Here is a 57,671-nt window from a genome sequence, read left to right as displayed (position 1 = left end):
TGCTTTGGGAACTGACACAATCATAGAAACCACAACAGGTGGTACTGACACTATTAACTTTAGCGGTACTACAGTTGCCGTCAACCTGAATCTAGGTGTAACCACCTCGCAAACAATTAATAGCAATCTCAAACTCATTCTCTCTGCCAACAACGCGATCGAAAATGCAACGGGTGGCACAGGCAATGACCTTCTCACTGGTAATACACTGAATAACAATCTGATTGGCGGTAACGGAAATGACCGACTCCAAGGGTTAGCAGGAAATGATACCTATTCTTTCCTAGCTAATACTGCCTTGGGAACCGACACAATTATAGAAACCACAACAGGTGGTACTGATACTCTTAACTTTAGCGGTACTACAGTTCCCGTCAACGTAAATCTAGGTGTAACCACCTCGCAAACGATTAATAGCAATCTCAAACTCATTCTCTCTGCCAACAACGTCATCGAAAATGCAACGGGTGGCACAGGCAATGACCTTCTCACTGGTAATACACTGAATAACACTCTGATTGGCGGTAACGGAAATGACACCCTCCAGGGAGGTAATGGTGATGACCAACTCTTAGGAGGACTGGGCAATGATATTCTCACTGGTGGAACAGGGAAGGATAAATATCTGTTCCAAAGTAATGGAGTTTTTAGCACAAGCTTAGGTGTTGATAATATCACTCAGTTTGAAGCGGGACAAGACCAGATTGTGCTGAGTAAAACCACCTTTAATACTGTTACTAATAACGTGGGTCAAGCTTTAACTGACTTTGCAGTTGTCACTAACAATCAATCTGTCAATGCTAGTAAGGCGCGTATTGTCTTTAGCCAAAGTAGTGGCAGCCTATTCTATAATCGGGATGGCAATCTTCTGGGTACAGGAACAGTATTTGAGTTTGCCAGTTTAGGAAATCCTGGTATTACTCTGAATAGTAGCAATTTCAGTCTGATTGTCTAGAACACCAATTCAGTAATCTTGGAATAACCTTTCCCCTAACCCCTCTCCGAAGCGGAGAGCGACTAGGGAGTTAGGTGTTGCATTAGTTTTTCTTGATGAGGTGAAAAGTCAGAATCATACTAATAAAATGCGAAACAGCTTACTAACTAAGTAAAAGAAGATTGTATTCGGGCGATCGCAACTTCAAATTTAGCAAAACTTTCCTATTTAATTCCCTTCACCAATCGTAATAAAATTAAAAGCAGACTTTTTTTTCGTAACTGCCAGTTCTGGAGTTTTTAAAATGAGTCATCAGGGTGCATTAAAGTAAAAAATATTGCTCCTTTACTAACTACCTTTTTCTATGACACCTTCCACAAACCAGGTTTATCCCGTTATTTGGCACAACAACGCAGTGTCACTAATAGACCAAACCCGCTTACCCAACGAGTATGCATTTGTAGAAATTCACCGCAGTGAAGATATGGCGCGGGCAATTAAAACCATGATTGTCCGAGGTGCGCCTGCAATTGGTGTGGCTGCGGCTTATGGAATGTATCTTGGCGCAAGGGAAATTAAAACAAGCGATCGCCACGAATTTTTGCAACACTTAGACAAAGTAGCCCAGTTGTTGCGTTCTACTCGTCCGACAGCTGTGAATTTATTTTGGGCAATTAGCCGGATGATGAAAACTGCCTACGAAACGCTGGGAACAGTGGAAGAAATCGAGCAAATCCTTTTGCAAACAGCCCAAGCAATCAACGCTGAAGATTTGCAAACCTGTCAGGCGATCGGCGACAATGGTTTGGCGGTTTTACCTACTACCCCAGAAAAGCTAACGTTACTTACCCACTGTAACGCTGGGGCGCTAGCTACTGCTGGATATGGCACTGCTTTAGGAGTTGTGCGTTCTGCTTGGAGGGAAGGACGTTTAGAACGTTTATTTGCCGACGAAACCCGTCCCCGTTTGCAAGGTGCAAAACTCACCGCTTGGGAATGTGTGCAAGAAGGTATTCCAGTGACATTAATTACTGATAATATGGCAGCCCATTGCATGAAACAGGGTTTGATTCATGCTGTAGTTGTGGGTGCCGATCGCATTGCTGCTAATGGTGACACTGCCAATAAAATTGGTACGTATAGTGTAGCGATCGCAGCTAAAGCACATAATATACCCTTCTTTGTAGCTGCACCCCTTTCCACTGTTGATTTTGAATTAGCTGATGGCAGTAAAATTCCCATTGAAGAACGCGATCCAACAGAAATTTATCAAGTTGGTGATACCATTCTCACACCTGATGGTGTAGATTTTTACAACCCAGCTTTTGATGTGACTCCGGCTGAGTTGATTACAGCCATCATTACAGAGAATGGAGCGATCGCACCTCATAAATTAGCAAAATCACAGCTAAAGCAAGTAGTGTAAATCATTAAGCGACTTTACTGGTCAAGATAAAGATATGTCGAGAGACGAACCTTCTTTCTCTAAGCCAGAACAGACAATTATCGTTGAAGAAGAATTCAGAAGTCAGAATTCAGGAGTCAGAATCAAGACGCTCGTGGACTCGCTATCAGTGGCGGGTCTGAATCCCCCACTGATTATAGACCACCAAATCTTAGATTTGGTGGGGGTTTTAAACCCGTTTATTCATCCGCCACTCGTACAAAATTCTTGTCTGTTTTCTGACTCCTGACTCCTGAATTCTGTTTTGATAAGTGGTTTAAAGATAATAAATCTTTCTAACAATGAGCCTGAAACCCTTAGAAAACCGTGGTTGATTCTCAGTTTCTGAAGATGTTCAGTAACGACAACTTCAGCAATTATAATCACAGTTTCAGCCGTAGTAACAACAACTTAAGCGTTACTTATCACACTTGAAACGTTATTAACTACAGCTTCAGCTGTAGTTAATAACAATTTAAGCATTAGTTATAACACCTTCAGCAATGATAATCACAGCTTCAGCCGTGGTAACAACAACTTAAGCGTTACTTATCACACTTGAAACGTTATTAACTACAGAAGGAGTTGTTGTTACTACAGCTTTGGAAAAGCAGAATGTTGGGTTTCGTTCCTCAACCCAACCTACAGGTATTATAAGTGTTTAACCGAACCTGATACGATCCCAACGTCGAGCCATAAAGCGGAGAAAGCGGAGCGGAATATGTTCTTACGTCCCCCACTTCTAATAAGTGGTTCTCCCAAAAGGTGGGGTCGAATCCCCATCTGAACCTTCTCCTTTGCTAAGAGCTAAGAGCTCCCTTGCCTCTTTTTCAATTGACTTTAGCTAGTCCAGAAATTTATTTCTGGGCTAGCTAAAGAGCTAATTGACAATGCTGCAATATCTTAGGTTAAAAGACTTGAAGCTGGCCTGCAAATAAAATTCGCCAAAACTTAAGTTGACACCAGTGCATTTAACCAAAATGCTGAATAATTGCCTCGGCAAATTCAGAACATTTTAAAGGTTCAACTGGCGGTTCTAGCAACCGAGCTAAATCGTAAGTGACTTGACTACTCGCGATCGCATCGCTTAAACCTTTCTTAATTAGGTCTGCGGCTTCTTGCCAACCCAGAAACTCCAGCATCATCACACCAGACAAAATCACTGAACCAGGATTAATCCGATCTAAGCCGGCGTGTTTCGGTGCAGTACCGTGGGTAGCTTCAAATATGGCACAAGCATCACCAATATTTGCTCCCGGCCCCATTCCCAATCCCCCAACAATGGCAGCAGCAGCATCAGACAAATAATCGCCGTTTAAGTTCATCGTCGCCAAAATCGAATACTCATCCGGTCTGGTTTGGATTTGTTGAAAAATACTGTCAGCAATCCGGTCATTCACCAAAATCTTATCTTTCCATTTACCCTCACCGTGGGTTGCCCAAATTGAGTTAAGAACAGTTTCAACCTCCTTGACAATTTGCGCTTTTTTCTCCTCAGTGAGAGCATCAAACCCAGGATCGATCTCGCGGGCGTTTTCTTCCAAAGAAATATTCGGATTTTTTTCCTTGTTACTCAAAATCCAAGATTCCCGTTCAGTGACAGTACAGGCGCGAAATTCGCTGGTTGCTAGTTCATAACCCCAATCGCGGAAAGCGCCTTCGGTGTACTTCATAATGTTGCCCTTATGCACCAAAGTCACCTGTTGCTTGTGTTTGGGCAATAGCAAAGCGTGTTTGATAGCACGTCTAACTAAGCGCTGGGAACCAGTTTTGCTGATGGGTTTGATGCCAATACCAGAATCAAGAGGAATGCGTTTTTTCCCATGTTCTGGGGTGGCGGGGATCAGTTCTTCATTGAGAATTTTAATTAAGCGATCGCCAATTTCGCTACCTTGTCGCCACTCAATGCCTAAATAAATATCTTCTGTATTCTCCCGATAAACAATTACATCCAGCTTTTCGGGATTTTTGTGGGGTGAGGGCGTACCTGCATAGTAACGGCAAGGACGCACACAGGCATACAAGTCAAAAATTTGACGTAGTGCCACATTTAAAGAACGAATTCCCCCCCCAACAGGAGTAGTCAAAGGCCCTTTAATAGCAACACCATATTCTTCAATTGCTGTGAGAGTGTCTTGAGGTAAATACTGGTAAGTACCGTATAAATCACAAGCTTCATCGCCAGCGTAAACCTTGAACCAACTAATTTGACGCTGACCTTTGTATGCTTTGGCTACCGCAGCATCTAGCACCTTTTGGGTAGCAGGCCAGATATCTATACCTGTACCATCGCCCCGAATAAAGGGGATAATTGGATTTTCTGGTACGATTGGTTCACCATTTTTGAAAGTAATTTTTGCTCCAGTTGTGGGGGGGGTAATCTTGTCGTACATAGTTCACACACTCCTAATCGATACGCTGCTATTCAAAAAAACCTTATGTGGCAGGCTTGTATATTTTGCTATGTCTTTGCTTGGGTATTGGGCATTGGGGACTGGGTATTGGGAAGAGACAATGGAGTGATTTTTTCAATAATTCCCCCTTCTTCTCCATGTTCCCCCAGTCCCCAGTCCCCAGTCCCCAGTCCCTAGTCCCCAATCTGCAGATTTTCCCCCTATTCCCCTTGTACATTATTTGGGGATTAAGTGTGGGATTCAGTGAAGCGATCGCAATTTTGTACGATCAAAAATAGTAAACTACTTTTCGCTATCAGTGCTTCACTTTAGAGAATGCCCGATAGCTTACCGTTCTTTCACTGACCGCTAAAACGAGAATGGCATGACAGACCCAATGATTTTATCAGGCCCTGCAAATGACATCGACTCCCTCCGACAACCGTTAATCGCTGGGTCTGAAAGAGTCCAACAACAGATAATCCCACAGTTAGCTGAGTTGGGTAATGAGGGATTAGACGTGTTGATGGAATTTTTACTGAAACGACGTGAGAACCCACCGACTTGGGTTGATGGCAAAGCTTACCAAGTCCTTTATAACTCTGATGCACCTCAAGCCAAAGAATTTCTACGATCCTGTTTTCCTGAGGGAATTGTACCTCTAAAATCAGAATGCGGGATTAACTACAATTCTTTGCAACAGCTACTCGCTGCTCAAGACTTCCAAGCCGCCGATCGCATCACCATCGAAAAAATGTGTGAACTATCAGGGCCAACGGCTGTACAACGAAAATGGTTGTATTTTACTGAGGTAGAAAATACCTCGGCTGTTGACTTACAAACCATTAACAACCTATGGTTAGTCTACTCAGAAGGTAAATTTGGTTTTTCAGTGCAGCGAGAAATCTGGTTAAGTTTGGGTAAAAATTGGGAGAATTTCTGGCCAAAAATTGGCTGGAAAGCAGGTAATAACTGGACGCGATACCCTAACGAGTTTACCTGGGATTTGAGTGCGCCTAAAGGTCACTTACCCCTTTCTAATCAACTTCGGGGAGTACGAGTTTTTGCTTCTTTACTTTCTCACCCAGCTTGGTCGAAGAATCCAGAAAAATAATTTTGATATCTAAGATTTCTGATTAGAGTTGTGCAGGATAATCAAGTTTCTGCACTTGCAAAGCAGCCTCACAGTTCCTCAAAAGGGGCGGATAAAAGCCCCTAGTACTGAGTTGGAGGTTACTTGCCGCAGATCCCAAACTAAAAATATTAAATTGGATAATGGCAAACGTTCGTCTAGAAGATATTAAGCGTAGATTCAATAACGTCACCGCAATAGAGGACATTACCTTTGAAATTCCTGATGGCGAGTTTTGGGTTTTAGTCGGGCCATCGGGTTGTGGTAAGTCTACAATTTTGCGAACGATCGCCGGTTTAGAAACCGCTACATCTGGCAAACTTTTTATTGGCGATCGCTTGGTGAATAATATCCCAGCCAGACAACGAGATGTGGCGATGGTTTTCCAAAACTACGCTCTCTATCCTCACATGAGTGTGGCGCAAAACATTGGCTTTGGCTTGGAAATGCGGAAGGTTGACCGAAAAATCATTCAAGAACGGGTGATGAATGTGGCGCGATCGCTTTCTTTGGATCGCTTGCTAGATCGTAAACCCAAACAACTTTCGGGTGGACAACAACAACGGGTAGCATTAGGGAGAGCGATCGCTCGTGAACCCCAAGTGTTTTTACTTGATGAACCTTTATCTAATTTAGATGCCCAATTGCGCGATGATACCAGAGCAGAATTGAAACAGTTACATCAACAATTAGGTATTACAACTATTTACGTCACCCACGATCAAGTTGAAGCGATGACTTTGGCTGATAAAATTGTCGTCCTAAATCGAGGACGTATTCAACAAATTGGCGATCCCCAAACTATTTATGCAAGTCCTGCTAATCAGATGGTGGCAACTTTTTTAGGCAGTCCGCCAATGAATATTTTGCCTGCAATTTATCAAAATAATGGTTTTGATGTGAGTGGACAATTATTAGCGGTTCCAGCAGTTGTAAATGAAAAATTACAGTTGCGTCAGGGACATAGTTTTGATTTAGGGATTCGTCCAGAGCATATCAAAATAAACACTGACTCAGAACGGGTTGAACCCCCCGCTACCGCTAACACTACTCAAAACTCAGGACTATTATCGGTTGAAGTTAAAGTTGTAGAACCTTTGGGAAGAGAAACTTTGATTCGTGCTGGTTTACCTGGTTCGGCGGCGATGTTGAATATTCAGGTAGGCGGTGATATGCGTCTTCGTCCAGGCGATCGCCTTTCTCTACAGCTCGATTTAAATCAGTTGTTTGTATTCGATCCCAAAACTGGGGACAGAATTTTATAAAAAGTTTTTTAAACTGCCAGAAGTAATCGCTAATTTCTAATTTTTTGTAGCCAAAATCTAAGAAAATGAAAACTGCAATAGAGACTGAATAGATTCGCTGCAAAACTTATATGACTATTAATCGACGCCATTTCTTGTTTTTACTTACATCAGGTGTTGGTGCTTTTGCATTAGACGCTTGTGCATCGGCAGAGAAATCTCCTCAGGGAAACACTGCAACTTCCAACACAACACCAAATACAACACCAAATACAACAGCAAATACAACAGCAAATACAACAGCAAATACAACGCCAAATACAACAGGGGCTATCCAACTACCACCTTTACCTTACGCTTACGAAGCACTGGAACCACACATCGATGCCAAAACGATGCAATTTCACCATGATAAACACCACGCAACTTATGTGAAAAACCTGAATGCAGCGTTAGCCAAACACCCAGAACTCAAAGGCAAAACTGTTGAAGAACTGTTGCAAAAACTTGACACTGTACCACAAGATATTCGCAAAACAGTACGTAATAATGGCGGTGGTCATGTCAACCACTCAATGTTCTGGGAAATTATGAAGCCGAAAGGTGGAGGAGAACCAACAGGAAATATAGCCTCCGCGATTAATCAAAATTTTGGCTCTTTTGCAGCTTTCAAAAAACAGTTTAACGAGGCTGGTGCTGGTCGTTTTGGTAGTGGTTGGGTTTGGCTAGTGCGTAACAAAGGTGGCAAGTTGGAAGTGGCAACTACAGCTAATCAAGATAGTCCCTTAAGTGCAGGTAAATATCCCATCCTGGGTAATGATGTATGGGAACATGCATATTATCTCAATTACCAGAATCGCCGTGCCGATTATTTAGACGCTTGGTGGAACGTGATTAATTGGGATGAGATTAATAAGCGGTTTGCAGCAGCAAGTAAATTTGCTTAAAAATTGGGGCGATAAAGATAGCAAAAAATAAAAAATTTATCTTCCGCTCCTGTCAAAGTAATTCGTAATTATAATCAGTATGGGCTGCTCTAGCTTTTATAATTACGAATTACGAATTAGTTAAAGAGGCTTTTGGGTAGGTACACCAATAGCACGCGGAAACTGAACTGGTGTGGTGCTTATTTTACGCAAATACAAACAGTGTCGGATGCTGTGACTTAAGGGTGTTGTAAATTGTTCGATTGATTCAATGACGCCACCCAACTGGATCACAGCATTCTGTAGAGCAGCTGTTTCATCCTCTGTCCAATTACCGCGATAAATTATGGCTAAACCTCCCTGTTTGAGCAGTGGTAGAGTATATTCTGCACAGACAGAGGCTGCCCCTACGGCACGGATCAATGCAATATTATAAGCTCGTCGATGCTGTGGATGCTGACCAATTTCTTCCGCTCTACCAACAAGAGTTTTGGCATTGGTTAGGGCAAGTTCACTTAATATATTGTCGAGCAAAGTAATTTTTTTCCGAGTGGAATCGAGAAGAGTAATTGTGCAATTAGGTACAGTAATTGTCACTGGAACACCCGGAAAACCCGCACCTGTACCAATATCGATGAGAGCGGGAGAAGCAGAGGAGAAATTTCCTGATAACAGAGATGCAATTCCTCGCAAAGAATCCCAGAGATGTTTTTCCCAAAACTCTTGGGGTTCAACAATCCGAGTTAAATTTTGTTGGCGATTACCTTCTAGGATTAACTCATAAAGCTTTTGAAATTGTGCTTGCTGTTGAAGAGTTGGTTGCCAATTGAGAGTTTGCTGCCAGATTTCTGCCATTTCAGGCAATAAGTTTGTCATTTGTCATTTGTCATTTGTCATTTGTCATTTGTCATTTGTCATTTGTCATTTGTTATTTGTCATGGGGGCATTGGGTATGAAGAAGAGACAAAGGAGACAAGGAAGAGAGGGGAGACAAGGGAGAGACTTATTCAATAATTTCCCCTTGTCCTCCTTGTCCTCCTTGTCTCCTTGCTCCCCTGTATCCTCAGTCTCTAGTCCCCTCTCACACAGTTGGTAGAGGTTCTTTAACTTTGGATTCTAGTGTCTTTGGGTCTACTGATTCTAGTTCGCCGTGGTTAAGTGTCCAGCAACGGTCTGCGATCGCTAACAGATCCCCAGCATCGTGTGTCACTATCAACAATGTCCAATCTTGTTTCAGTTTTGCTAATAAATTTACCAGCTGCCGACGCATTGACCAATCTAAACCAGCTGTGGGTTCATCTAATAACAGTAAATTTGGCTGGCGAATTAATTGCACTGCTAAAGCTAAACGTCGTTGCTGACCACCACTCAAAGCATGGGGAGCAGCAAAAAGCGATAAATGCTCTAATCCCACCTCACTCAGCGCCTGTCTGACTCGTTCTGACCCTAACTCAGGATGTCCTAAACGTAATTCTTCTAAAATCGAACCACCACAAAAGTGTCGCTCTGGAAACTGAAATACCAACCCGGCTAATTGTTGTAGCTGTTCGGCTAGAAGTTCTTGTTCCCGCCAGAAAAGAGCGCCAGTAGTGGGTTCGGCTAGTCCCGACAAAATTTCTAGTAAGGTACTTTTACCCGAACCACTCGGGCCAATAATCAGACCTAGCTGCTGGGGTGCTAATTCTAAATTGATCGATTTGAGAATCGCTGTTGGGCACGCTGTCGGATGATAATTTACATTTCGGAGATAAAGCATTTGTTAAGATTACCAAAAAGTCAGCAAATTACTGATTAGCTACACTGAGAGTATCTGGAAAATTCTGGAAAAATTTATAGCGCATTACCTGGATTAACACCTTAATTTAGCAGCAATAATTATGCACTTTTTCTCCATTGTGGCAGACTAAGCCTTAAATAATGGCTAGAGCAAGCCTGGAAGGATGGAAAGATTACCAATATATAAGAAAATTTTGGTTGAAGCAGAGGCAAGTTAAAATTAACCATTTTTGCATTCTAAGTAACACATACAACTATTTCAACCGCAATTATTCTGAGGGTTAAAATGACTAAAAGGTTTTCTTCGCCTCGATTAGTAGTGTCTGCTAAACTCACTACCTTTGCTCAGACTGCTTTTGCAGGTGCGATCGCACTTAATTTGTGGGTAAATCCTTCTTTGGCTGGCGATCCATTTCGCAATCGCGAACCTCATCAAATTGGCAACCAAACAGAAGCAGCTTTTAAAGCAATTTTTCAACAGGGCAACTATCCAGCAACAGATCGTTATCTGGAACAAGCACTATCCAAAGAGCCAAATGAACCTCTAGCTTATGCTATGAAGGCATCTTTAGCATACGGAAATAAGGATTGGGCTAAACTTGACACCTATAGTCAGAAAACTCTAGAAACAGGACAAAAACTGATTCCTAACGACCCATTGCGTGGTAATTTATACACTGCTGTTGGTCATTTTTTAGAAGGTGCAGTAGTTATCACCCGTGAGGGTACAGTCAACGGTGTACCCCAAGCCTTGAGTCGGCTGCGACAAGTTTATGAATATTTAGATAAAGCCGAAGCAATTTCTGCCAACGATCCAGAACTGAATTTAATCAAGGGTTATATGGATTTATTATTGGCGGTTAATTTGCCTTTTGCTAGCCCAGATCAGGCAATTCGACGCTTAGAACAAAATGCTTCTCCTGGGTATCTAGTGGATCGGGGTATTGCTCTTGCTTACCGGGATTTAAAAAGGTATCCACAGGCACTAGAGTATGTGAATCGGGCGATTAAAACCACATCCGATAATCCAGAAATTTATTATCTCAAAGCCCAAATCCTTAAACAACTGGGGCAAAAAGAAAAAAGCCAGCAGATAATCCAGGAAGCGATCGCTAATTTTGACAAAGCATTGACTAAAAAATCTCAACTCCCAGGCGATTTAGTCAAACAAATTGAGCGCGAACGCAGAAGTGCTGTTAGCCTGAAGAATCCTGGGTAATTGGGCATTGGCGATTAAGTTTTTTCTCTATCCCCTATGCCCCATTCTCCATTCCCTACTTTGATATGCTTATTTCCAGAAGAGTAATTGAGATATTAGACCAAAATGGAGATTCAGTTCCGCGAAATTAATCCTTTTGATGTGTGGATTTGGCTGAAATTCAGCACAAATCCTTCTGCGCGTGAAAAGCAATATGTAGAAGAAGTTTTCAATTCCTGGTTTTATCTGGGTAAATTGGGTGCATTTAATGCAGAGAATCTTCAGGTGCAGGACACTGGACTCGATATCAGCTACATGAATTATGATGAACAAGGCTATGACAAAAGCCTAGTAGCACTGATGCACAACATGGGTGAGTTTGAATATGAGGGACAGTGGGGACGTTGTTGGTTTGACTTAGGAACCAGTGATGCGATCGCTCTGGATATTTTAATCAACGCTCTCACACAGCTAAGTCAGGAATATGTGACCATTGAAGAATTATACATCGGTGGCGAAAATCCAGATTGGCCTATTGAAGATAGCGAAAGTCGTCCTCAGTCTATTTATGATAATTAGTTACAAAAATGAATAAAGCTGGCGAAATTCGGGTAATAGCTTTGGGGCTAATTCGGAATGGCAATCGCATATTTCTTTCTGAAGGCTACGATCCCGTAAAACAAGAAACATTTTATCGTGCTTTAGGCGGTGGTGTCGAATTTGGCGAAACCAGCCGCGCAGCCTTAGAACGAGAGTTTCAAGAGGAAATTCAGGTAGAATTAAAGAATATTAAATATTTAGGTTGTATAGAGAATCTGTTTACATTTAATGGTAAGCAAGGTCATGAAATTATTCAGCTTTATCAATGTGACTTTGCTGATTCCAAATTTTATCAACTGGAAAGTTTAGTTTTTTCAGAATCGCCACATCATAAACATAGAGCGTTATGGATAGATATCTCTCGCTTGAAATCTGGGGAATTCAGATTAGTGCCTGAAGTCTTTTTTGAATATTTATAAATCACCTGAAAATTTACTAAGATTGCTTTGCTGTTAATTATGCCACCGCACTCAACAAAGACACAATATACTGGTTGAGACTAACGCCTTCTCGTTCAGAATTCTCAGCTAAACGTCGATGTAAAGATTTCGGCATCCGTAGTAGTAGTTTACCGCTATAGCTATCATTACTACTTGGTAAGGGAATATCATCGCTAGCTTCATAAGCTGTTTCAATCCACAATTCCCGCGCCTCATTGAGATTTGCTATTGTCTCTTCAACAGTTTCGCCTTGGGTAAGACATCCAGGTAAATCTTTAATTTGAGCTACATATCCCCCCTCTGGATCGGGGTAAAGTGTTACAGGGTACTGAAGATTTAAATAATATTCTAAGGACGGCTTCTCAATCTGCTGGTTCTTCTGGTTCAGTGTCTTCATCAATCCACTCTTCTAAATTTAATAGTTCAACTATTTGCTGTACATAGACCCCTTTGACTTTTTGTCCTCCTGTTTTAGGTACAGTGATCGTTTTACCTTGGGAGTCTCGGAAGCTATGATGGCTACCCTTAGATTTTTTCTCTTCAAAGCCAAAAGCTTCCAATAGATAGTAAACTTCCTGAAACCGCACTTCTGGAGGTCGTTTCAAGAAGCGATCTACTAATTTTCTTAATTTGCTCATTGAGAGGTGATACTATATATAGTATCAAAATTTTGAAATATAAAAAAGCTATAAACCCTTGACGAAACTGAGCAGTTATACGTGACTTCACAATGTATCTGGATCTAACTCTTGGGTTTTACCTGCACGGTATTCAGCCATTGCCTCGGTTGCAAGTTTGGCAAGCATCTCTGGAAAACGGGCAAAAGCTTCATCCCAACGGCGTTCATCTTCTGGTTCTGCCAAAATCATCGCCGCAATCGCATCTTGTTCATTGGCAGGCAAGTTTTTTAGTTTGGCGATCGCTTGTTTAAGTAGCTCTATCATGGCTGTTATACGAAAGTCATACTATAAATTATCTCTGTTTGCACTCTGTTAGGGTTGTTAGGGTGCGATCGCTTGGGGTGAGAGCAAAGCGCGATCGTATTACCAGAAACCAGCGAATTGTTGGATCGAGGATAACATGGGGCAAATTAGGAAAGTTTTTATACAGTGCCATTATTTTTTCCCTCCGATCAAACGATTGAATTGAAGATAATGTGGAGAACTGATTTTTAGCATCCGCTCTGGACTGTCATGATCATCAGTTATTTTCTCCCGTGTTGGTTTCTTATGAATGTTGATATTTCTGATGGTGACGAAACGGTAGACATAAGTATCAAGGAAATTCTTTTGTCCCCAAAACTCTTTACCAATTTGTTGGCAATAGGCGATAAAACACTGTGCGCCCTTAAGTTGCTGAATGATTTCCCATTCTGCGCTTGTGCTAGCTTTTGCTTTCATCTCAATACAAAGGATGACTTTTTTCTTACCAGTATCAGTAACGATGACAAAATCCGCACGTTTGCATTCACCACGGTTTCCTTTAAAAACTGTATCCGGTGACTTAAATTTATCTGCATTGATGATTATGACCTCATCATCATCAGGCATCCCATTAATAGTTACATAGTAGTTGGCGGGTGGCGGCTCTCTGAGTATGACCTTATTTTTGCCGTAGCCATCATTTTCCAATGAAACTGTAGCAGTTTCATTGATCATCTCTTTGAGGATAGCAATATCAGACATTACTCCTCATTCCAGACGATCGCTTCCTGAATCCGGTTCATCGTTTCGATGGTTGTATCAAAGCTGCGAGCTTCAATACCCAGTTCTGGGTCGATATTGGCTGGTGTCAGTGTCTGGCATTTAGTTTTTCTCTTTTTGCCCTCTAGTATTATGGATGCAACTTCGGCAATATAGACTTTGATTTTTTCAGAAGAGATCAGTTCCTCTTGCCGATAACCTTCAACTTGGGCAATTCGCTTGAGATGGGGTTTATCGTGGTTGAGCATGATCAGCGTATTCAGTTCTTTGATGATGTAATCACTGTGGGTGGTGATGAAAACCTTAATACCAAGGTTCACTAGTTGGGCGAAAAGTCGTGCGATGCGGCGCTGATTTTCAGGGTGTAGGTTCATCTCAGGTTCATCCACCACCAGTAAATCACCAAGTTGGGCTTTGTGTCTCAGATAAAAGCCGAGATATAGTAGAGAACGCACGGCGCTAGAACTTTCATCCATAGAAAGCTTGATCCGTTTACTATGCGGCTCATAATAAAGTTGATCATTACGGGTGACTGTGTATTCACCACCAATGATGTCGGCAAAATCATCTAACACATGGGGATGCTTCTCAGTAATGAAACTGCTTTCTTGGAAAATTGTCTCCAGTTCCCGCGCAAAATCCACATTTTTTTCTACTGGGAGCGCATAAGCCTGGTATACGTTAGATAGAAGCTCTCTTGGATTGATGTTTTTATCAGCCTGACCCATTTCTTTGAGCAAGCGATTGCGGGCGAAATTCAACTCTTTGCGAAAAATGGCAGCACCGGTTCGTTCTGTACTAACGATGAAAGGGTTAGGAAGAAACTGCTCAAAAATGATATCTTTTAGTGCGTCGGCAATGGTACGCTTAAGGATGTCGGTGGGGATTTTTACCTTCTTTTTCTCAACAAGCAGAGTTACAACTAATTCTGTGCTTTTTTCACTTTTGGTAATAGAGAAAAGTGATGCCTCGCCGGAGGTAATTTCCCGACTAAATCTGCTTGCTAAACTAATATTTTGGATGTCCAGGCTTACCTGAAAGTCTGTTGTTTTAAATCGTTGTGCCGATGCTGCAAAAATCTTCGGTAATTCCTGGGTATATGCCTGACAACCTGTCTTCACAATCTGCTCAGACTGTTTAATATATTCTTGTATATCAAGACGAATTACGCCGTCTGCAAGGAGCTGCTTGATCTTATCGGTCTTGATTTGGATCGCAAACATTCGTCGCCAAGTAGATAAAAAGCCAAACAACGCATAAGTAGCGTAAGTCTTGCCCGTATTATTGCAGCCACAAATGATCGTCAGGTCGCCAAGTGTGAATTCGGCTTGCTTTAAAGCACCAAGATTTTTGACTTTAATTTTCATTGCCGTATTTTTTTAGCGATCATCTTCTACTATCACTCTCCAACCATGTCTTAGTCTAAAACTCACTGTTTTAGTCTAAACACCAAATATTTATCATAAAAACTCCTAAACCGCGCCCTGTAACTTTACCAGGAGAATAGACAAAGCGCATTTTGAGATTCTCTGGTAAATTCGCCGCCAATAAATTCCAAGCAGGTTCCTGCATCGGCGTTTCTAAAACGATGTGCTGCTTGTTTTCTGATTTTATCCGGCTAAATCCGAGTTTTTTCGCTAGCTGTTTGAGTTCCATAACTCGCAAAAGTTGATTTGCCGACACTGGTGAAGTACCATAGCGATCGCTCTTAATATCAGAATTACTAGAGTTTGAGACAGTTCTACAATAAAGGCAAAGACGTTGAGGTTGAACTAACCTAATGCGTATACCTGAAACAAACCCAAAGATACCAATGCCTTCACCAAGCCTCTACGAAACTGATTTTTATGCTTGGACACAGGAACAAGCAACTTTACTTCGCAATGAGCAGTGGAGTCAGATTGATGTGCAAAATCTGATTGAGGAGATTCAATCTTTGGGTAAACAGCAACGTCAAGAACTACGAAACCGTCTGAGTGTGTTGATTGGACATTTACTAAAATGGGAGTACCAGTCAAGACGCCGTAGCCGTAGCTGGTTAGCAACACTTCGTATTCAACGCTTAGATATTGCTGAACTGCTTGAAGACAATCCTAGCCTAAAGCCCTACCTTAAAGAAGCACTTCGCAAAGCCTACCTTAAAGGTGTCGAATTAGCGGTTGGAGAAACAGATTTGCCCAAGCGGACTTTTCCGGTAGAGTGTCCTTATAGTTTGCCAGAGATTGTCGACTATGACTTCTACCCTGGTGAACCAAGTAAGTTGGTATTGGTAGATGAATCAGACTAGAATCAAAGGGCTGGGTCTGGAATTCTCGCCTGCTCAAGTGTCAATCGTCTCTATAAACTTCTCTACGATGCCCTACTTTGACAACGGTTACTATTAAGACATTATCGAAAATTTGATACAAAATCCGATAATCGCCTACTCTGATGCGATAACGATTTTCACCATTTTTTAATTTTCCGACACCATCAGGGCGAGGATCAAGAGCTAATTGTTGAATTTTGCTTTATAGCTTTTCTTGAATATCTACAGGTAACTTTTTTAGTTGTTTAGATGCACTTTTGGAAATTTCTACTTGGTAGCTCATGGAGTTTTTTGCTGATGTTCTGACCAAGTTAAAGTGCCATTTTCTCCGATATCTTTTAATCCCTCTTCAAAGTCTCTTTCGTCCAACTCGTCTTCCTGTTTACGGATTTTTAGCAATGATAAAATCTCTTGTAAGGTATCGTCATAAGCTAGTTCTAATTGTTCATTAATAGCCTTGATTAACGCTTGCCTTTTAGTTGTAGTTTCCATGTCTCTACTGTTTTTAACTGTTCGTCATTGTCTATACTTTGAACACCTTATTTTACTCTAATATTACTCGTCTGAAGTGCCAGTGCTTTCAATATACGTCAACCAGTGAACAGACAGATAGTGCTGTTATCCCCAAAGTGCTAGTAATGCAAGTTGCAATCATAGGTGACAGATGCGCGTCTACCCAGATTGTCATGCCACCAACACTGGATGATTAAGCTTACGTGAGGCGTATAGAAGTGCTGCTTTGAGATAGACAAAACTAACTCACCATCGGAATTACACAGATAACGGCGGTAGAGTGTCCCTACAGTTTGCCAGAGATTGTGGACTATGATTTTTACCCCCGTGAACCAAGCAAGTTAGTAGATGAATCAGAGCAGTAAGTTGAAATTAAAGTAAATCTTCCTCAGATAGCTGGGCTATTTTCATCAAGGCTTTCAAGGTTCCAACTTTTAAATCTTGATTGCGGTGAACAGGAATTGACAGGATTTTTTCTACTTCAGGGTTTTCATAAATATGATGACTGGCAGTAATTCTTTGCAAAACCCAACCTTTTTGTTCCACAATCTTACAAAGTTGCTTGCCAGAAATCGATTTCATACAGCAATTTCGACAACTTGATCTGTTGACTCAATTGCATTACTGCTGTTAGCAACTTCAAGCCAACCTTCAATAGCATCCTTTAAATTAGCGATTACCTCTTCTCTGGTGTCTCCTTCAGTAATACAACCGGGAAGCGCGGGAACCTCTGCCCAATAGCCGCCTTCTTCTGCTGGATGAATAATTGCTCTAATTTTCATAAACCTGTTGAGCTAGTTTGTAAGAATATGCTAACAACCATACTTTTTTGCTCACGAGTTTCAGCTTCATGAGGTAACTTGCGAGCGTATGCTTGACTATCTGTAATATCAGGCCGTGAGTTGATCGCGCCTTCACTCCTCAACCCAACCTACGTCTAAATTGATAAAAGTCATGAGAAATAAGGGTTATAGATTTTTCTCTACCGATAGTGATTAAAGAGGGTTAATACTCACTCTGATTATCCTATGTAGGTTTGGTTCTAAATTGATAGAAATTTGAGCAAAACCGATCAAACACCAACCGCCTCTGGAATCGCACCCTGCATTCTCCCGAAAGCATCAATCAAATTCTGCAATTGTTGATCTGCTTTAAAAACTCCTAACCCGCGCACCGTGACTTTACCAGGAGAATACACAAAGCGCGTCTTGAGATTTTCTGGTAAATTCGCCGCCAATAAATTCCAAGCGGGTTCCTCCATCGGCGTTTCTAAAACGACGTGCTGCTTGTTTTCTGGTTTAATCCGGCTAAATCCGAGTTTTTTCGCTAGCTGTTTGAGTTCCATAACTCGCAAAAGTTGATTTGCCGACACTGGTAAACTACCATAGCGATCGCTCCACTCGGCAGCAATCTGCTTTAATTCTGATTTAGATTTAGCTGTCGCTACCGCCCGATAAGCACTCATCTTTTGATCCAAATCGGTAATGTAATCTGCTGGGATAAATGCTGTGAGGTTGAGGTCAATCTGAGTATCCTCCACTTTCGGAATTTCTTGTCCTCGGATTTCCCGAATTGCTTCTTCCAGCATTTCCATGTATAAATCAAAACCGATGGCATCCATTTGACCGGATTGTTCTGCACCTAGCAAGTTACCCACGCCTCTAATTTCCATATCACGCATCGCCAGTTGATATCCAGAACCTAACTGAGTAAATTCCTGAATTGCTCGTAATCGTTGCCGTGCTGCGTCAGATAATGCTCGTTGCTTCGGATAAAATAACCAAGCATGAGCTTGAATACCTGCACGTCCCACACGACCGCGTAATTGATACAGCTGTGCCAATCCAAAGCGGTGAGCATCTTCAATTAAAATGGTGTTTACTCGCGGAATATCTAAGCCAGATTCAATAATTGTCGTACAAACGAGGATATCTGCATCCCCATTACTGAAAGTGAGCATGGTTGATTCTAACTCGCTTTCATCCATTTGACCGTGAGCGATCGCAAACCTAGCTCCCGGTATCACCTCTCGTAAATTGGCTGTTGTCTCTTCGATTCCATCCACTCGTGGAACTACATAAAATACCTGTCCACCTCTGTCTAATTCTTGACGAATTGCTGTGCGGATACTTTCGGAATTAATCGGTGATAGATGGGTTTTAATTGGTCGTCTAGTTGGCGGTGGCGTGGTAATCAAACTCATTTCCCGAATTCCTGACAAGGACATATACAAAGTCCGGGGAATGGGAGTGGCGGAGAGGGTAAGCACATCCACCTGAGTTTTCAGGCTTTTAATTTTCTCTTTCTGGTTTACCCCAAATCGCTGTTCTTCATCCACCACCAACAGTCCTAAATCCCGGAATGTCACGCCTTTACCTAAAAGTTGGTGCGTACCAATTACTACATCTAATTCGCCCGTTGCCAATCGCTTTTGAATATCGCGGCGTTCTTCAGCCGACCGAAAACGGTTGAGCAAACCGACATTTACGGGATAAGGTGCAAAACGTTCTTTGAGTGTATGGTAATGCTGCTGTGTTAAAATAGTAGTTGGCGCAAGGAGTGCCACTTGTTTACCGGCGGTGACTGCTTTAAAAACAGCACGAATCGCCACTTCCGTCTTCCCAAAACCGACATCGCCACAAACTAAGCGATCCATTGGGCGATCGCTTTCCATGTCGCGTTTCACATCTTGTACTGCTTTAAGCTGATCCGTTGTGGGTTGGTAGGGGAAAGAATCTTCTAATTCCTCTTGCCAAGGCATATCGCCTGGAAAGCTAAAACCTTGTTGTTGCGATCGCGCTGCATACAGTTTTAACAAGTCCACCGCCAATTTTTTGATCGCTTTGCGGACTTTATTCTTGGTATTTTCCCAAGCTTTACCAGTCATCCTGTTGAGTTCCGGTGCTTTATCACCTGCGGCGCGGAACCGCGATAAAGCACCTACTTGATCGGCTGCGACTCTTAGTAACCCGTCAGCATACTGCACTACCAAATAATCACGGGTTTCGTTATTAATCGTCAAACTTTCCAACTTGACAAATTTACCAACACCATGATTTCTGTGAACCACATAATCGCCCGGACGCAGCTTATTGGGATCGACTTGTTTAGAAGTAGCTTTGTGGCGCTTGCGGATATAGCCGGGAGTCGCCAAGGAATGCTGTCCAAAAAATTCCCGATCTGTGACAATTACCAATCGGTACGTAGGCAAGATAAAACCTTCTAGTTCCGCCAGACCAGAATATTTTAAGGCTATGGGAGTATGGTTGATTTGCAGCTTATCTATTGCTTGGTAGTCGCGGGAATTTGGGATAAACTGAGCCGGACAGTCATGTTCTTGCAACAGGGAGACAGAACGGGAAGGTTGAGCAGAAAGCAACCAGATCGAGAAATTGCGATCGCGTTCTTGGCGGATGGTTTCAGCTAGTTTAGCAAACTGGTGCGGCGTGACTGGAACAGGTCGGCTGGCAAGATTAATCCCATCATTTTCTTCTGACAGTTCCGATAAATATAAGGTTTTAAATCTGGCAACATCAGCCAAAGACTCATCAAAAGAACGGTGAATTTTTGGTACTTGGTTAGACTCTTCCCCAGTTCCCAGTCTCCACTGTTCCTCAGCATTTTCTACCCAGCGATCGCTATGAGCATGACACTGTTCTGGCTCATCAATGGCAATTAGGGTATTTTCTGATAAGTAGTTCAGCAGAGATGCTGGTTGCTCGAAAGCCAACCCCAAAAAGCGACGACTACCCTCAATCAGTGATGAGTGCTGAGTGCTGAGTTCTGAGTTAAATTCTGACTCAGCACTCAGCACTCGGAACTCAGCACTATTTTTCAGTGCCGCCATGACGATGGGAGCAAAGCTAGTGGGGGTAAGAATTAACTGGTCAACTTTATCAAGGGCGGAACGTTGGGTTGCTGGGTCAAACTCTCGCATTTGCTCAATTTCATCGCCAAACCATTCCAACCTAACTGGAAACTCAGAAGAAACCGGGAACACATCAACAATATCGCCCCGTCGACTCCATTGTCCTTCCATTTCCACCAAAGGTACTCGTTCGTACCCCAAAATAGTTATTTTCTCACTGAATGCATTTAAGTCTAATTCCATCCCTTTTTTCAGGGTAAGACAGAATTGTTGAAAAGCCTCTGGTGGTGGTAAATGAGGTTGCAGCGCTCCTTGAGTAGCCACAATCGCCATCTTGGGTAACTGAGAATTAGAATTTAGGGATTTTTCTTTTCCATCCCCCATGCCCAATGACGCCACTTGCTTCAAGCCGGGGAACCCGTCCAACGCAGTGGCTCCCCCATGCCCCATTCCCAAATCCGCCAATACCTGCATTTGCCCCCAACTCATTTCAGTTTCCGGGTCAAAAGGTTCGTAGGGAGAAGCCTCGGAGGTCGGGTAAAAATGTACTGTTTGCCATCCCATTGCCTCCAGTTGTGCGTAAACGCGTCCAGCTTCTTCCAGAGTGGCGCAAACCACAAACAAATTCTTGCCCGTAGCCTGCGCCAATGCTGAAGCCACCAAACCCTTGGGTAGTCGAGGAACGCCATTTAACCGCAATTCTTGTTGTCGGTTTAGCTTAGAAAGAAATTCAGTGGTGAGCGGCGATCGCGCTAAGGCACGCACAATAGAAGAAAATGACATAAGTACTACTAGCGATGGGAGTCTTTGTGGGTCAGCAAATCTTAAGGCAGTTTATGTCAACTATTTTAAAAGTGTTAACAGCTTTCTTATTCCTTCAATGGAAGAATAATCCACAGTGACTAATAAACTTAAGAAATATAACTACTACTTTGTATATAGTCAAAGTATTTATCGAAACACCTTTAATACTAGATACTAGGGATTGAGCTACGTTTGCTCTGATAAGCGGCAATTTTAAACATGTCCTCCATCACTTTTGAAATTTTAATCATTTTGGTGCTAATTATTGCCAATGGCGTGTTTTCTATGTCTGAGATGGCGATTGTCTCGGCACGGAAAGTTAGACTACAGCAGCTTGCTAATCAAGGAGATGCCAAGGCAAAGGCAGCATTGAAACTAGCGGAGTCTCCAAATCATTTCCTGTCAACCGTTCAAGTGGGTATTTCCCTGATCGGTATCCTGACTGGTGCTTTTGGAGGAGCAACAATTGCCAGTCGGTTGGCAATCTATGTAAAACGTGTCCCCTTGTTAGCACCTTATAGTGACCCGCTCTCCTTCGGAATAGTGGTTTTGCTCATTACCTATTTCTCACTCATTGTTGGCGAATTGGTACCGAAGCGTCTGGCATTAAACAACCCAGAAAGGATTGCCTCGATTGTAGCTATTCCGATGCAAGCCTTGGCGGCGATCGCTTCTCCAGTAGTCTTTCTCTTAAGCGCTTCTACAGATTTGATCCTGCGATTACTGGGAATTACAGCTTCTACCGAGCCGCAAGTCACCGAAGAAGAAATTAAAATCTTAATTGAGCAAGGCACCGAGGCGGGAACCTTTGAGGAAGCCGAACAGGATATGGTGGAGCGAGTCTTTCGTTTAGGCGATCGCCCTGTCAGCTACTTAATGACACCCCGTCCTGATATTGTTTGGCTAGACTTAGACGACTCTGCCGAAGAAAATCGCCAAAAAATGGTTGATAGTGCCTATTCTCGGTATCCAGTTTGTCAGGGGGGACTTGACAATGTGCTGGGTGTTATCCCTGTCACCGACTTATTAGCCAGGAGTTTCCGAGGGGAACCACTAGACTTGACTATCGGATTGCGACAGCCTGTATTTGTGCCAGAAAGCACCCGTGGCTTGAAAGTTTTGGAATTGTTCAAGCAAACCATCACTCACATGGCTCTAGTAGTAGATGAATACGGCGTGATTCAAGGATTAGTCACTCTCAACGACATCATGAGTGAAATCGTGGGTGATGTTCCTTCAACGGATGGACAGGATCAACCACAAGCTGTACAACGCGAAGATGGTTCTTGGCTCTTGGATGGGATGTTGCCTGTAGAGGAGTTTTTGGAACTTTTTGGTATGGAAGAGTGGGAATCTGAGGAACGCGGCAGTTATCAAACATTAGGCGGTTTTGTGATCACCCATTTAGGTCGTATTCCTACCGCAGCAGATCATTTTGAATGGCAAAGTATGCGAATTGAAGTGATGGATATGGATGGTAATCGTGTTGATAAGGTGCTAGTTGTACCGAAGGCAGTTAAATCAGCAGATACGAAAAAATCTGATTAGGATTGGGCATTGGGCATTGGGTATTGATAATTATTGTTTACTATTTACTATGCGCCATAACCAATGCCCTATTTATGCAATTTATCAAGTGCGAGATAGACGTTTGACTGCTTCACCCGCCAACAACTGATGAGCTTGTTTCAAGAGTTGGGGGATTTTATGGGCGTAGGGATTACGGGCGAGAGATTGCCCTAAGTCTAATTCGTCTAAACGATCGGCTTTGTTGCCGGGGAACCAGTGGCCACCATTACCAAGTAGGTTGTAGCGCATTTTAGCGTAGTCTACTAGATCGTAGGCGATCGCTAAATTCCGCAGCCACAAAATCACCCGAATATTTACCTCACCAGGGGTTTCGTCAAAGGTTGGTAGATTTGTTTCCCAGGATTTTACCCAATCTTCTCCCAAAGTAGCGATCGCTTCTTCTTCCAACCTTGCTAAAATTGGTGGCAAAATTTCTGATGCCCGATCTATTAACTCTAAACTCTTCAGGTGTTCATCAAAATCTTGTGGTTTTGCTGCTCCCAAGCTCAGGGTATGTACCTCTTGATGACTCAAACAAAACAAATCATTAAACACCATTGGACTCAATGGGGCGCAAAGATTGACTAATTTTTCTGGAGGTTTATACAACAAACCTCCTTTATCAGAAGGGCTAATAATAAACACCCCCATATCGTGGCGTTTAGCTGCTTCGATTGCTGCCCAATTCCATTGATTAATGTAGTACCAGTGCAGGTTCACGTAATCAAATAGATTGGTATTAATTGTCTGGACAATCATATCTGTAGAGCCGTGTGTGGAAAAGCCAATAAATCTAACTTTTCCCTCTGCTCGCAACTGCTGCGCTACTTCCCAACAGCCACCTGGACGGATGCTGTCATCTAACGACTCAGGATGATTAATGCCGTGCAACCCTAAAAGGTCAACATAATCTAGCTGGAGATTTTTCAAAGATTGTTCAAATATCTCCTGGAATTCTTTCGCATCTGCCTTTGGATTGACTTTGGTCTGAACAATCAACTTTTCGCGGGGAAACTTGGGCAATATTCTCCCCAATTGCATTTCAGAAGTGCCATAACCACGGGCAGTTTCAATATGATTAATCCCAACCTCGACTGCCCTTCTAATAGTCGCTTCCAGATTTGCCTGGTTATCAGCAGGAATTTCATGATTGGGAACATCCTCCCATTTGAACTGATATCTCATGCCACCGCAAGAAAACACTGGCATCTGTAATTCTGTGCGTCCAAATCTTCTATATAGCATCAGTGGATTGTGGATTGCTTACCAACTTAAAATCTAAAAACGATAGTCATTCCAGCTTTCAGTGCCACAATCATTCCCTCTGTTCAATCTGTGACACTAGCAATATTCATCGCATTCTTAAATCGGTCAGGTCTTTTGGTTATTGGATTTTTACCAATATTCCAGTTCCACAGACTAATTATCTCACCCTAGTTACCACTAGCAAGCATTTTTCTATTACTCTCTCAAGTTTAGACCAATAAATGGCAAAACGACCCGGCAGTGCTGAGTTGTGCGAAGCTGAACTAACAAAAAATTTCAAATTAATTCTTTGCAGACTGAGACTGTGCCTGAGTTAAGCAATTTTTTAATTTTTCAGCTAACACTTGTACATGGGGTTCGTTAAGTATGTCAAGGTGAGATCCGGGAAGGTAATGAATATCTAATCCTCCAACTACTAGGTTGCCCCAGCCAAATTGAGGATTGTATTCTATGCCTATAGCTTCGTCACGATTTTTATCCTCTGTCCGCAAAAGAATAGCTCGACCAAGGTAAGGTGAAAAAATATAGTCACTGAGGGCTTGAGTGTTAGTATCTATAACCTTTAAATGCTTGTCAGTTTCAGGTACATGAAGTACGTCTTCCAAATAACGGTTATATGTATTTTGCAGTTCTTGCTTACGCCAATAGCTCCATCTCACAACCTTTTGCCAAAGGTAGTTAGGCCCTTGTTGAACAATATTATTTAAATGCAAAAAAACTCGCTTGAGAAATGGCACTTGCCAGCTATATCCTGGACGACAACTATCAAGCATAACTAAAATGCCTACTTGTTCGCCTTGCTCATGAAGTTGCCGAACCATCTCGAAGGCAACTGTACCCCCAAAGGAATAACCTCCGAGAAAATAAGGGCCATGAGGTTGAAGGGTCTGAATTTCTTGAATGTAATGCGCTGCCATATCTTGAATGCGGGTATGGAGAGGGTATTTTCCATCTAGCCCTCGTGCTTGTAATCCGTAAAATGGTTGTTCTGTCCCCAGATGCAATGCCAATTCACGGAAACATAAGACTTCTCCACCCAGGCCGTGAATACAGAAAAAAGGTGGCTTGGAACCGTTGGGTTGAATTTCTACTAGGGATGACCAGCTAGATTTTGATTGGTCTAAGGTATTTACTAAAGCTGAGTTTCCTGTCAAATCTTCTTCTTGGCAGATTATTTTGGCTAGAGCCTCTACAGTACCTGACTGGAAAAGAATAGCAAGAGGCAGGTTTTTATTAAATGTCTTTTCAATTTGCCAAAACAGTTTTACTGCTAGGATAGAATGTCCTCCTAGCTCGAAGAAGTTATCCCTAACGCCAATGGGCTGGACACTTAAAATTTGTTCCCAAATCTGTGTTAACTGGCGTTCCACTTGATTGCGGGGAGCAACAAAGGTGGCTTCTGGCTCTTGCCTCGATAAGTCTGGTGCAGGTAGGGCACGTCGGTCTATTTTGCCATTGGCGGTTAAGGGCATGGTGTCCAGCACGACAAAAGCCGAAGGTAGCATGTATTGTGGCAATTTTGTCGAGAGGAAGCCCCGGATATCAGTAATCGCAATCGCTCTATTTTGATTCAGTATAATGTAAGCCACCAAACGCCGATCGCCAGGAACATCTTCACGGGCAATGACTACAGTTTGGAGTATATCTGGGTGTTGGGCTAACACCGTTTCAATTTCCCCTGGCTCAATGCGTATCCCCCGAATCTTGACTTGATGATCTCGGCGACCGAGAATTTCTAGAGAGCCATCTGGACGATAGCATCCGCGATCGCCTGTATAATAAAGCCAATCTTGTTGATCGTTCCGAAAAGGGTTCTTGACAAACCGAGAACGGTTTTCTTCCTGGGCATTGATGTAACCCAAACTGCGGAATGGAGTTCGGATTACAATCTCGCCTGGTTCACCGATACCGCATGGTTGGTGATTTGGTGTAAAAACTAGTGCTTGGGTTTGAGGCAGGGGTAATCCTACTGGCTGTATGCCTGGTGTACACTCAACAGGTATTTGATAATAACACTTTGCCAAAGTTGTCTCTGTCGGCCCATAGAGATTAATAATTTCACCTGATTCTGGAAAAGCATCCCGCCACCGAAGTACAAGTGTTTCCTTCAGAGGTTCTCCAGCCAAGAACAACCAGCGTAAGTTACATAAAGAGATTCCTGACGGCACATTGGCTAACCATAATTGCGCCAGCGAAGGAACTGTGTGGAGTACAGAAATTTGTTCATTTTCTAAATAACGCAGAATTCGAGTCGGTTCTAAGTTATCCTCTTCTTCTGGCAAGCATAGGGTTGCACCACTAGTTAAAGGTAAGAAAATATCTCTAAGAACGACATCAAAAGAAAGACCAGTTAATTGAGCAACGCGGTCTTGCTGATTAATTTCAAAGGTCTGGCGCTGCCAGTTCAGAAAATGCGCCAACCCTTTATGACACCCCAGCACCCCTTTCGGGACACCAGTAGTGCCGGAAGTAAAGAAAATATAAGCTGCATCGTCGGCAGTAATTTCAGGTAGATTTACGGGTTCAATGCTTTTTTTGATTGAATTTATGACTTCTCCTGTGTCTGGGTTGACACAGATGATTGTTAAAGACTGCCCTATATTTTCGTCTTCTGGACGCTGACCATCAATATATAATATGTATTTAGCTTTAGCTTCCTGTAACATCAGCCGTTGGCGTTGGCTAGGAAGTTTTGGATCGAGGGTGAGTAGTACACCACCACTCAAGAGTACGCCAAGCATACTAGCAATTAGCCCAAAGCTTCGTGTCCCAAACACGGCTACGACATCTCTCCGCTCTACCCCGTGAGATAACAAAACCTGTGCTAAGGTTTGAGCGATTTTGCCTAATTCTCCATAATTCCAAGTGCGAAATCCTTGACGAAGTGATGAATGTTCTGGGGTACGATTTACCCAAGAAGTAAACATTGTTGTCGTCAATTCATACCGTGGTTCTGGCAGAACCGCCATTGGCTCTGGCAGTAAAGGTCGCGCTTCTGGTGTCACCAAGGAATATAAACTAATTTGCCTCTCTGGAGCAGCAACAATTTGATTTAGCAAGTGATGGAATTGATGAAGCATTTCCATCATCCGTTCTGAAGTAAACAGATCGGTGTTATAGACTAAATCAAGTTGGATTCCTTGATTTTGTTCTGTAACGTAAAGGGTTAAGTCGAACTTGGAAACTGTTTCTAGGATCGAGACTGGTTCTATAGCCACTCCAGGTAGTTCCAGTTGGACGTCCCTTAAGTTGAGCATATTAAACCACACTTGAAACAGTGGGTTGCGACTGGTATCTCGCTCTGGTTGCAGTTCTTCTACCAGTTTCTCAAAGGGCATATCTTGATGAGCATAAGCAGCTAATGCCATCTGGCGGACTCGATTTAGCACTGAACGAAAACTGGGGTTGCCAGCAAAATCAGTCCGTAAAACAACGGTGTTAATAAAAAATCCGATTAGCCCTTCAATCTCAGAACGGTTACGGCCGGCAATGGGAGAACCAATGAGAATATCTTCTTGCCCAGTGTAGCGGTGCAATATTGTCCCAAAGGCCGTCAGCAATGTCATGAATAGAGTGACACCCTCCTGATGCGAGAGTTCTGTAAGTGATGCACTCAAAGTCTGCGGTAGCATCAGAGATTGGGCTGCTCCCTGGTAAGTTTGCACTGGTGGCCGTGGTCGGTCTGTAGGCAATTCCAGTACAGTATTAGCACCTGCTAATTGGGTTTTCCAATAGTTAATTTGCCTGGAAAGTACCTCACCTGATAGCCATTGGTGCTGCCAAACAGCAAAATCGGCATACTGAATGGGTAATTTTGCCAAGGGAGAAGGCTTACTGCTTAAAAAGGCTTCATAGAGCGCTGTTAACTTCTGCCAGAGAATGCCGATTGACCAGCCATCCGAGGCGATGTGGTGCATCATTAACAAGAGTATATGCTCCTGTTCGTCTACTTGGAGCAAAGTAGCTCGCAACATCAAGTCAAATTCTAAGTTGAATGGGCGTTGCACCTCTTGATTTAGGAGAAATTCTACTTGCTCTTTTGTTACCTTAATAATTTTGAGTTCTACTGACCGAGGCGTGCCGATTACTTGTATGGGGCTACCATCAGATGATGTAATAAAGTTGGTTCGTAATGCCTCATGATGGACAACGATCGCATCTAGTGACTGTTGCAATACACTCAGATTTAACTTGCCCGTTAAGCGCTGTGCATTAGAGACGATATACGCTGGGCTATTGGGTTCCAACTGCTCCAAAAACCAGACTCGCTGTTGGGCAAAGGATAAAGGGGCTAATTCCCGATTGGTTATTTGAAGAATGGTCTGATTTTGGGGATCGTTTTCTGGAGTTTGGTTTTGAGCGATCGCTTGAGCTAAAGTAGCGATCGTGGAATGCTCAAATAATAGTTGTAACGGTATTTCTATTTGAAAAGCTTGGCGAATCCTAGACATCACTTGAGTGGCCAGCAGTGAATGACCTCCCAATTCAAAAAAATTGTCGTGGATGCCTACTTGTTGCAGACGCAAAACTTTTGCCCAAATGCCAGCTAAGATTTCTTCTGTCGAATTCTGAGGTGGGACAAAGTTAGTTGACAGCCTAATATTAGATGTATCCGGTGCTGGTAAAGCGCGGCGGTCTATTTTACCGTTAGGATTTAATGGTAGAGTATTCAAAAATACAAAGAAACCAGGCACCATGTATTCAGGCAACCGAGTTTCTAAAAAGCGACGCAATTCAACCTGACTAGGAATTTGCTCTGAACTGGCAACAATATATGCCACGAGTCGCTTGTCCCCAGGAACATCCTCTCTGGCTATGACTAGAGTCTGCGTCAGTGCCGGATGTTGAGCTAGTATGGCTTCAATTTCTCCTAATTCAATTCGGAAGCCACGTATTTTAACTTGGTCGTCAATGCGACCAAGGAACTCGATATTACCATCGCTCAAATAGCGTGCCAAGTCCCCAGTTTTGTAAAGACGTGTCCCAGCCTCAGAGCTAAAAGGGTTGAAAATGAACTTCTCTGTGGTCAATTCTGGACGGTTAAGATAGCCTCGCGCTAGACCAATACCACCAATGTGCAGTTCACCTGATTCACCAACAGACACTGGCTGTAAATTTTCATTAAGGATGTGAATCTCTGCATTGGTAATCGGACGACCAATGGGAGCAACGGCATAATTAGTGCCGCGCTGGCAAGTCCAGAAAGTGGTATCAATGGAAGCTTCTGTCGGCCCATAACAATTATGTAAAACATTGTCCAAATTCAGTTTGGCAAAGAAGCGTTCTATAAGTTCGCCAGATAAAGCTTCACCACCGCAGGTAATGTGTTTGATGAATCGGCAATTATCAATTCCCCTCTCTTCCAATAAGACACGCAGTGTGGAAGGTACTAAAGCCAGAACCGTGATTTGCTGCTCAGTAATTACCTTCACAAGGTAGGTTGTGTCCTGATGTCCACCAGGGCGAGCTATGAACAATTGCCCCCCAAAGCACAATGGCCAAAATATCTGCCATACTGAGGGATCGAAGCTAAAAGAAATAGTCAGTAAAACTTTGTCTGCGTGAGTTAATCCAAAAGTTGTTTGTTTCCAGTGGAGTTGATTGCAGATACCACGGTGAGGGATCGTTACACCCTTAGGTTGTCCTGTAGAGCCAGATGTATAGATTACGTAGATGAGATTATCAGCTGTCGTCTTATTTACAGGATTTTCTTGAATGTTTTGAATATTCCCTTGCCAGTTTGAATCCAGACAAACAACTTGCGCCTGATGCGGTGGTAGGTTTTTGACCAATTTTTCTTGGGTTAACAATACTGGTGTCTGGGTGTCTTCCAAAATGAAGGCCAAGCGTTCTGAAGGATATGCTGGATCTAAAGGCACATAAGCGCCTCCAGCTTTGAGGATTCCCAGCACTCCTACAATCATCTCTAAGGAGCGCTCCACGCAAATGCCCACGAGAACTTCTGGGCCAACGCCTAAAGCACGTAGGTGGTGCGCTAGTTGATTCGCCCGTTGGTTTAGCTGCTGATAAGTAAGTTGTGTATTTTCACATACTACCGCAATTGCTTGGGGCGATCGCTCTACTTGCATCTCAAACATTTGATGAATGCACAGATCCTGATGATGAACTACTTGAGTGTCTATGATGTGAGTTAAGGTATCTAACGGAATATTTTTCTTATATTCTGAAGTTTGGTTATTTATCTGCATTTTTTATTTACCGGCTCCATCAGAAAATCTTATTTTTTAAATTATTATTTATTGTAATATTTTGTTTATACAAATCCTATGTGAGGCTACAAATTAACACCTTGAGGCTATGAGTATGGGAATACAAAAACAAAGCCTCTTTAGCTGTAAGGTTGGCAAAATGCCACTATTTTAAAATGTTGTGGCTTCTGGTTCTAGCATCCAGGCTAATTATTATCTAATATTTTATGTATAAAAAGAGGTTTTTATACATAAAATATTAAATAATCGATTGATTATCCGTATAATAATCTATTTCCCCATTTGTACTCAATTTCGTTTTAACTGTTAACTAAAGATGAAAAATCTAGGCAATAATTTGCTGACTTTACCTTTCATTAAAAAATATTTTTTTTAGATATTTTATATTTTATTATACAATATCTAAAAATACTTTATCCTTTTTTACGAAAGTTTGCCTAATGGGAAAATCATTATTACCAAATCTTCATTGTGTTTATTGATATGTAAAAATAGTGTAAAGCTACGATCTGATTTGCTAAAAGACTTAAGTAAGCTCAACTCGGTGTAAAAAATTGCCATTAGAATTCAAGAAGGGGCAAAGAGAAGTTTAATCGTTGACTTCCGGCGTTGGGGCACTCCGCGCCAAGTATCAAAAGTTCAAAAAGGCAAAAAGCAGAAAAAAAGAGGGTTTTAGCCTCATTCATCTATATTTATCCTTTTCTACTTATTGTTCTTCCATGAGTTTAGGTTGAAGGGTTGATTTTTCGTTAACTGAGATGACAAAAAATCATTAATTTTCACCAAGATTGACGAAAGACCGTTATGCCGACTCAGTGAAACCATCATCAGCACGGTTTCAGCTCACTATATAAAGCATACATAAAGTGAAAGTCTTGCACATAGAATTAACATTTCAAAAATTGTGACATAAAATACATTAAAACCCTTGCTTTTTTTAGAAGGAAAACTTATTCAAGGTTTTTGGCTATAAATAATGACTCGCAGCAAGTCAGATGTTGATTTTTTGACAGTGATATGACCGTGCCTAAACCCTCAATTTTTAATAGACAAGAATTAGAGCGGTCTAAAATCCAAATCTAGGACACAAAAAAGTTTTATCAAAAACATATCAAAAAATTGACTCTCTCAGGAGGTGAGAATGTTTAGAATGAAGATACTGCAAGACTTACAGATATTAGACATACATTATTGAGCTTAACTTTGCTTGTTAGTAATAATTATTATTAATTTGTTACTAATTCTTTTAAATGTACCCATGAAACTGACCCAAGTTAAATCACAATATTGGTTTATGTAAATTTTTGTAACGATAATCAAATTTTTGATGCGTTTTGTTATATGTTGTTTGTGTAAGTTTTGTTAATAAGTAATTATGCGTAAAGAAATAAAGAAGCTTTTAATCAAAACTAAAATAGCATAAGCAAATATGCTAAAGTAATTTATAAAGAGATGTAACTATATCTCTGTTATAAAGCGTACCTCTGCAATGCGATCCCTATTTTGTCACTCTGGGGAGAAAAGTACATTATGTGTATCCTGAATTGTAAGCAAAATCATGGGTTATGCGATCGCTATCTATGATTTGTTTCATTAAATAGCCTTGTTGCTAAAGTCCCTAAAAATTAGAGATTCTTCTCTGGTAAAATTGGCAAAAGAGGGTTAATTCTGCTAATACAGTCCAATTATTTTGTACACGTACATTAAAAATACTAATATTGTTTACCTGACCAAGTTGATTGTTAATGTCAGGAATGTTATTCAAAGATAATAAGTTATTTCCCAACAAATCCTTATCCCCTTTACTTTAGCATCAAAGCTAGAAATTCCCGTACGAAACAGGATGGATGTTATCATGTCAACAAAAGTTAAATACTAAAGTAATAGTTACGCTTAAATACATCCTGGAATATGCTTTTAATTAAGAACTTATAAGTTACTCTGAAAAAAAGTTCAATAGTAGACTATAAAAACCAACTTTCTTTAAAATAAAAACGTGAGTGTGAGTTAAGATGTCTCGATTGATTATATAGTAGGTTTTCAGAAAATTTTTAACGATACCAGGCATTATTAAACTATGAGTAATCAAAGCATTGCAACAAATAACTTGAGTGAAGTATCTTTAGATTTACGTGCATCTGCATTTGTCAGGGTACGCAAGGGTTCATGGTGGTTAAGATTAACAACATTGTTTTTAGTAGATTATACTTTGTTGTCCTTAGCTTGGATTTTTGCTGGATATCAATCTTCTTCTGAGCATCTTTCTTGGTATGTACCGAGTCAATATTTCCCGATTTTAATAACTATTGGAATTCAAATCGGATCGCTAGCTCTCCAAGGTATTTATCGAGAAGGTCAAAACCGCTATGACTATTGGAATATTATCAAATCGTTAACTTTTGCTCATGGATTAATACTCCTTGTTTGTTCTTTGTATAAGCCAGTTGTTGATATCACAAGCCCAAGATTGATATTATTATCTTGGTTGCTAAGTATATTATTTATTTGCACTGGTAGATATGCTGTAAATGTTACTTTGGAATATTTGCGTAAGCAGAAAAAAATCGTTCGTTCTTCTGTATTCATTATTTGCGATCCTCAAGATCGCGAACAGATTGCTAGCTTTCTAAAAAAAGAAAAGCATTATATTGTCTCTGGAACGGCAAATGCTAACTCATTAGACAGATATAAACGCCAACAAACATTGAGTCAACTTAATGAATTAGGTGTAACAGAAGTTTTTATATCTTGGGATGCTCTAAAAAATAGAATGTTTTTGTGCTGGTTATTTCAAGCATCTGGAATTCAAGTACATATCTTACCGATGGAATTAAAACCAATTTATAGAAACGTAGAATTTAATAAGATAGGGGGAATGCCTTGTCTGAGTTTGGATTGCCCGATAATTACAGGTAAAGATTTTTGGATAAAGCGTATTTGTGATTTTTGTTTGGCGACTTTATTTGTAATGTTATCATTCCCGATTTATATAGCTATAGCTATAGCTATAAAACTTGACTCTTCTGGGACAGTATTTTACAAGCAAACTCGTATAGGTTTACATGGCCAACAGTTTAAAGTATGGAAATTCAGAACTATGAGGTCTGATGCAGAAACACTACAGAAGGAATTAGAAGCTTTAAATGAAACAAAAGATGGAATTATCTTTAAAATAAAAGACGATCCTCGTATTACGCGTGTTGGAAAGTTTCTCCGTCGTTACAGCTTAGATGAATTGCCCCAACTTTTTAATGTTATCCTTGGAGAAATGAGTATAGTAGGTCCTCGCCCTTTACCTACTAGAGACGTTGATAAGTTTTCTGAACATCATTTTATTCGACATGAAGTTTTACCTGGTATTACAGGTCTTTGGCAAGTATCAGGTCGATCTGATATTTTAGATTTTGAACAAGTGATTCATCTGGATATGAGCTACATCGAAAATTGGTCACTTGCTTTAGACTTTGAAATTCTGCTTAAAACAGTTATGGTGGTTTTGAAAAAAGATGGTGCTTACTAAAAAAGAAAATCATAGCCGTACAGGTTCATGATTACAGAATCTAAGTTACGTATCAATAAAAGTATTGCAGTCTACAGTTTAGTTGATAGTGGATTAAATTTAGATTTTTCTACCTTGCTGATTAGTTACCTGCTTGAGAGGGATCTAAGAGGATGTTTTAAAAGGGCCTTTTGCTCTCATAGTTTAGCACAGCAAAATATCTCAATATATGGCGAAACCTTGATTTTGCGTTGCACTTAACCCAGTACAGAACGGCAAAATTATACCTTTCGGGACTTTTAAAACATCCTTTAATAAACTTCTTTTATTTCTAAGGATCTATCCGAAAAAATCATGGTGACTCAAAATGAACGAATTAAGCTGAATTAAGAATTACAAGAATGGTAGAAAAGTACAAATTCATAAGTAATTCCCTTTCAATGATACTCAATCGGTTAGCACAAAGCATTACAGCATTTGTATTAACCGCTTCTATTGCTCGTACTTTAGGAGCTGAGGCTTTAGGGCAGTATCTACTCGCATATAGCTATTATTTTATCTTTGTGGGCATTGCCTCACAAGGGCTAAAGACATTGTTTACTAGAGAACTAGCTCGTGAGCCCCAAAAAACACCAGTCTATCTAATGAGTGGTACGTGGCTACAGTTAATATTTAGTTTCTTTAGTTATGCGGCATTGGTAATTGTAGTGTTTTTGCTTCCCTATAGTTCCAAGACCTCGACTGTTTGTTACATAATGGGCTTAACGATCGTTCCTTTTGCGCTTTCTAATATCACAGAGGCGATTTTTCAAGCTAAAGAAAAGATGCATCTGATAGCGATCGCTACAGTGCCGATCTATATCCTACGCCTAATAATAATGATTTGGGCGATGCAACTAAAATATGGAATTGAATATTTGGGGGCGATCCTATTTTTTTCAGAAACACTAATTCTGATAATTGAATGGATTTTTATTGTCCCTTTAGTAAAAGTACAATGGCAGATTGATAGAAGTTTTGTCTTTAATACAATTAAAGAGGCGCGGACATTTTTTGCTATTGAAGCAATGGCTGTAGTTAGTGGCAGAATTCAAATATTGATTCTTTCATTATTAGGAAATGAACTTTTAGTAGGTCTATTTGGCGGAATAACACAATTACTACAACCCTTTTTGATTATTGCTAATAGTATAACTTTAGCAATATTTCCAAGATTTTCCAAGGCAGTAGAGCAAGGACGGGACAAGCAGAGGCAGATAGCTGAAAATATTATCGAAATTTTATTAATCATTGCATTGCCGTTATATCTTGGAATCTTATTGTTTGGCAAAGATTTATTAGTTTTTATCTATAATACTAGCTTTGCTGAAGCAAATATAGCCCTTAGTTTAGCCGCTGCATCACTCCTTTTCTTGCCGTTTACACGCTCACTGAGTTATTTACTTGTAGCCAATGGTTTCGAGATAGTGAACCTACGTGAAGTAGTTATTACTACTACATTAGGGAGCTTGGGAGGTGTGGTATTAGTTTCCCACTATCAGTTACTAGGTGCAGCTTTAATAGCATTATTAATGACTATTTTGGGTTTTATCCAGTATATTTATTTCACCTATACTCGCTTATTTTCATTAAATTTATGGCGAATATTGCGCCGTCCATTAATAATAACCATTGTGATGCTACCTATATTAATATTATTACAAAAACTTAACTTAGACTTTATATTCACTCTACTCATTGCAACTTGTGCCTATTCTTTATTTGTGATTTATTTAGGTATTAGTGCGTTTGGCGGGTTTCGTTTTTTATGGCTAAAGTTTTTAAAATAGTAGTAATTGTTGAAGATAGATTTTTACCATTAACTCATCAAAATTGAGCGAGAGTATAATTTTAATTATGATTAAAGTTGCTTTATTACATTTTTGCTTTGAAGATTACACTATTGAATTAGCAAACAGTTTGGTTAAATATGTTGATTTAACGCTTATTCACCCGGAAAAAGTCTCAAATGTATGCAGCAATGTTCTTGATTCAAGTATCCGGGTGATTACCTTTAAAAAACCACGGATTCGCGATCCGCGCAACCTATTGTCTATGTACGCGATGATGCGTATTATCAAAGACATAAAGCCAGATATTTTGCATGTGCAAGAAACTAACGATCCTTGGTATGATTGGACATTGTTACTCAACAAAATGCCACCACTAGTGACAACTATCCATGATATATTCCGTCACCCAGGGGATAGTATGTCTGTATTTGGTTCAGAGTATACCAGGCGTATTGCCTTTTACCGTTCCCAACAATTGATTGTTCATACTCATCAACTAAAAAAGATTCTAATTGAACAATTCCGTATACCTCAAGAGCGAGTCAATGTTTTACCACATGGGGAACTTGGTAGTTTGTATAAGCGTCGGGGTAATCACAATAGTCAGACTCGCGATCCAAATACATTACTATTTTTTGGACGCATCTGGCCCTATAAAGGATTGAAATATTTACTTCAGGCTATGCCTTTAATTGCTGAACGTATACCTGAAATCAAGCTAATTATCGCTGGACGGGGAGAAAACATAAAACAATATTTCCCTAATGGTTATGATGAGAAACGCTACGAAATTATCAATGACTTTATCCCCCTTGAAGAAGTAAGTAATCTATTTCAACGCAGTACGGTAACAGTTCTACCATACATAGAAGCCTCTCAAAGTGGTGTAGCAGCCTTATCTTATGGGATAGGAACACTGGTTGTAGCCTCGGAAGTAGGGGGATTAAGTGAGATAATTCAGCATAAAAAAGATGGGTTATTAGTTCCACCTTGTGATGTCCAATCTTTAGCTGATGCCATTATTTATTTGTTAAGCGATCGCGACTTGCAACAATGTATGCAAACTGCGGCATTAGCTCGTTGTCAGGAAGATTTAAATTGGTCAAATATTGCTGCTCAAACAGCTCAAATTTATTATCAAGAAATAAATATGCAAAATAAATATTAGTTAATTTATTATGCGGAAAATACTAATTGTTACTGAACAGGTATTCACGATTTTGAGCTTGCTGATGTATTCAGGGGCAATCTTTGTTCTCGTACTGTCAGGAGGAGCTGGACAGAGCGATTTAGTAGAAATTGATAGTTCTGGGATTCGGATTATTTATTCCTTAATCTACGCAGTTACAGTAATACTACTAGTTTTGCGTTGGAAGAAAACTCTTTATTTCCTTAGGAAAGACTTTTGGCTTTATTCTTTAATTTTATTGTCAGCTGTTTCTATTATTTGGTCTTTTGAACCATCAACAACATTAAAAAATAGTTTTTCCCTGATTAATTCCAGTTTATTTGGATTATATTTTGCTTCGCGATATAGCTTAAAACAGCAGTTACATTTACTTGCTTGGAACTTTGCAATTATTATAATACTCAGTTTTGTTTTTGCCATAGCTTTGCCTAAATACGGAATCCAGAGCGATTTGGATGGCTCAAAGTGGCGTGGAGTATTCACGCACAAAAACGGTCTGGGAGCAAGAATGGTAACGAGTAGTATGACTTTTTTTATCCTTGGTTATCAAACTCAAAGACGTAGTTGGCTTTTCTGGGTAGCGTTTAGCTTGTCAATAATACTCTTACGGCTTTCCGCTTCCGGTTCCTCTTTAGTTAATCTATTAATTATAATATTGGCATTTTTTACTTTTCAAATTTCGCGTTGGTCTTACCAGTTCATTGTACCAACCCTAATAATGATGGCGACTATCAGCCAAAGTTTATATTTTTGGTTGTCTAGTAACCCTAATATCCTGTTCGGTGCAATTGGTAAAGATGCGACACTGACGGGTCGAACAGAATTGTGGCCATTAGTAATTGATAAAATTTGGAAACATCCTTGGCTTGGTTACGGTTATGGTGGATTCTGGCAAGGATGGAATGGCGAATCTGCCGATATTTGGCTTGCAGCTGGATGGACGCCAAACCACCCCCACAATGGTTATCTGGCTCTTTGTCTTGATTTGGGTCTTTTAGGGTTAGGAGTCTTCTTTTTTGGATTTTGGCGCAGTTATCTGCAAGGATTTGCTTGCGTGCGTAGTAGTAAAACAGCATTTGATATTTGGCCACTTATACACATGACATTTATACTCTTATCTAGCCTCACTGAGTCTAACTTGGTGGAATCAAATAGTTTAACTTGGATACTCTATGTGGCGGCATCTCTCTCAGTCAAAATGTAAAGATGAAGTAAAAATCAGATGATTAATCAATATAACTGTAACCAGCTAGTAACAGCAAAACTAATAGCCATTATGATGTAGATATGCATACTTATTGTTTAACCCAGTTTCGCCAAGTATGAATATAGGTTCCATAAATAAGGTATATTTTAGACTTGGCAAGTGAGTGTTTTACTAAAGTAACGTTTCATATTTCTCTGCCTATCACCCATAAATTCAGGGTTTCGACCATTGTTCCAAGTGAGTGAATAATTACTTACTAAACTAATTAAAAATTGAAATTATTATGGCATCACCGAAGAAAGTACTAATTATCGTTGAAAACCTCCCAGTTCCCTTTGATAGACGGGTATGGATGGAAGCAACTACTTTGCAAAAAGCTGGGTATGAAGTTAGTGTAATTTCACCTACAGGTAATGGCTTTGAAAAAGATTACGAAATTATTGAGCAGATTCACATTTACCGTCATCCTCTACCACCGGAAGAAAGTTCTGTCATTGGTTATCTCCGAGAGTACAGTTGGGCAATTAACTGGCAATTCCGTCTAGCTCAAAGGGTATGGCGAGAGCGTGGTTTTGATGTCATACATATTTGTAATCCGCCCGATTTACTTTTCTTGGTAGCAGCATGGTTTAAATTATTTCATGGTATATCTATTATTTTCGATCATCATGACCTCAGTCCTGAAATGTATGAAGCTAAGTATCGGCGGCGCGATATTTTTTATCATGGATTACGCTGGGCTGAACGCTTGACCTATGCCACAGCAGACATGGTAATTTCAACGAACGAGTCACACCGAGAGGTAGCTCTTAACCGTGGGCACAAGAAACCAGAGAAAATATTTGTAGTTCGTAGTGCGCCGGATCTTTCGCGCTTTCGCCGAATGCCACCAAACCCCAATTACCGTAAAGGTAGAAACTACTTGATAGGTTACATGGGTGTTATGGGAGAACCAGAAGGTATTGATTATCTTCTAAGAATGGTATATTACATTGTCCACAAAAAAAATCGCTCTGATATTCACTTTATGCTAATTGGTAATGGACCTATGGCAGAAAAGCTCAAGGACTTATCTAAAGAGTTAGAAGTGAGTGAGTTTGTAGAATTTACAGGGTTTAAGCAAGGTGAAGAGCTCTTAGAGCGGCTCTCCAGCTGCGACGTGTGTGTAGAGCCTTCTCCAACATCTGCTTATAACGAAAACTGCACCATGAATAAAATCCTTGAATATATGGCAATGGGAAAAGCAATTGTCCAGTTTGATTTGCGAGAGGGAAGACGTTCTGCACAAGAAGCATCTCTTTATGCCAAGCCTAACGATGAGGTGGAATTTGCCGATAAAATTCTAGAACTTCTAGATTTTCCTGAACGTAGAGAAAAGCTCGGAGCTGAGGGGCGACGCAGAATGGAGGAGATTCTTGAATGGCAATATCAAGCTCCAAAACTGTTAGATGCTTACGATAAAGTTTGGCAAAGTAGGTAGCTGCTTTAACTTTCAGAATTACTATACTAAGTAACTGGATTGAGTAATGAATAGATGTTTATGGTCAAAAATTACAAACTGATTAAAAGTCGAGTTTTTTACTTGATTTTTAAATTTTGCCTTTGGCTAAGATAGTTGATCTAACAAAGAATATAGCCGTATAATATCCAAGTAAAAAATCAAGCCTTCGATAATCCAGAGAGAAATTTGAATGTTAATGGCTAATGCAAAAGACTTTATAATTCAACGTCCTGTTATTAGAGGGTTGGGTTGATTTATGGGATGGCAGTTATAGTTAGGACGTAGTTAACTCACCTAAAATCCCAAAAATAACAAATTTTTTGTTGAATAAAAGTACACATTTGCACCAAATGGGGACTAAATTTTTAACTTAAATACCCTATACTACAAAACAGTTAAGTATTTATTGCTTTTTTGTCTTTGCGTCTTTAGCGATTCGGAAAAAAATGATTTTGATAAGGAGTTAAGCTTTAACTTAACCGTATTGGTCTATACTATATTTTATATTGTAAAATTATACATAATCAGTATTGTCAATTGCACTGGTTTGTGACTGTTCTAAGTCAATTTTTAGTTTCTTGCTTAAGACCTGTACTTGGGAAGATTTATGTCAGAAAAATCTATGGAATCTAGAGAATCTATTGATTTAGACCTTAATCGTTACTTATTGATATTGAAACGGTGGTGGCTACCGGCTTTCAGTATATTTGTGGCGACAGTTATTCTGAGTGCCATATCTACACAATTTCTGAAGCCAGACTATGAAGCAGAAGGAAAACTGTTATTCAGGGTTCCCAGCTTTAAAGTAGCAGGCAATAATCTTTACCCTGATACCTCTGAAGGAGGAGACGCAGGAGATTTGAAACCATTGGTAGCAACTCAAAATCCCATAAGCAGTCAGATAGAAGTTATTTCTTCCCCAGCTTTATTGCAACGGACAATAGACAAACTACAACTTAAAGACAATGATGGTGAACCTCTGGAGGTGAAAGAACTACTAAAAGTCCTGAACCTAAAAATTGTTGGTGGGACAGATGTATTGCGTATTGCTTATAAAAGTCACGATCCTGAAGAAGCAGCGGCAGTAGTGAACACAATTATGAGGTTTTATTTAGAAAATGATATTCTGACAAATCGGTCTGAGGCAGGAGCAACTCGTCAGTTTATGGCCAAGCAACTTCCTACAACTCAAGCTGCTGTCAATAATGCAGAAGTAGCGCTACGTATATTTAAACAAAAGCATCAAATTGCAGATTTATCAGAGGAGACAAGGTCAGCTGTTGCGACTATTGGAAATTTAGACAATGAGATGAATACTGTCAAGGCTCAACTGGATGAGGTAAATGCCCAAACCAATGAACTGCGGCAGAAAGTAGAGCTAAATTCTCAGGAAGCGATCGCTGTGAGTGCCCTTAGTCAGTCACCAGCAGTACAGGGAATTCTTACACAACTCCAAGAGACCGATCGGCAGTTAGCGGTTGAGCGCAGCCGTTTTCTAGATGACAATCCTATAATTATTAACCTAGAAGCAAGAAAATCTAATTTAAAATCTCTCCTGCAACAACAAGTTGGTCAGACTATTGGCAATCAAACACAAGTTCCCCAGAACCTATTGCAAATTGGAGAACTCAGACAAAGCCTGATACAAAACTTTTTGCAATCAGAAATACAACGTTTTGGCTTAACTCAAAGACTCTCCTCTCTATATAATTCTCGTGTCAGCTACGAACAGCGGGTGAAACTCATACCTCAGCTAGCACAAAACCAGCGAGAGTTGGAACGGAAAGTTGAAGTTGCAGAATCAACCTATCAAACTCTATTGAAAAAGGTTCAAGAGCTACAGTTAGTTGAAAATACAAATACACCTAGTTCCCGGATTATTGCTCAGGCTTTAGTGCCCGAAGATCCTACATTAACCAAAACAATAATTGTTTTGGTGCTAGGAGTCATGTTCGGTTTGTTTTTTGCTACCACAACTGTACTTTTTCTCGCTATAAGAGATAGATCTCTAAAAACACTTAAAGAAATTAGAGATGTATTTGGATATACTTTGCTAGGAATTGTTCCTTTGTCTGTTAAAAAGCTTCGTTCCCGTTATTCAAATGCAGAATCAATATCTCAAACAATTGCCGTCAGGGATACTCCCCACTCTTTAACGAGCGAAATGTACCGGATGATTCAAGCAAATCTGAAATTCTTAAGTTCAGATAATTTGCTCAAAACCATTGTGATTACTAGCGCAGTTCCTAAAGAAGGCAAGTCTACAGTTTCTGCTAATTTGGCAGCAGCGATCGCTCAACTAGGACGTCAAGTTTTACTAATCGATGCAGATATGCGAGTTCCTTCTCAGCATCATCTCTGGCAACTAACCAATGAAGTTGGTTTGAGTGAGGTTCTTGTAGGTCAGGTTGAATTTGACATTGCCGTATCTAAGGTAATGGACAACCTGGATGTTTTAACTGCTGGAGTTAGACCTCCCAACCCACTTGCTTTGCTTGACTCAAAACGGATGGCATCACTCATTGAGAATTTCTCGTCTCAGTATAAATATGACTTTGTAATTATTGATGCCCCTCCACTACTTTTGGCAGCCGATGCTTTGACTTTAAGCCAAATGACTGATGGTATTTTGTTAGTAGCCCGACCTGGAATAATTGATTCCAACAGTGCTAATGCTGCTCAAGAGATATTAGAGAGATCCAATTACAACGTTCTAGGTTTAGTAGTCAACGGAGTCATTGATAAAAATGAATCTAGTAGTTATCGATATCATTCTCACGAATATTTTAAACCAAGAGAGTTGACAAAAGAGGTTAAGGGACTGGCGAAGAAATAAAGCTTCCAAAAAATTATTTTAGGAGTTACATCAAGTTCGGATAAATATTTATTAATAAAGACTGATGCAAAGACGCAAGAAGTCTTAAATAATAAGTAATTAACCGGACTTAGAATTATATAGCGCTCCTACATCTGATAAGGTATATCTTCACCAGTATAGGAAATGCTATATTAGGAGCTATAAATAATTTTTAGGATGGTAGTCCGATTTCTTTAGGTGTTGCCACTCCAGTTTCATTGGATTCATTAGGGTTTTTGCTAGCCTCGAAAGTAATATGTGTAACTCAGTTTGCTCCATGCACAAAACCTTATTCATCCAAATATCTCTGGTAGCCGCACATAATTTCAGCATCTCTATTCTTCTTGTTTATGCGGTCGTGCTATTGGGTCTTGTTTTCCTTTGTGGCTCTTCCCGATCCGTCTCCAATTGGGTTGTAGACAAAAAGTCTATATAAATCTGTATAAATAAGAACCTTATCATACAACCCAATGTCATACTTTTAACTACTATGGGTTTTCGTATGCTCCTCTATCGGTTGCATAACCGGACACACGAGGATTGCCTAAAAAATCGGTTGTCAAACTACTCCACTTTAAACCACTATTAATTGCCGGACTTGTTGATTTCAATCTAAAGTCACGAGCCGAGGCATTTACAAACTGTGGATCTGCAATGATATCGCGAGATCCTGTAACCTTGATCGTCGAATGATTGGAATAAACATTGTAGTTATAATTGACGTTGACATTTTTCATATTGCTATTTACAGCATTACCAGGAGAAGCATACATGATGTTATTGAAAATTTTGACATCAGACGAATAACCAGCATAAATTTCACCCTTTGCCTTTTTTTTAACATCTGAACTTTGCTGATTCAAATATGCCGTGTTGTTGATAATATCGATATGCTGACTATCATGGGAATGAATACCTGAACCGCCATTCTTGTAGGTGATGTTGTTAGCAATTAAAATCCGTCCTCTATATCCTTTTGAAACATCAACAATAATGCCATTACCGTCTGTGATCTTTCCGGCTTGATACCAAGGAACGTACATTCGATTGTTGTAGCTCTTGTTATTGGTAACAAATATTTTGTATCCCTGGTTGTTGTCAGAACTCCAATTATTAAGCATGGAAATGCCACTGCAACCATTACGTGTGTACCAAGAGTTATTAAAAACAGTGTTATTATCCACTTTCACATAATCAGCTTCGATTGCTGAGATACCTGATCCTCCACAATCATGCACTTTGTTGTTCAGAATATTTATGTGATGAGAACGACCTTTGCCTTCTTTTTCTCCAATGCTTATGCAATTTCCGTTAGTAAACCGATTGTTACCGTTATCCTTCTGACTCATCGCATAATCACGGTCGATTTTAGCATTGTCTCCTATGACCTCCAGCCCGTTAATCTCGATATATGAAGCTTTATTTGAAATCAAGATACCATTCCATGTATCGTGCTGAATTTTTGGAAAATGCCCAGGATATGCTTTATATTTAATCCATGCATTTGCTGTTCCAGAACGTTTAATATTTAGTACAGCCCCATCTTGGGGTCTATTCTTGTATTCCCCGTTCATAATAAGTACCGTATCGCCAGGATTAGTAAGGTTTGCTGCCCTTTGAAGTGTCCTAAAAGCGGAAGAGGTAGAAAGCCCGCTATTTCTGTCGTTTCCGTTATTACTAACATAGTATGTTGTCGCAGTTGAAATACGACTGATCAGCTTGCGGTTAGGTAGTGGTATTTCCTGAACAGTGGATAACTGAGGAACATCTTTAAATAAAGACTCTGTTATTTTCTGTCCTTGAACCAGACCTGTTAATGCCCAGGGAAGTACAAGAGATGCGCTCAAACTGAGAAAACCGAAACCATGAATCATCATAGGGAAAAATAGGGTATGTTGCAAAAACTCAATCGTTAAAGGTCAGTAACTCTAGCCTTAGTTAATAACCCAGTATTGGATATGGTCGTATCACTGCCACTTGTAAGTTTATACACGGTTTTATAGGTTTAAACCTGCGCATTTTTGCCTAAATATGGCTGAACCACCTTTTGAGCTTGTGTTCTAAAAAATCGCAAACATCTGATAAAATCACTGAAACAAATATCAGTATCCAGAGTTACCCTATTTATGAACACCAAGCAACCGTACAAATGGCGTCATTTCCAATTCGACATCATTCTACTGTGTATACGCGATATCTGTGGTTAAAATAGTATATCTGTCATCAATTAGTTGATTTACTTAAATAATTCTTATGATAATAAGAATCACTAAATTACTAAAAATAAGTTATTGACTAGTATTTACGGAATCTGCTTTCTAAAATATTCTCATTATCATAAGAAATCCGAGTACTTACAATAAAGATTTTAAAAGCCTATCAATGCATATTAAGAATTTACAGCGAGAATTTTAAAGTTTACAGTATTTCTGTACGAGTAATATTACTTAAAATTATTATAATGACGGATATATAACAGTGGTCAAATAGCTTAGAACATTGGCAAATCAGAAGAGAGCGGCTGTCAGAGTATTTATAGCAGACTTGTCCTAACCAGTATCACAGCCTCTATAAAACGCAATTTGGAAGAAGCGATGCCTTGTGGAGCGTTTGTTATGTGTAACTTGCTTTTGATTCAAGGATAGTGCAATTTTAGGGACGAAGAGGGTTGGCCAACGCCCCAATTTGCATCTATCTCTTAAATTAGAGTCCGAATAAGTTCAAAAGATTAAAGATAACACCTAGAGGTCCAGTTATAGTGTTGACGGTATCACCAGTCTTAGCTGAACCAGATCGGTTGACTACTACAACGTCATTATTGCGGAGTATGGGATTAGTTTGCTCATTAATCCCAGCGGAGAAATCCACTTTTACTATACGTTTAGTGACAGAGCCATTAGGGTTGAGGCGAATTAAATCAACAGCTTTACTACTAGCTCTGGCATCATTAAATCCGCCAGCGGCGAGTATAGCTTGATTTAAAGAGCTATTCGGTTGAACATCTGTTAGACCTGGTTTTTTAACTTCGCCGACCACACCAACCTGAATCCGTGTAGGAGACAAAGTAGTGGTAGCTAATTGAGTAGCTTCTGCGGGGTTAATTTCAGTTGCCGTCGGAATAACAATCGTATCTCCGTCTTGCACAATAATGTCTTGATTGGCATCACCACTCTGTAACAGTTGCCAAAGATTAATATCTATAGATTGTTCTGAGCCAGTTCTTGTAGGTCGGCGTAGCTTGAGATTACGCACATCAGCTTGTGCTGTAATTCCGCCAGCTAATTGAATTACCCGTGTCACATTTGGTAAACCATTGGGGCTGGCAGTGCCACTGTTAGGGGTTGCGCCCACTTGGCTATCTGTATTACCTGGGGTGACAAGATACGAACCGGGACGGTTAACTTCACCAATAATTGTTACCGTGCGAGGTGTGGTTTGGCTGGCGGCAAAGTTGGATGCAAATATATTGCGAGATTCTGCCACGTTGAAGTTGGTTGCTGTTGGCACAACTATAGTGTCTCCATCCCGCAAGGTAATATCCTGCGATAAGTTGCCTGTTTGAATGAGTTCCTTCAAATTGAGGGTGACAGCTTGTTCTGAAGAACGTCCTATCTTACGCCGTAATTGAACTTGAGTCACATCCGCAGCTAAAGTCACCCCCTGCGCTGTTGTTAATGCGGCTAATACAGTGGGGTATTGTACGCCTGGATTGTTCCCAGCGCCTCCACTCAGGTTTAGAGTGTAAGCTCCAGGACGTGTCACTTCTCCAGCAACGAAAATATTGATGGGACGAGGAGACAACAGATTGACTGAGATTAAGGGACGTTTGAGGAAGCGAGCATATCTTCTAGCTATTTCGTCAGAAGCTTGTTCAGTTGTTAGCCCTAGTACCGACACACTGCCAATTAAAGGTAGGTTGATTGCTCCACCTGGGGGAATTTGGTATTCACCTGTATATTCAGGTACTTCAAATACATTTACACGGATGAGATCGCCGCCTCCTAATGAATAATTAGTATCTAATTGTGTTTGTATGATTGGTGGTTGTGTAGTTGGTGGTAATGGTTGTCCCTGAGCTAGACTGGCAGATGACACAGCGGCATTGACAGCAGTTAACAAAGCCATACCTACAGCTGGCTGAATTAGGAATTTAGACAAACTTTTGTTAAGCATATTTACCTGAGACTCTGAAACTACAATCAATAAAGTACTGTCTAAACATTTTTATTTTGACTATACCTAAATATTCAAGTTCCCCGACACTCTTATTTTCCTAGAAAAGTGTGATTTTCCGGAGGAAATTTGTTTATTGAACTTAAATTTTTAGTGAAGTTAGCTTAAAGTTAATGTTGCTTGAATAGAGCAATATCAAAAAATATAGGATTTACGCAACTAAACCCAGTTTCTACAAGAAATTGTCTGTTAGCCAACAATCAAGTAGTCACGAATAAAGTTTTCTTGTCAAAGTTAATTTGATGACATTTAAAATCTGCAATGAGTAGTAAGGAACTACTAAAATTATGAACAAATTCATTAAATAAATACAAATAACCTTGAAAAGATGTCGGAATTTTATTTTTTGTGGATTGTGTTGGGCAAAGAGAACTTAAAAAGGCAGAATTTGGGTTTTGTTCTTCAAGCCACTCGACAATTTACTATTTGGCAACAAGACTAATTCAATGAGTTGTTTTTTCTTTGGATCTGTTGAATAAAAAATTCTTCTAGGGAGTGACGTGACAAGTTAATGGCGATAATTTTACCTTCCATGAGACGAAGACTGGCAAGAAAATCATAGTAATCATCTTGTAGTGTACCGTGCCAGGAACCATCAGGCTCAAATATGATAGTGGGTATCCATTTTTTGAGAATTTCCCAGTGACCACCTTGACCTTTGACGTGATATGTGTTGCCTACGCCTAAGAGTTCATTGAGGGAACCAGAGCAAATTAGTTCACCTTGAGCGAGGATGGCAATGCGATCGCAAATTTGTTCTACTTCACTAAGAACATGGCTATTAAAAAAAATTGTTTTACCAGCGGCTTTGAGCGCCAGGATAATTTCTCGCATTTGGTAGCGTCCCACTGGATCGAGACCAGACATAGGTTCATCCAGAAAAACTAAATCTGGCTCATTAATTAATGCCTGTGCCATACCAACACGCTGTAGCATTCCTTTAGAATAGCGACGCAGCAGCTTTTTACGAGCATCGGCTTGCGATAAACCCACTAATTCCAGCAGTTGGGGAATGCGTTGACGTTGGACACTTTGGGGAATTTGGAATAGCCCAGCGGCTAGCTGCAAAAATTCCCAGCCAGTGAGATAGTCATACAAATAGGGATTTTCTGGTAGATAACCGATATGTTGCTTAACACTGCGATCGCCTATTGGTTTACCCAACAACGATCCCTGTCCAGAGGTGGGATGAATAATTCCCAGCAATAATTTTAAAAGAGTGGTTTTACCAGCACCGTTTGGCCCCAGCAACCCAAAGGTTTCGCCTTTGTAAACTGTTAAAGAACAGTTTTTGAGAGATACGACTTTTTGATTTAGCCAAAAACCAGTGCGATAGACTTTTCGCAACTCAGAAGTTAGGACTACTGGCGGAATGTCTGTCGTATTAAGTTGAGAATTAGGGTCATCTGCAACAGACTTCATCTCGGTTAAATCACTATTTATCAGCTTGGTATTAATTAAAAATTACCCGGTAGGCTGATAATAACCATCACCAAGCTGTGTGTCAATTATCGTGAACTGGGGAGTGGAGGAGCAAGGGAGAAGTAATAAGTCTTTCCCCTCTGCTCCTGTGCACCTCTGCCTCTTTCAATGCCCAATACCCAATATCCAGACTCCCTTCATAGAACTCCCTTAGAACTGGGAATTATGCCAGCACGTCGGGGGTCAATTTCCACCGCCAGCCGCGTTGCTCTTGCAAAGGCTTTAAATGTCGCTTCAATAATGTGATGGGAATTAATACCATCCAATTGTCGAATGTGCAATGTCATTTGGCTGTGGTTCACCAAAGCCACAAAAAATTCTCGCACCAGTTGGGTGTCATAGGTTCCTACCCGTTGAGTAGGAATTTGCAAGCCGTAGCTGAGGTGAGGGCGTCCAGAAAAGTCTAGTGCTACCTGAACTAAGGCTTCATCCAGTGGTGCAAGAAAATTACCAAAGCGGACAATGCCTTTTCTGTTGCCTAGTGCTTGGTTCAAAGCTTGCCCCAAGGTAATACCTACATCTTCGTTGGTGTGATGGTCATCAATTTCCCAGTCTCCCTTGGCTTGGACATCGATATCAATCAGCCCATGTGAGGCAATTTGATGCAACATGTGATCCAAAAACGGAATGCCTGTTGCTACTGTGCAAGTTCCTCTACCATCCAGGTTGATAGTAACTTGCACATTAGTTTCACCAGTGGTGCGATGAACAGTGGCAATCCGAGGGGTTTGAGTTAACTGATCGTGGTTTGAATTAACTTGGCGATTGGTTGTTTGCATGGGGAATGGGGAATGGGGAATGGGGACTGGGGACTGGGGAATGGGGACTGGGGAATGAGGACTGGGGAATGGGGAATGGGGAATAAATTCTTCCCAATACCCAGTACCTAATTCCCAATCCCCAGTCCCTAATTACATTCCCATAATTTCATATCCTGCATCTACATAGAGAATTTGTCCGGTAATGCCGCTGGACAAATCACTACACAAGAAAGCCGCAGCGTTGCCTACTTCTAGCTGAGTGACGGTGCGTCGTAGGGGAGCTACTTCTTCTACATGATGAATCATATCCAAAATCCCACCCACTGCTGAAGATGCCAAAGTGCGGATGGGGCCTGCGGAGATGGCATTCACGCGAATATTTTGCGGCCCTAGTTCAGCAGCCAGGTAACGCACACTAATTTCTAACCCCGCCTTGGCAATTCCCATGACGTTGTAGTTAGGGATCGCTCTGACGCCACCTAAATATGTCAGGGTGACGATACTACCTCCCTCTGTCATCAAAGGTTTAGCTGCACCACTTAACTGCACTAGTGAGTAGGTGCTGATTTCTAAGGCGGTGTTAAAGCCAGAACGAGAGGTTTGGCTAAAATCTCCACTCAAATCGTCTTTGCTAGCAAAGGCTAGACAATGGATCAGAATATCTAGCTTTCCCCACTGTTCGCGGATTGTCTCAAAGGTAGATTTAATTTGGTCTTCATCTTGGACATTACAGGGAAGAAATAAGCTGGGGTTAAGAGGTTCTACCAATTCTGCAACTTTTTTCTCCATTTTGCCGCGTTCATCCGGTAGGTAGGTGATACCTAGATTTGCTCCGGCTTTGTGCAGCTGTTGGGCAATGCCCCAGGCGATCGAGCGGTTATTGGCAATACCTGTAACAAGGGCATTTTTTCCAGTCAGATTTAGCATAGAAATTGTTAATGCGATCGATCATTAGGAGCATACTAGAATCTGAGGCTAGTTTGTCTTTGTTTTATACAGGATTGACAAAAATGAATATTGCTAACGGTGTTTCCTATGAGAAAAATCTTGATTTTTTATAAAGATATTCTCAAGATATCTTTATTTGTTCTTCAAAAAACCTTTTGAATACAGCTATTAGAACTACTTATCAACAATTAGTAGCTGAAAGGATCAACAATTATGTATCATTATAAACAAAGAGTTATGAAGAGATTAGTTTGAGTATAGGAAAGTACAGAAAGGTTGACGGTGCTTTATTCATTTTTCGGGTGTATTCTTAGGTAATCAGTTTTTGTTTTTCCGGCATTGGGTAGGGGAAGGGAGATGATCGTGACACAAGATAAAGCCCTAGCAAATGTTTTTCGTCAGATGGCGACCGGGGCGTTTCCGCCAGTTGTGGAAACGTTTGAACGCAATAAAACGATCTTTTTTCCTGGCGATCCTGCCGAACGAGTTTATTTTCTTTTGAAAGGTGCTGTTAAACTTTCCAGGGTGTACGAGGCAGGAGAGGAAATAACGGTAGCATTGCTGCGGGAAAATAGTGTTTTTGGTGTATTGTCATTGCTGACAGGAAATAAGTCGGATCGGTTTTACCATGCGGTTGCATTTACTCCTGTAGAATTACTGTCGGCACCAATTGAACAGGTAGAGCTAGCACTCAAGGAAAATCCAGAATTATCAATGTTAATGCTGCGAGGTCTGTCTTCGCGAATTTTACAAACAGAGATGATGATTGAAACTCTCGCTCACCGAGATATGGGTTCTAGGTTAGTGAGTTTTTTGTTAATTCTTTGTCGAGATTTTGGCGTTCCTTGTGCAGATGGGATCACAATTGATCTGAAATTATCTCATCAAGCGATCGCAGAGGCAATTGGTTCAACTCGTGTTACCGTTACTAGGCTACTGGGAGATTTGCGTGAAAAAAAGATGATTTCTATCCACAAAAAGAAGATTACTGTACATAAACCTGTTACCTTAAGTAGGCAGTTCACATAAAAACAATTGGAGAAAGGGGAATTGGCGCGTGTTGTGTTTTGAAAAATGACACTAATAGCTAGAGGTAAATCTAAAATTGAATAATTTCAGCTATTGCCAATTTTCACTTCTTTCCAGACAATGCTTAAAAGTAGTAGGCTGTATCTGGAAGGATTTCGGTAGCTAAAGATGACCACCGGATACATCCTCATCGCAGCAATTTTGATTCTGGGAGGCGTAATTGCCACCGTGGGCGATCGCATCGGCACACGAGTTGGCAAAGCCCGCCTCTCACTTTTTAAGCTTCGTCCGAAAAACACCGCTGTACTAGTAACAATTTTTACTGGTGGTTTGATTTCAGCATCAACATTAGGAATTTTATTCGCTGCCGACGAAGGCTTGCGAAAAGGAGTCTTTGAGTTAGAGGATATTCAAACAGACCTCAGGCAGAAGCGGGAACAGCTAAAAACCGCAGAAACTCAGAAAAGTCAGGTAGAGGGTGAACTAAACCAAGCAAGAATTGCCCAAGCAAAGGCACAACAAGACTTGCAGGCAATTAATCAATCTTTGCAGGCAGCAAATGCCAAACAACGCCAAACACAAGCTCAGTTGAACCGCACCATTAGTCAACAAGCCCAAACCCAAACTCAACTCCAACGCACTCAAGGTCAGCTAGATCGGGTGGTAACTCAATACCAAAAAGCCATAGCTGAATTGCAAAGCGTTTACGACCAGAGAAAGGAACTACAGGCGGCAGTTGAACTACTGAAAACAGAACGTCAAAGACTTTATGCGGAAGCGAAAAAAGCCATTGACGAAGCCAAAACAGCAATTGAAAAACGCGATCGCGAACTTGCTAACCGTCAAGAAGCTATAGAACAGCGCGATCAAAAAATTTCCCAACTGGATCAACTAATTCAAAAGCGTAATCTAGAAATTACAGCGCGAGAGCAAGTGATTGCCAAACGTGAATCGCGCCTCAAAGAATTGGAAGCACAACAGGAGGAACTAGAACAGGAAGTTGCCAGACTGGAAAAATATTATCAGTCCTACCGCGACCTGCGTTTGGGTAAGCTGGCCTTAGTTCGTGGTCAAGTTCTGTCCGCTGCTGTAATTCGTGTTACTCAACCTGCTGCTGCTCGTCAGGCAGTGGTACAACTTTTACAAGAAGCCAATCGCAACGCCAACCTTGAATTAAGCGAACCTGGTGCAAATCCTGCAAATGTAGAGCTACTGCGTGTGACCCAGGATAGGGTCGATCAATTGAGCAAGCAGATTGGCGATGGTCAAGAATACGTCGTGCGAATTTTCTCTGCTGGTAATTACGTTAGGGGAGAAAAGCAGATAGAATTTTTCGCGGATACAGCCCAGAATCAACTAGTTTTTTCGGGAGGCGCGGTGCTAGCTACAACTACTGCTGATTCCAAAACCATGACATCTTATCAGTTACAGCAGCGCCTAGAAATACTGATTTCTGCTTCCCAATTTCGTGCCCGTAATGCCGGAATTGTCGAAAATGTCCAAGTAGAAGGGACTTTTCTGCGCTTTGTCAGCCAACTGAGACAGTATAATCAACCCTTGGAGATCAAAGCGATCGCAGCAGAGGATACTTATACAGCCGGGCCATTGAGAGTAAAATTAGTGGCAATAGTTGACGGAAAAATTATTTTTAGTACTTAAAAAATTATTTGCACACTGTTATTAGTAAGATTTAAACATATTGAACAGCAGGCAGAATAATTGCTGTAGCTGCATTTTTATCTAGCAGACACTACGCGAACATTTCTAATTTTTAATTTTTAATTTATTATGAATTTCCGTGAATTTTCACCAACGCAACCAGTCATTTTGGGGTTTGATCCAGGTCGAGATAAGTGCGGTTTAGCGGTGATGGGACTGGATCGGCAACTGTATTATCATCAGGTTGTGCTAGCAAAAGAGGCGATCGCTACCATTGAGACACTGCGTCAAAGGTTTCCGATCTCTTTGATGGTCATGGGCGACCAAACTACAGCCAAACAGTGGAGAGAGAAATTATATCAAGAATTGACAGAACCCCTGAGCATTATTTTAGTGGATGAGCGCTACACAACCTTAGAAGCACGCGATCGCTATTGGCAAATGTACCCGCCCAAAGGGTTAATAAAGCTATTGCCACAGGGTCTGCGACAGCCACCAAGACCCATAGATGACATTGTTGCCATCCTTTTAATTGAAAGATACCTAAATCGCCTCACTGAATCAGCAGCCAGCCAATTTTAGATTTTTTCTTCAATCCAAAATCTAAAATCCAAAATCCAAAATTAAATAACTCCTAAGTTTTAAAGTTCCGCGCGAATCGTAAAAGCATAGTCTCCTCCAGGCTCTAGCTGGTAATCTTGTTGCTCCAAAAATCGACCGAGGGGTTCTTTGATCAAGGCGCGACCTTGGGAAGGCTTGACGGCAAGTTCTCCCCGGCGAAAATGCCACTGGAAATGCCACTCAAACTCACCCGCACTCACTTCGCCCTCAAGGAAGCCGTGTTGCCAGGATTGGCGGGTAATTCTGACATGGGCAATGGTTTCTGGCAGACGTTTTGCACTCACAATGCTTTATGTCAAGTGTGGAATAACAGCCGATGATCTAGGCTATTTATTTTATTTACCAAACATATCTTAATTAAACAAACTGACAAAGTGGGTATTTGTAGTTGACTATGTTGTGTTTATAAGCAAGACGACTTCAGTATCCTGAAGCCGCGCCACCGATAGCGTAAGCAAGCTGTCTCCTAGAGAAGCGTTAGCAAGTCTTCCTTCGAGGGTCACAGCTAGTCGTAGAGGTTGGAAAATAAATCAAACGAGAAATGCTAATTTTTTCGTTGCTTCTAGCGATCGCACTTTCACTACTGGCACATTTGAGTAATCGTTTCTATTTGCAATGTGAAGCAGTCTCTACCCTCAATACCCAAATTAGCAGTGTCCAACACTCATACCATAATTGCGTCACCGAAAGTCTTTGTTGCGAAGTCCATAGTATATCTATGCCGCAAGATAGCTGTTTTTTGAATCTATATGTACTCTAAAAATTGGGCAAAAGTACCTGAAGTATACAATCAATTAAAAACTATAAATAAAAAAGTTTCGTGATTTACGCATAGACACTTGTACAATTGGGCAGTGATGCAAGAACAACTATGTCGAACACCAACGCCTAGAAAAGCGGGAGGAATGTCTCGTGGAGTCTTCAGAAAAAACATAAAAAGCGGCTTTTTATAAGTTAGTAGTACTAAGTGTATTTTCATAAATCACTTTATATACTTTGGCATCTTATTTTGTTTTACTGTCTAAATAGTTTGTCAATAATGATTTAGGTATAACTATTATTTATTAATATTTATTTCATGCTCAGTTCCCTAACTTCAGTAAGATGCACGCTCACTCCAAAAATCGATATTATATTGATTAAATGTAAATTCCAGTTTGCGTAATGAGGTAAGTAATGGCAATTAAGTTGAAAGTTCCAGATATTAAAGGTGATGAGTGCGCCAAGAAGATAACTAAATCTATTCTGACTATGGAATCTGATGCCAAAGTAGACGTGAACGTTGATACTAAAACTGTAACTGTAGATACTGCGGCTTCTGAAGAGTCAATTAAACAGATGGTTCAATCTGCTGGTTATACTATAGAGGGCTATTAATTAAATTTCTAAATTTTCTAATAAATTTAGATGAAATGATTTAGCCAGCACAATTGCTTATTAAATCTACGCCCGTCAAACGGACGTAGATATTAATAAGTTACTCTACTCAATTGCAAATTTCCCTCTTTTGACAGCAGGGCAAATGGATCTAAATATTGGCAAGCCGGAATAAGACTTAAATTACCTAAGACCGCAATCAAATATGAATTTCAGAAAATTAAATCCTAACTCTCATATTAATTATTATTAGGTAGAAGTTAGAGGCAACTGATGGTTGTCTGTCAAATAACATGGTATTTTCACGCCTAGTAAAAAAATAATTATATTCACTTATCCTTAAGTCTAAGTACTAGGGAGGATTTATGATGAATAGCTAACTGATAGATAATTGGTGCAGAAAGCTATAGCTAGAAACATGGAAACCAAACAGCTAGGAAAAACTGGTATCTTTGTGAGTGCGATTGGTTTGGGTGGTATGCCTATGTCAATTTCTAATCGCCCTCCTGAATCGCAATCAATCCAAGTTATTCATCGGGCTTTGGATCTGGGTATTACATTTATTGATACTGCCGATTCTTACTGCAAAGATGAGTCAGAAAAGCACCACAACGAGCAATTAATTCACAAGGCACTTAGTAGTTATAAAGGTGACGTTAACCAAGTGATTGTAGCAACTAAGGGCGGTTTGATGCGTCCCAATGGTAACTGGACAAGCAACGGCAACCCAGAACATTTGCGCCAAACAATTCGAGTCAGTTTTGAGGCGTTGGGTGGTGCTAAACCCATCGATGTTTGGCAGTACCATTCTCCCGATACTAATTACACCATTGAAGAATCCCTGACGCCAGTTAAAGAAGCAGTAGAAGCTGGTTTGATTCGGTTTGTGGGAGTTTCTAACTTTTCCGTTGAACAAATTAAGCGGGCGCGGGATGTAGTTGATATTGTCTCAGTGCAGAATCAATACAGCCCTTGGCAACGACAGCCAGAAAATGACGGCGTATTGAAGTATTGCGAACAGCAAGGATTGACCTTTTTACCTTGGAGTCCCTTTGGTGGTAGGCGTCGCCATCAGGACTTGCAAGATATTTCTGCGATCGCTCATTTAGCTAAAGAAAAAGGCGTATCGGTGTATAATATCGTGTTGGCGTGGTTGCGTTCCAAGTCGCCTGCTATTTTGCCAATTCCTGGTGCTAGCAAAGTTTCGAGCATTGAAGATTCAGTAGAAGCTATCAATGTGAAACTATCTGATGAAGAAGTCCAAAAAATTGATCGGGCAACTTAATCGTTCGGCGTTGCTAATTCAATGTATAAATCTGGGTGTAAAGACATTGGATTGCAACGTCTTTACAAAGATTTTTAAATCAGGCAAAATCATTTTCATACCTGAATTTAGTAACGCCAATTATTCCACTCGCTTACGTAGATGTGGTAGAAGTTGCCTATAAAAAAAGACATGATATTAGAAACACACCGCTTGCTAATGCGTGATTTTGTAGAGACAGACTGGCAAGCGGTTTTTGCCTATCAATCAAATCCTTTGTACTTGCGTTATAACTATTGGACACAACGCACACAGAACGATGTTTGCAAGTTTATCCAGATGTTTATCGATCAGCAAAAAGAGCAACCAAGAACAAAATTTCAGTTAGCTATTATCCTCAAAAAAGAAAATCGGCTTATTGGCAATTGTGGCATCCGTGTAAATGACCTGGAAATGCGAGAAGCAAATATCGGCTATGAACTAGACACTCAATATTGGGGACAAGGTTATGCAACAGAAGCAGCACAAGCCATTTTAAAGTTTGGCTTTGAAGAACTGGGAATGCATCGGATCTGGTCTTGGTGTGTTTCAGAGAATGCTGCTTCTGTAAAGGTATTAGAAAAAATTCGTATGCGTCGTGAAGGTCATCTGCGGGAAAAAGAGTTAATCAAAGGCAGATGGTACGACAACTTTCTTTACGCAATCCTTGAGCATGAGTGGAAAGCGAACTAATATTGCTTCTATGAGCTACCTCAGAGACAATATCATAAATTACTGAGAAATTGAGGATAAGACAAGTTCAGAGGGTCGCACAGATGACCAACACTATCCTCAATTTCCAAACAGCTATGGGACAATACGGTTCAGTTAAGGCTTAATTCTTTATCAAAGTAATTTTTTAACGAACCGCAAAGGCGCAAAGAACGCAAAGGAAGAGAAGAAAGAAATGCTTAACTGAACTGTATTGAGCTATGGGACACGAAGTATTAACAGCAGCGGGTAAAAAATATCTGCGTTCTGGTGGACAAATAGCTACAGATAAATTATTTCAAAGGGCAAACATTTCAGCCTGGAAGATTATCAGCCTTTTTTACGGTTCATAATACCAAAATACTATAACCTGGTGTTTTTTTCTTGATGTTTACTAATGCACCTGATGCTTTAAAAGCTGAATAAAACCTGACATTTTTGCTCATCCTCTCTGAGAAAGTCGCAGAGAATAATTAGTTATTTATGGAGTCTAAAAAAATGCGATCGCTACTTTTAACTTTTGCTCAAAATTTAAATTTATCTGAAACTCAGTTGGAAGAAATCTTATCACAACCTTTAACTGAAGTTCTCACTTTACCTGAATTACAACAAGAATTAAACAGCTTAGATACCAATTTACTTAAGAAAACCTTGCCGACAGCAGGAGGAGTTTTAGCTAAAGAATTACCACCTTTTTATAACTGGCTGAAAAATGAGCTGGGAGTCAAGCGGGTTCCTGATAGTCCTAATCACACAACAACATGGGTAATTGGTTTCCTGCATAATCAAGAAAGTTTAACTCATTTAGTTGAGTTACACCGTCCAGTACCTCGTCTGGCTTTAGAAGCTTCTATTCCCCGCTTGGTAGGGATGTTTGAAGGTGTTGAAGATGTGCAAGTTCGGCAGGAATGGCAAAAAGCGATCGCGGCTTTATGTCTAGTTTTAGTTGTTGCTGCACGCGAACAAGATAGAGTAGCTGTAGCAATGTAAATTACTGTTCTTTGCGTATAAGTGCGCACAGCTGTCATTGGTGTCAACTTAACGTATAAGCTAGATTTGGCGAACTTTCCAGGTTTGACCCTCACCCCCAACCCCTCTCCCAAAATTGGGAGAG

General features: G+C 40.6%; 46 protein-coding genes and 2 pseudogenes (1 of these 48 running past the window's edge). 25 read left to right on the top strand and 23 right to left on the bottom strand.

The window, feature by feature from the left end; all coding sequences use genetic code 11:
- The 3 genes from V7K41_RS11580 to V7K41_RS11570 all read left to right on the top strand — a co-directional run.
- Positions 1-955: part of a calcium-binding protein coding region (locus V7K41_RS11580; protein WP_334848193.1), annotated on the top strand (this coding region is incomplete at its 5' end). The annotated region extends 617 nt beyond the left edge of the window; the window shows 955 of its 1,572 annotated nt.
- A gap of 343 nt (positions 956-1,298) precedes the next feature.
- Positions 1,299-2,360, top strand: coding sequence for an S-methyl-5-thioribose-1-phosphate isomerase (mtnA, locus tag V7K41_RS11575; protein WP_334848191.1), 1,062 nt, complete (start codon positions 1,299-1,301; stop codon positions 2,358-2,360).
- Positions 2,361-2,394: 34 nt separating this feature from the next.
- Positions 2,395-2,628, top strand: a complete 234-nt coding sequence (locus V7K41_RS11570; protein ID WP_334848189.1) for a hypothetical protein — start codon at positions 2,395-2,397, stop codon at positions 2,626-2,628.
- Positions 2,629-3,349: 721 nt separating this feature from the next.
- On the opposite strand, the gene V7K41_RS11565 is transcribed toward V7K41_RS11570, so the two are convergent.
- A complete protein-coding gene (locus V7K41_RS11565; RefSeq protein ID WP_334848187.1) occupies positions 3,350-4,771 on the bottom strand; it encodes an NADP-dependent isocitrate dehydrogenase in 1,422 nt (473 codons plus the stop codon).
- Between the two features lie 385 nt (positions 4,772-5,156).
- Here V7K41_RS11565 and V7K41_RS11560 point away from each other — a divergent pair, with 385 nt between their 5' ends.
- The 3 genes from V7K41_RS11560 to V7K41_RS11550 all read left to right on the top strand — a co-directional run bounded on the left by V7K41_RS11560 (position 5,157) and on the right by V7K41_RS11550 (position 8,094).
- Complete coding sequence (locus V7K41_RS11560) at positions 5,157-5,885, top strand: GUN4 domain-containing protein (protein WP_334848185.1); 729 nt, start codon at positions 5,157-5,159, stop codon at positions 5,883-5,885.
- Between the two features lie 161 nt (positions 5,886-6,046).
- Complete coding sequence (locus V7K41_RS11555; protein WP_334848183.1) at positions 6,047-7,168, top strand: ABC transporter ATP-binding protein; 1,122 nt, start codon at positions 6,047-6,049, stop codon at positions 7,166-7,168.
- 110 nt (positions 7,169-7,278) lie between these two features.
- Positions 7,279-8,094 carry a superoxide dismutase gene (locus V7K41_RS11550; protein WP_334848181.1) on the top strand — a complete coding sequence of 272 codons (816 nt, stop codon included), beginning with the start codon at positions 7,279-7,281 and terminating at the stop codon, positions 8,092-8,094.
- A 120-nt stretch (positions 8,095-8,214) separates the two neighbouring features.
- On the opposite strand, the gene rsmG is transcribed toward V7K41_RS11550, so the two are convergent.
- Both rsmG and V7K41_RS11540 read right to left on the bottom strand, forming a co-directional pair.
- Complete coding sequence (gene rsmG, locus V7K41_RS11545) at positions 8,215-8,949, bottom strand: 16S rRNA (guanine(527)-N(7))-methyltransferase RsmG (RefSeq protein ID WP_334848179.1); 735 nt, start codon at positions 8,947-8,949, stop codon at positions 8,215-8,217.
- Between the two features lie 205 nt (positions 8,950-9,154).
- Positions 9,155-9,829, bottom strand: a complete 675-nt coding sequence (locus V7K41_RS11540) for an ABC transporter ATP-binding protein (RefSeq protein ID WP_334848177.1) — start codon at positions 9,827-9,829, stop codon at positions 9,155-9,157.
- A 306-nt stretch (positions 9,830-10,135) separates the two neighbouring features.
- On the opposite strand from V7K41_RS11540, the gene V7K41_RS11535 reads away from it, so the two are divergent.
- The 3 genes from V7K41_RS11535 (at position 10,136) to V7K41_RS11525 (ending at position 12,066) form a co-directional block, all read left to right on the top strand.
- Positions 10,136-11,068, top strand: coding sequence for a Sll0314/Alr1548 family TPR repeat-containing protein (locus V7K41_RS11535; RefSeq protein ID WP_334848175.1), 933 nt, complete (start codon positions 10,136-10,138; stop codon positions 11,066-11,068).
- 105 nt (positions 11,069-11,173) lie between these two features.
- Positions 11,174-11,626, top strand: coding sequence for a DUF3531 family protein (locus V7K41_RS11530; protein WP_334848173.1), 453 nt, complete (start codon positions 11,174-11,176; stop codon positions 11,624-11,626).
- Between the two features lie 8 nt (positions 11,627-11,634).
- The gene (locus V7K41_RS11525) at positions 11,635-12,066 is read left to right on the top strand and encodes an NUDIX hydrolase (RefSeq protein WP_334848171.1); all 432 of its coding nucleotides are present in this window, start codon (positions 11,635-11,637) and stop codon (positions 12,064-12,066) included.
- Positions 12,067-12,103: 37 nt separating this feature from the next.
- Here the strand turns inward: V7K41_RS11525 and V7K41_RS11520 are convergent, their stop codons facing one another.
- The 7 genes and pseudogenes from V7K41_RS11520 to V7K41_RS11490 form a co-directional block, all read right to left on the bottom strand.
- A complete protein-coding gene (locus V7K41_RS11520) occupies positions 12,104-12,484 on the bottom strand; it encodes a type II toxin-antitoxin system HicB family antitoxin (RefSeq protein ID WP_334848169.1) in 381 nt (126 codons plus the stop codon).
- On the bottom strand, positions 12,450-12,725 hold the full coding sequence (locus V7K41_RS11515; RefSeq protein ID WP_334848167.1) for a type II toxin-antitoxin system HicA family toxin: 276 nt from the start codon (positions 12,723-12,725) through the stop codon (positions 12,450-12,452). Before V7K41_RS11515 ends, V7K41_RS11520 begins: the two co-directional genes overlap by 35 nt.
- 87 nt (positions 12,726-12,812) lie before the next feature.
- Positions 12,813-13,031, bottom strand: coding sequence for a hypothetical protein (locus V7K41_RS11510; RefSeq protein WP_334848165.1), 219 nt, complete (start codon positions 13,029-13,031; stop codon positions 12,813-12,815).
- A gap of 28 nt (positions 13,032-13,059) precedes the next feature.
- A complete protein-coding gene (locus V7K41_RS11505; RefSeq protein WP_334848164.1) occupies positions 13,060-13,203 on the bottom strand; it encodes a hypothetical protein in 144 nt (47 codons plus the stop codon).
- The gene (locus tag V7K41_RS11500; RefSeq protein ID WP_334848162.1) at positions 13,203-13,772 is read right to left on the bottom strand and encodes a hypothetical protein; all 570 of its coding nucleotides are present in this window, start codon (positions 13,770-13,772) and stop codon (positions 13,203-13,205) included. Before V7K41_RS11500 ends, V7K41_RS11505 begins: the two co-directional genes overlap by 1 nt.
- Positions 13,772-15,157: an AAA family ATPase gene (locus tag V7K41_RS11495; protein ID WP_334848160.1), complete on the bottom strand. Its 1,386-nt coding sequence runs from the start codon at positions 15,155-15,157 to the stop codon at positions 13,772-13,774. The genes V7K41_RS11500 and V7K41_RS11495 overlap by 1 nt, the downstream gene beginning before the upstream one ends.
- A gap of 97 nt (positions 15,158-15,254) precedes the next feature.
- Positions 15,255-15,497, bottom strand: a pseudogene (locus tag V7K41_RS11490) (TRCF domain-containing protein); the annotation flags it as partial.
- Positions 15,498-15,603: 106 nt separating this feature from the next.
- Between V7K41_RS11490 and V7K41_RS11485 the strand changes: the two are divergent.
- Complete coding sequence (locus V7K41_RS11485) at positions 15,604-16,077, top strand: DUF29 domain-containing protein (RefSeq protein WP_334848158.1); 474 nt, start codon at positions 15,604-15,606, stop codon at positions 16,075-16,077.
- 40 nt (positions 16,078-16,117) lie between these two features.
- Here the strand turns inward: V7K41_RS11485 and V7K41_RS11480 are convergent.
- The 5 genes and pseudogenes from V7K41_RS11480 to mfd form a co-directional block, all read right to left on the bottom strand.
- Positions 16,118-16,381 (bottom strand): annotated as a pseudogene (locus V7K41_RS11480) (type II toxin-antitoxin system RelE family toxin).
- Entirely contained in the window at positions 16,378-16,590 is a 213-nt protein-coding gene (locus V7K41_RS11475; protein ID WP_334848156.1) for a hypothetical protein, read from the bottom strand. The pseudogene V7K41_RS11480 and the gene V7K41_RS11475 overlap by 4 nt, the downstream one beginning before the upstream one ends.
- Positions 16,591-16,983: 393 nt before the next feature.
- Positions 16,984-17,193 (bottom strand): type II toxin-antitoxin system HicA family toxin, encoded by a 210-nt coding sequence (locus tag V7K41_RS11470; RefSeq protein ID WP_334848155.1) that lies wholly within the window; start codon positions 17,191-17,193, stop codon positions 16,984-16,986.
- Positions 17,190-17,393, bottom strand: coding sequence for a type II toxin-antitoxin system HicB family antitoxin (locus V7K41_RS11465; RefSeq protein WP_334848153.1), 204 nt, complete (start codon positions 17,391-17,393; stop codon positions 17,190-17,192). The genes V7K41_RS11470 and V7K41_RS11465 overlap by 4 nt, the downstream gene beginning before the upstream one ends.
- Before the next feature lie 290 nt (positions 17,394-17,683).
- Positions 17,684-21,262 (bottom strand): transcription-repair coupling factor, encoded by a 3,579-nt coding sequence (mfd, locus tag V7K41_RS11460; RefSeq protein WP_334848151.1) that lies wholly within the window; start codon positions 21,260-21,262, stop codon positions 17,684-17,686.
- A 240-nt stretch (positions 21,263-21,502) separates the two neighbouring features.
- Between mfd and V7K41_RS11455 the strand changes: the two genes are divergently transcribed.
- Positions 21,503-22,831: a hemolysin family protein gene (locus V7K41_RS11455; RefSeq protein WP_334848149.1), complete on the top strand. Its 1,329-nt coding sequence runs from the start codon at positions 21,503-21,505 to the stop codon at positions 22,829-22,831.
- 84 nt (positions 22,832-22,915) lie between these two features.
- Here the strand turns inward: V7K41_RS11455 and V7K41_RS11450 are convergent, their stop codons facing one another.
- Both V7K41_RS11450 and V7K41_RS11445 read right to left on the bottom strand, forming a co-directional pair.
- The gene (locus tag V7K41_RS11450) at positions 22,916-24,097 is read right to left on the bottom strand and encodes an aldo/keto reductase (RefSeq protein ID WP_334848148.1); all 1,182 of its coding nucleotides are present in this window, start codon (positions 24,095-24,097) and stop codon (positions 22,916-22,918) included.
- 302 nt (positions 24,098-24,399) lie between these two features.
- On the bottom strand, positions 24,400-30,327 hold the full coding sequence (locus V7K41_RS11445) for an amino acid adenylation domain-containing protein (protein ID WP_334848146.1): 5,928 nt from the start codon (positions 30,325-30,327) through the stop codon (positions 24,400-24,402).
- A gap of 2,098 nt (positions 30,328-32,425) precedes the next feature.
- On the opposite strand from V7K41_RS11445, the gene V7K41_RS11440 reads away from it, so the two are divergent.
- From V7K41_RS11440 to V7K41_RS11415, 6 genes are all read left to right on the top strand, one after another.
- Positions 32,426-33,868: a sugar transferase gene (locus V7K41_RS11440; RefSeq protein ID WP_334848144.1), complete on the top strand. Its 1,443-nt coding sequence runs from the start codon at positions 32,426-32,428 to the stop codon at positions 33,866-33,868.
- A 380-nt stretch (positions 33,869-34,248) separates the two neighbouring features.
- Entirely contained in the window at positions 34,249-35,676 is a 1,428-nt protein-coding gene (locus tag V7K41_RS11435; protein WP_334848142.1) for an oligosaccharide flippase family protein, read from the top strand.
- Positions 35,677-35,743: 67 nt separating this feature from the next.
- Complete coding sequence (locus V7K41_RS11430) at positions 35,744-36,847, top strand: glycosyltransferase family 4 protein (protein WP_334848141.1); 1,104 nt, start codon at positions 35,744-35,746, stop codon at positions 36,845-36,847.
- Between the two features lie 10 nt (positions 36,848-36,857).
- Positions 36,858-38,072: an O-antigen ligase family protein gene (locus V7K41_RS11425; protein ID WP_334848139.1), complete on the top strand. Its 1,215-nt coding sequence runs from the start codon at positions 36,858-36,860 to the stop codon at positions 38,070-38,072.
- Between the two features lie 286 nt (positions 38,073-38,358).
- Complete coding sequence (locus V7K41_RS11420; RefSeq protein ID WP_334848137.1) at positions 38,359-39,555, top strand: glycosyltransferase family 4 protein; 1,197 nt, start codon at positions 38,359-38,361, stop codon at positions 39,553-39,555.
- Between the two features lie 628 nt (positions 39,556-40,183).
- Positions 40,184-42,412: a GumC family protein gene (locus V7K41_RS11415; RefSeq protein WP_334848135.1), complete on the top strand. Its 2,229-nt coding sequence runs from the start codon at positions 40,184-40,186 to the stop codon at positions 42,410-42,412.
- A gap of 509 nt (positions 42,413-42,921) precedes the next feature.
- Here V7K41_RS11415 and V7K41_RS11410 read toward each other — a convergent pair.
- The 5 genes from V7K41_RS11410 to fabI all read right to left on the bottom strand — a co-directional run bounded on the left by V7K41_RS11410 (position 42,922) and on the right by fabI (position 49,836).
- Positions 42,922-44,334 (bottom strand): right-handed parallel beta-helix repeat-containing protein, encoded by a 1,413-nt coding sequence (locus tag V7K41_RS11410; protein ID WP_334848133.1) that lies wholly within the window; start codon positions 44,332-44,334, stop codon positions 42,922-42,924.
- An 802-nt stretch (positions 44,335-45,136) separates the two neighbouring features.
- Positions 45,137-46,606: an SLBB domain-containing protein gene (locus V7K41_RS11405; protein WP_334848132.1), complete on the bottom strand. Its 1,470-nt coding sequence runs from the start codon at positions 46,604-46,606 to the stop codon at positions 45,137-45,139.
- Positions 46,607-47,104: 498 nt separating this feature from the next.
- The gene (locus tag V7K41_RS11400) at positions 47,105-48,088 is read right to left on the bottom strand and encodes an ABC transporter ATP-binding protein (RefSeq protein WP_334848130.1); all 984 of its coding nucleotides are present in this window, start codon (positions 48,086-48,088) and stop codon (positions 47,105-47,107) included.
- Between the two features lie 197 nt (positions 48,089-48,285).
- Positions 48,286-48,927 (bottom strand): imidazoleglycerol-phosphate dehydratase HisB, encoded by a 642-nt coding sequence (hisB, locus tag V7K41_RS11395; RefSeq protein ID WP_334848129.1) that lies wholly within the window; start codon positions 48,925-48,927, stop codon positions 48,286-48,288.
- Between the two features lie 132 nt (positions 48,928-49,059).
- Positions 49,060-49,836 (bottom strand): enoyl-ACP reductase FabI, encoded by a 777-nt coding sequence (gene fabI / locus V7K41_RS11390; RefSeq protein ID WP_334848126.1) that lies wholly within the window; start codon positions 49,834-49,836, stop codon positions 49,060-49,062.
- A 378-nt stretch (positions 49,837-50,214) separates the two neighbouring features.
- On the opposite strand from fabI, the gene ntcA reads away from it, so the two are divergent.
- The 3 genes from ntcA to V7K41_RS11375 all read left to right on the top strand — a co-directional run bounded on the left by ntcA (position 50,215) and on the right by V7K41_RS11375 (position 53,127).
- Positions 50,215-50,886: a global nitrogen regulator NtcA gene (gene ntcA / locus V7K41_RS11385; RefSeq protein ID WP_094347373.1), complete on the top strand. Its 672-nt coding sequence runs from the start codon at positions 50,215-50,217 to the stop codon at positions 50,884-50,886.
- Between the two features lie 168 nt (positions 50,887-51,054).
- A complete protein-coding gene (locus V7K41_RS11380; RefSeq protein WP_334848124.1) occupies positions 51,055-52,545 on the top strand; it encodes a DUF3084 domain-containing protein in 1,491 nt (496 codons plus the stop codon).
- Positions 52,546-52,674: 129 nt separating this feature from the next.
- Positions 52,675-53,127, top strand: coding sequence for a resolvase (locus tag V7K41_RS11375; RefSeq protein WP_334848122.1), 453 nt, complete (start codon positions 52,675-52,677; stop codon positions 53,125-53,127).
- 59 nt (positions 53,128-53,186) lie between these two features.
- Here V7K41_RS11375 and V7K41_RS11370 read toward each other — a convergent pair whose 3' ends face one another.
- Entirely contained in the window at positions 53,187-53,450 is a 264-nt protein-coding gene (locus V7K41_RS11370) for a DUF3146 family protein (protein WP_069070640.1), read from the bottom strand.
- Between the two features lie 892 nt (positions 53,451-54,342).
- On the opposite strand from V7K41_RS11370, the gene V7K41_RS11365 reads away from it, so the two are divergent.
- The 5 genes from V7K41_RS11365 (at position 54,343) to V7K41_RS11345 (ending at position 57,547) form a co-directional block, all read left to right on the top strand.
- A complete protein-coding gene (locus V7K41_RS11365) occupies positions 54,343-54,543 on the top strand; it encodes a heavy-metal-associated domain-containing protein (RefSeq protein ID WP_334848121.1) in 201 nt (66 codons plus the stop codon).
- A gap of 418 nt (positions 54,544-54,961) precedes the next feature.
- A complete protein-coding gene (locus V7K41_RS11360; protein ID WP_334848197.1) occupies positions 54,962-55,828 on the top strand; it encodes an aldo/keto reductase in 867 nt (288 codons plus the stop codon).
- 171 nt (positions 55,829-55,999) lie between these two features.
- Positions 56,000-56,539: a GNAT family N-acetyltransferase gene (locus V7K41_RS11355; RefSeq protein WP_334848119.1), complete on the top strand. Its 540-nt coding sequence runs from the start codon at positions 56,000-56,002 to the stop codon at positions 56,537-56,539.
- Positions 56,540-56,778: 239 nt separating this feature from the next.
- Entirely contained in the window at positions 56,779-56,910 is a 132-nt protein-coding gene (locus V7K41_RS11350) for a hypothetical protein (protein WP_334848117.1), read from the top strand.
- A gap of 145 nt (positions 56,911-57,055) precedes the next feature.
- Complete coding sequence (locus tag V7K41_RS11345; protein ID WP_334848195.1) at positions 57,056-57,547, top strand: hypothetical protein; 492 nt, start codon at positions 57,056-57,058, stop codon at positions 57,545-57,547.
- Positions 57,548-57,671: the final 124 nt, after the last annotated feature.

The sequence above is a fragment of the Nostoc sp. genome (assembly GCF_036917415.1).
Lineage (GTDB): Bacteria > Cyanobacteriota > Cyanobacteriia > Cyanobacteriales > Nostocaceae > Nostoc.
Note: the sequence above shows the minus strand (reverse complement) of the source record. Positions and strands in the feature narration are given on the sequence as shown.

Coding starts and splice junctions, on each gene's coding strand:
- mtnA (WP_334848191.1), top strand. CDS start 1,299: ATGACACCTTCCACAAACCAGGTTTATCCCGTTATTTGGCACAACAAC.
- V7K41_RS11570 (WP_334848189.1), top strand. CDS start 2,395: ATGTCGAGAGACGAACCTTCTTTCTCTAAGCCAGAACAGACAATTATC.
- V7K41_RS11565 (WP_334848187.1), bottom strand. CDS start 4,771: ATGTACGACAAGATTACCCCCCCCACAACTGGAGCAAAAATTACTTTC.
- V7K41_RS11560 (WP_334848185.1), top strand. CDS start 5,157: ATGACAGACCCAATGATTTTATCAGGCCCTGCAAATGACATCGACTCC.
- V7K41_RS11555 (WP_334848183.1), top strand. CDS start 6,047: ATGGCAAACGTTCGTCTAGAAGATATTAAGCGTAGATTCAATAACGTC.
- V7K41_RS11550 (WP_334848181.1), top strand. CDS start 7,279: ATGACTATTAATCGACGCCATTTCTTGTTTTTACTTACATCAGGTGTT.
- rsmG (WP_334848179.1), bottom strand. CDS start 8,949: ATGACAAACTTATTGCCTGAAATGGCAGAAATCTGGCAGCAAACTCTC.
- V7K41_RS11540 (WP_334848177.1), bottom strand. CDS start 9,829: ATGCTTTATCTCCGAAATGTAAATTATCATCCGACAGCGTGCCCAACA.
- V7K41_RS11535 (WP_334848175.1), top strand. CDS start 10,136: ATGACTAAAAGGTTTTCTTCGCCTCGATTAGTAGTGTCTGCTAAACTC.
- V7K41_RS11530 (WP_334848173.1), top strand. CDS start 11,174: ATGGAGATTCAGTTCCGCGAAATTAATCCTTTTGATGTGTGGATTTGG.
- V7K41_RS11525 (WP_334848171.1), top strand. CDS start 11,635: ATGAATAAAGCTGGCGAAATTCGGGTAATAGCTTTGGGGCTAATTCGG.
- V7K41_RS11520 (WP_334848169.1), bottom strand. CDS start 12,484: ATGAAGACACTGAACCAGAAGAACCAGCAGATTGAGAAGCCGTCCTTA.
- V7K41_RS11515 (WP_334848167.1), bottom strand. CDS start 12,725: ATGAGCAAATTAAGAAAATTAGTAGATCGCTTCTTGAAACGACCTCCA.
- V7K41_RS11510 (WP_334848165.1), bottom strand. CDS start 13,031: ATGATAGAGCTACTTAAACAAGCGATCGCCAAACTAAAAAACTTGCCT.
- V7K41_RS11505 (WP_334848164.1), bottom strand. CDS start 13,203: ATGGCACTGTATAAAAACTTTCCTAATTTGCCCCATGTTATCCTCGAT.
- V7K41_RS11500 (WP_334848162.1), bottom strand. CDS start 13,772: ATGTCTGATATTGCTATCCTCAAAGAGATGATCAATGAAACTGCTACA.
- V7K41_RS11495 (WP_334848160.1), bottom strand. CDS start 15,157: ATGAAAATTAAAGTCAAAAATCTTGGTGCTTTAAAGCAAGCCGAATTC.
- V7K41_RS11485 (WP_334848158.1), top strand. CDS start 15,604: ATGCCTTCACCAAGCCTCTACGAAACTGATTTTTATGCTTGGACACAG.
- V7K41_RS11475 (WP_334848156.1), bottom strand. CDS start 16,590: ATGGAAACTACAACTAAAAGGCAAGCGTTAATCAAGGCTATTAATGAA.
- V7K41_RS11470 (WP_334848155.1), bottom strand. CDS start 17,193: ATGAAATCGATTTCTGGCAAGCAACTTTGTAAGATTGTGGAACAAAAA.
- V7K41_RS11465 (WP_334848153.1), bottom strand. CDS start 17,393: ATGAAAATTAGAGCAATTATTCATCCAGCAGAAGAAGGCGGCTATTGG.
- mfd (WP_334848151.1), bottom strand. CDS start 21,262: ATGTCATTTTCTTCTATTGTGCGTGCCTTAGCGCGATCGCCGCTCACC.
- V7K41_RS11455 (WP_334848149.1), top strand. CDS start 21,503: ATGTCCTCCATCACTTTTGAAATTTTAATCATTTTGGTGCTAATTATT.
- V7K41_RS11450 (WP_334848148.1), bottom strand. CDS start 24,097: ATGCTATATAGAAGATTTGGACGCACAGAATTACAGATGCCAGTGTTT.
- V7K41_RS11445 (WP_334848146.1), bottom strand. CDS start 30,327: ATGCAGATAAATAACCAAACTTCAGAATATAAGAAAAATATTCCGTTA.
- V7K41_RS11440 (WP_334848144.1), top strand. CDS start 32,426: ATGAGTAATCAAAGCATTGCAACAAATAACTTGAGTGAAGTATCTTTA.
- V7K41_RS11435 (WP_334848142.1), top strand. CDS start 34,249: ATGGTAGAAAAGTACAAATTCATAAGTAATTCCCTTTCAATGATACTC.
- V7K41_RS11430 (WP_334848141.1), top strand. CDS start 35,744: ATGATTAAAGTTGCTTTATTACATTTTTGCTTTGAAGATTACACTATT.
- V7K41_RS11425 (WP_334848139.1), top strand. CDS start 36,858: ATGCGGAAAATACTAATTGTTACTGAACAGGTATTCACGATTTTGAGC.
- V7K41_RS11420 (WP_334848137.1), top strand. CDS start 38,359: ATGGCATCACCGAAGAAAGTACTAATTATCGTTGAAAACCTCCCAGTT.
- V7K41_RS11415 (WP_334848135.1), top strand. CDS start 40,184: ATGTCAGAAAAATCTATGGAATCTAGAGAATCTATTGATTTAGACCTT.
- V7K41_RS11405 (WP_334848132.1), bottom strand. CDS start 46,606: ATGCTTAACAAAAGTTTGTCTAAATTCCTAATTCAGCCAGCTGTAGGT.
- V7K41_RS11400 (WP_334848130.1), bottom strand. CDS start 48,088: ATGAAGTCTGTTGCAGATGACCCTAATTCTCAACTTAATACGACAGAC.
- hisB (WP_334848129.1), bottom strand. CDS start 48,927: ATGCAAACAACCAATCGCCAAGTTAATTCAAACCACGATCAGTTAACT.
- fabI (WP_334848126.1), bottom strand. CDS start 49,836: ATGCTAAATCTGACTGGAAAAAATGCCCTTGTTACAGGTATTGCCAAT.
- ntcA (WP_094347373.1), top strand. CDS start 50,215: ATGATCGTGACACAAGATAAAGCCCTAGCAAATGTTTTTCGTCAGATG.
- V7K41_RS11380 (WP_334848124.1), top strand. CDS start 51,055: ATGACCACCGGATACATCCTCATCGCAGCAATTTTGATTCTGGGAGGC.
- V7K41_RS11375 (WP_334848122.1), top strand. CDS start 52,675: ATGAATTTCCGTGAATTTTCACCAACGCAACCAGTCATTTTGGGGTTT.
- V7K41_RS11365 (WP_334848121.1), top strand. CDS start 54,343: ATGGCAATTAAGTTGAAAGTTCCAGATATTAAAGGTGATGAGTGCGCC.
- V7K41_RS11360 (WP_334848197.1), top strand. CDS start 54,962: ATGGAAACCAAACAGCTAGGAAAAACTGGTATCTTTGTGAGTGCGATT.
- V7K41_RS11355 (WP_334848119.1), top strand. CDS start 56,000: ATGATATTAGAAACACACCGCTTGCTAATGCGTGATTTTGTAGAGACA.
- V7K41_RS11350 (WP_334848117.1), top strand. CDS start 56,779: ATGGGACACGAAGTATTAACAGCAGCGGGTAAAAAATATCTGCGTTCT.
- V7K41_RS11345 (WP_334848195.1), top strand. CDS start 57,056: ATGCGATCGCTACTTTTAACTTTTGCTCAAAATTTAAATTTATCTGAA.